We start from the raw sequence: 57671 nt of genomic DNA on the forward strand, positions 1-57671 counted from the left end.
CAGCCCGGCATCGCGCGCGGGCCGGGCCTGCTCCTCTTCCAGCTCCTCCAGCAGCTCGGTGCTCACCTCCGAGAAGTTGTTGACGAAGTTGAGCGGGTTCTGAATCTCGTGGGCGATGCCCGCCGTCAGCTCGCCCAGGCTGGCCATCTTCTCCCGCTGAATGAGCTGCGCCTGCGTGGCGCGCAAGTCGGTGAGGGAGCGTTGCAGCGCGTCGGTGCGCTGAGCCACCTGCTGCTCCAGCGTCTCGTTTTGGGCGGCCAGCAGGGCTTGCTTCTCCTGCTCCTGGGCGATGGTTTGGGCCGAGAGGCGCTCCACTTCGCCCAGCTTCACTTGCAGCAGCTGGCTGTCGAGGGCGAACTCGCGGGCCAGATACAGCGAGATGCCCAGCGCCGGGGAAAGGAACACCAGCAGGCTCACGAACGTCTCAAATCCGCCCTGTAGCACCTGTTGTAGTGGATTCGAAACCTTCAGCAGCGTACTCACCACAGCAAAACCGAGCTGTACCACCAGGAACAGGAGGATGAGTGCAAACCCAGCTCCGACCATCCAGGCCCCGCGCTGGCGCTGGCGCAGGGCGCGCCCAGTCAGGCGCAGCAGCTCGATAAAGGTTAAGAAGATTAGGGCCAAGCCTACGTAGCCAGCGTATGCTTTAGCGAATAGGGTAAGAGCTACAAACACCCAAAACCCTACCCATAACGACTTGTATAGCCAGCCGAGCCGGAAGCCGAACAAGGCATAGAGCGCCCGCACGGCCCACAGATAAACGGAAAGGCCCAGGAAAGACCGGACAAACCAAAGGGGCAGCATCGCCTCTAGGGTTGGTTGGTCTGCCGCCCATTGACTAAACGTGGCCAGACCGCTTAACGCCATCGCCAAAGCGGAGAAGGCGAAATAGAGGTTGGCCCGCTGGACCGGATAGTAGCGAAAAAAAGCCAGGTGCAACAGGGCAAGCAACCCGAATATGCCGGCTAGCACGCAGCTCCCGAGCACACCTTCCATATCCTTAGCTGCCTGCTGCTGCACTTGAGCCTCGCTGCGCAGGAATACGTCCAGCAAGTGCTTTTCCGTGGCCAGCCGCAGCAGCGGCGACTGCCAGGGGGCGAAGCGGACGGCCAGTACCTGCTCGGCGGGGCCGTCACTGGGCACGCCAATCGCCGGGAGGTGTTCAGGGTCAGGCACCTGGGTGGGGTTGGCCCGCACGGTGCCCGAGCGCTGCACCAGCCGCCCGTTGAGGTAGATTTCCCAGGCCCCGTACCCAAACGCCTGGAGCCGCAGCGCCCGCTGGCGCAGGCTGTCGGCGGGCCGGAAGCGCAGGCGCAGCCAGCTGATACCGGTGCGCAGGCGCGGGGGTAGCTCCTGCCGGAGCCGGGCGGGGTTAATTGTGTCCCAGCGGCTGTCGTCGAAGTCGGGCCGGGCCCACTGTGGGTTGTCGCCCACCTCATAGCGCCAGCCCCGCTCCAGGAGCAGGCCGTTTCGGGCGCTGTTCGGAGCCAGGCTATCCACGCGCAGCACGGTGGGGCTGGGGGTTTGGGCCACGGCCGGGGCCAGCAGCCACAGGCTCATCAGCAGTAGAAAGTAGCGCATGGGGGGTAGCGGGCGGCTTTGTGGCTGAAATTAATTCGAGTGCAAACTAAACTTACCCCAGCAAGCTACTACCGCGAGACTTGCGCACCTACAGGCTGGCGCGCCTCTCCAACGCGCGCCAGCCCTTTTCCCGACGGAACGTCCGGCCTACATAGCGGTGTTTAGATTCAGTATCTTTGCACCCTACTGACTAATTCCCGAATACCCGATGCTTGATAAACTAGAAGCCATCAGCCAGCGCTACAACAACGTGAACGAGGAGCTGATGCAGCCCGACGTGATGTCGGACTTGAAACGCTACAAGGCACTTAACAAGGAATACAAGGAGCTAGGCAAGATTGTGGCCGAGTACCGCAACTACCAGGGCGTGCTCAGCAACATCGAAAACGCCCGCTCGGTGATTTCGACTGAGAAAGACGAGGACTTCCGCCAGATGGCCAAGGACGAGCTCGACGAGCTGCAGCCCGAGCAGGAGCGCCTCGAAACCCTCATCAAAGACCTGCTGCTGCCCAAGGACCCGAACGACTCCAAAGACGTGATTATGGAAATCCGGGCCGGCGCGGGCGGCGACGAGGCGGCCCTGTTTGCCGGCGACCTGCAGCGCATGTACATGCGCTTCGCCGAAAAGCAGAACTGGAAAATGGAGCTGATTGACGCCATGGAAGGCACCGCCGGCGGCTACAAGGAAATCATCGTGGCCGTGCGTGGCGAGGACGTGTACGGCAAGCTCAAGTTTGAAAGCGGCGTGCACCGCGTGCAGCGCGTGCCGGCCACCGAAACCCAGGGCCGCATTCACACCAGCGTAGCCTCCATTGTGGTGATTCCCGAAGTGGAGGAGTTCGACATCGAACTGAATATGGGCGATATCCGCAAGGACTACTTCTGCTCCAGCGGCCCCGGTGGCCAGTCCGTAAACACCACCTACTCGGCCGTGCGCCTCACCCACCTGCCCTCCGGCCTTGTGGCCCAGTGCCAGGACCAGAAATCACAGCTCAAGAACTTCGACAAGGCCCTGGCCGTGCTGCGCTCCCGCGTGTACGACATGGAGCTGGCCAAAAAGAACGAAGCCGACGGCCTGGTGCGCAAAAGCATGATTGGCGGCGGCGACCGCAGCGACAAAATCCGCACCTACAACTACCCCCAGGGCCGGGTGACGGACCACCGCATCGGCTACACGGTGTATAACCTGGCCAGCGTGATGGAAGGTAACGTGGACGACTTCGTGGAGCAGCTCCGCCTCGCCGAAAGCGCTGAGCGCCTGCAGGAAGGCGTAACCAAGTAAGCGGCAACGTTGAACGGCCTACTCCCCTCCTTACCAAGGAGGGGATGTTTCAGCCTTTGGCTGAAACGGGGGTGGTTGCCGGCGTCCGGGCCGTCTGCATTTACCTCCGGGCTGTTCTGGCAATTTCTCCTCAGCCCGCACGTTCAACGCCCACAACCACCCCGGTTTCAGCTGCGCTGAAACGTCCCCTCCTTGGTAAGGAGGGGAGTTGACGTTCTATATATGCGCTACCTATTCCCGTTATTCCTCGTTTTCAGCTGCTTGCTCACACTCCTGCCCGGCTGTGAGCCCAAGGAAAACCTGGTGCAAACCTCGGGCAGCCTGGAATTCTCGGCCGACACAGTGCTGTTTGACACGGTTTTTACCACCGTCCGAACCGTTACCAAGCGGCTGTGGGTGTACAACCGCAACCGCGGGGCGGTGAAAACCGACGTGAGTCTGGCCGGGGCGGCGGGCAGCACGTTTTCCGTGCTCATCAATGGCGATGCCGGGCCGGCCGTTTCGGGCGTCACCATTCGGGGCAACGACAGCTTGCTGGTCCTGGTGCGGGCCGTAATTGGCGATAATGGCCAGGCCACTGCAGCCAAGCAGTTTCTGGTATCGGAAGACCTGCGCTTCCGCACCAACGGCAACGAGCAGGTGGTAAAGCTGGTAGCCTACGGCCAAAACGCCTACTTCCACCGCGCCGATTTTATCACCACCAACACCACATGGGCTACCGACAAGCCGCATGTCATCATCAACGACAACGTGGTGTTTGGCGGCGAAACCTACGCCGTGGGTGTCCTCGTGCTGCCAGGCGTCACGCTGCGCATCCCTCGGGGCGCCCGTATCTATTCCCACGCCGGCGCTTTTTTGCAGGTCGATGGCACCTTGCTGGTGAATGACCTGAGCGAGCCCAACCCCTTCGAGCCCACTGACACAGTGAAGGCCGGCAATGCCAACATCGTGCGCTTTCAGGGCGACCGGCTGGAGCCGTACTACGACGATATTCCGGGCCAGTGGGGCGGCATCGTATTTTCGGAAAACAGCCGTAACAACCGCATTCGCTACGCCGAAATCAAGAATTCGACCTTTGGCGGCCTGCTGAATGTGGGCGAGACCCCGGGCCCGGACCGGCCCTCCCTGACGCTCGACAACACGGTAATTCGCAATATTTCGGGGGCCACCGTGTCGTTTGCCAATGCCAGGGCGTCGTCGGGCGGCGGCATCATCAGCCTGGCCGGCAACCTGACGGCCACGAATTGCCTGTTCACCAACTGCGGCGAGTATGCCGTGCTCGGCATCGGCGGCGGCAGCTACGATTTCAACTTCTGCACCTTCGCCAACTACACGCCTTCCTTCCGCCGCGAAACCTCCTCGCTCACCTTCACCAACGAAGACGCTACCAATCCGCTCATCAAGCGCCCCCTGTCGCTCAGCCTACGCAATTCCATTCTGTGGGGCTCCTTCGAGGACGAGCTGTTCGTGAAAAACTATCCCGAATACGCCGAGCTCATCATTCAGAAATCGCTGCTGCGCACCAAGGAATACGCCACCACGCCGGCTGTTATCGGCGCCGCTGGGCTCAACCTCATCAACGTGGACCCGCTGTTCAAGCGGGTTTTCTTCGACACCCCGGACTACACCTTGCAGGACGCTTCGCCCGCCACCACGCCCCGCCGCCCCGCCGCCGGCCCCGTGCCGCCCGCCGATTTGCGCAACCTGCCGCGCAACCCCAACCCCAGCCTGGGAGCTTACGAGCACAAGCGTTGAGCGGCAAGCTTGCCGGGGCGCTGGCGTAACAGCAGATAAGCTTATTCTACCCGCCCCGCGGCGGTGTAATGCAGCGTGTCAAACAGCACCAGCTTTTGGGTTCCCGTTACTTCGTAGGTGCGCAGCTGGCCGTTTTGCAGCCGGAAGCGCAGCTCTTTTTGGGCCGAAAAAAGCGGGTTGCTCTGCACGATGGTGGCCGCGATTTCCTGGGCCTGCGGGCCTTGCTGCACCACTGTAAGACGCGAAACAGGCGCGTTGGGCTGGCCGGCCAAGCGGGTGTAGGTGCGCCGCAGCTGCCCGCCAGGCAGCAACACCGAATCCACGGCATAGGCACCACGCAGGGCAGCTTTGTTGATGTCGGCCTGCAAAAAAATCTGCAGCTCGTCGGCCCATTTCACGGTGGGCACGCGCACGGTTTCGACTGGGTTGCCGCGCAGGCTCACCCGTTTGGTAACGGCCGCCTGGCGTTGGGCCAGCGCCTCAATCTGCTCGTTCACCAACCCTTTCACGTCAAAATAAAGCGGGGCGCGCGCGGCCGGGGCCGCCGGCGCGGCGTCGCCGCAACCCGCCAGCACCACGCTGCCGGCCAGCCAACATAGCGCCTTTACCATCGGGATGGCCTTACGCATTCAGTGTCGGGCTCGGGGCCATTACCGGGCGCAGCAGGCTCTGCCCGGTCATTTCCAGCGGCTGGGGCAGGCCCATCAGCTCGAGGATAGTGGGAGCCAGGTCGCCCAGCTTGCCATCGGCCAGCGAACCCACATAGTTGTTATCAACCAGAATGCAGGGCACCAAATTGGTGGTGTGCGCCGTGTTGGGCGAGCCGTTGGCGTTGCGCATGAACTCCGCGTTGCCGTGGTCGGCGATGATGATGCTGGCGTAGCCGGCGGCCAGGGCGGTTTCTACCACCGCGCGGGCGCAGGAATCGGTCGTTTCCACGGCCTTCACCACGGCTTCAAACACGCCGGTGTGGCCCACCATGTCGGGGTTGGCGAAATTGAGGACTACGAAATCGGCGGCGCGGGCCTGTAGCTCCGGTACCAGCGCCTCCACCAGCTCGGCGGCGCTCATTTCGGGTTGCAGGTCGTAGGTGGCCACTTTGGGCGAGGCCCGCATGATGCGCGTTTCGCCCTCAAAAGCCACTTCGCGGCCGCCCGAGAAAAAGAACGTGACGTGCGGATACTTCTCGGTTTCGGCAATGCGAATCTGGGTTTTGCCGTGCGCGGCCAGCACCTCACCCAGAGTATTGTTGAGATTGTCCGTTTCGAAAACGGGCGTGACGCCCGTGAACGTGTCGTCGTAGTTGGTCAGGGTGAGGTAGTGCAGGTTCAGGCGCTTCATCTGGAAGGCGTGAAAATCCTGCTGGGTAAGTACCTCGGTGATTTCGCGGCCCCGGTCGGTACGGAAGTTGAAGCATAGCACCACATCGTCGGCCTGAATGGTGGCCAGCGGCTGGCCGTCGGCCCCGGTCTTCACGATGGGCTTCAGAAACTCATCCGTAATGCCTTCCTTGTACTGCTCCTGAATGGTTTGAATCAGGTTTTGCGAAGGCGTACCGATGCCGTTTACCAACAAGTCATAGGCCACCTTCACCCGCTCCCAGCGGCGGTCGCGGTCCATGGCATAGTAGCGGCCCACTACGGAGGCGATTTTGGCCCCGCTGCGTTCCAGCGACGCTTCCAGCTCGTTCACGTAGCGCACGCCGCTCTTGGGGTCGGTGTCGCGGCCGTCGGTGAAAGCGTGCACGAACACGCGCCGCACCCCGGCTTCGTGGGCAATGGTGCACAGCGCCTTCACGTGGTCGATGTGCGAATGCACGCCGCCATCCGAAAGCAAGCCAATGAGGTGCAAGGGTTTGTCGTTGGCAATGGCGTAATCGAACGCTTTCACCAGCGCGGGCATCTGGCCCAGCTTGCGCTCCCGGATGGATTTGCCGATGCGCACCAGCTCCTGGTTTACCACGCGGCCGGCCCCAATGTTCATGTGCCCCACTTCGGAGTTGCCCATCTGGCCTTCGGGCAGACCCACGGCCTCGCCCGAAGCCTGCAGCCGGCTGTGCGGAAAATGCTGCAACAACTCCTCATAGAACGGGGTTTTAGCCGCGTCTACTGCCGAAACCGTTGCGTTCTGGGGAATTCCCCACCCATCCAGAATCACCAATAACACCTGTTTGCTCATGCCGCAAAGATACGGCAGCCCCGCCCAGTAGGCGGGATTTATCTACCTTCGCAACTCCTTACCTGGCCCTGTCGCTGACCGGATATTTTTTCTCCGAAGAGCACAGAGGCCTTACTTCCTGGCACCATTTTAGCTTTATTCCTGACGCGGATGACGCATCTACTACCCTATTCGATGAAACGTTATTTCTTTAAGACACTATTTCTAAGCTGGCTATTCCTGTTCGGTTTTGTTGCGGCTCACGCACAGTCCGAAAACCTTGGGGCTATCCGCTCGGCAATGCGCAACGGTTCTTCCCGGGAATTGTCGCAATACCTTGCTCCCACCGTCGAAGTTGGTTTTGATGGTGACAAGAAAGGCTACAACGCCACCCAGGCCGAGTTGGTCATCAAAGACTTCTTTGCCAAAAACGCCCCCAGCGCGTTTGAATTCATTCACCAAGGCGAGAGCAAGGAGGGCATTCAATACGGCATTGGCCGCTACACGGGCCGCAACGGCGTGTACCGTGTGTATGTGAAGCTCAAGCCCTCCAAGGGCGCCCCGCAGATTGACACGCTGGATTTCACGAAGGAATAACTTCTGAATCAGCTTTTTTGAGAAACCTGGCCGGCACCGGCCAGGTTTTTTTATGCGCTATCGGCACGGCCCAAAGCGTCGCCGCGCCGGGAAGGCCCGGCCACCACTGTTTTCACGAAGGTGGGGCCTCCGGTTTTATTCGCAAAGACAGGGGCCGTACCTTTGTCCCGTGCAAACTCCTACCCCATCCTATCTGACGCCCGAAGCGCTAACCGCCTTCATCCGCACGGCCCTGGCCGAGGACGTGGGCGACGGCGACCATTCGGCCCTCTCCTCCATTCCGGCCGATGCCCGCAACCGTGCCCACTTGCTGGTGAAGGGCGAAGGGCTGCTTGCCGGCGTGGCGCTGGCCCCGCTGATTTTCAGCGCAGTTGACCCTTCCCTGACCCTAAACGTGCTGCTCACCGACGGCACACCGGTGAAGTACGGCGACATTGCCTTCACGGTGGAGGGCCCGGCACGCAGCATTCTCACGGCCGAACGCCTGGTGCTCAACTGCATGCAGCGCATGAGCGGCATTGCCACCTACACGGCGCATCTCAACACGCTGCTGGCCGGCACTAAGGCCAAGCTGCTCGACACCCGCAAAACCACTCCCAATTTCCGCATCTGCGAGAAGTGGGCGGTGCTCATTGGTGGCGGCGTAAACCACCGCTACGGGCTGTTTGACATGATTATTCTGAAGGACAACCATGTGGACTATGCCGGGGGCGTGGCCCAGGCCATTGCGGCCAGCCGGGCCTACCTGGCCGGCACCGGCCGGCAACTACCCATCGAAATCGAAACCCGCTCCCTGGGGGAAGTGCAGCAGGTACTGGACGCTGGTGGCGTCGACCGCATCATGCTCGACAACATGGATGTTGAGCTACTGCGCGAAGCCGTGGCACTGATTGATGGCCGGTTTCCGACCGAAGCCAGCGGCGGCATCACCGAGCAAACCATTGCCAGAGTAGCCAGCACCGGCGTCGACTACATCTCCGTAGGAGCCCTCACGCACTCGGTCAAAAGCCTGGACTTGAGCTTAAAAGCATATTAAGATGCTGTGGGAAATGTGATAAAGATGAGGAATGTGAAGATGTGATAAAGATGCCAATGAGTAGGCGTAGCACATTCCCCACATTCTTCAATATTCCCCACATCTTCACATTTGCCACATTTGCCACATTTATCACATTAAAAAATCAACGTGAACCAACCCAACCAACGCGGCGGTGGCGGCGGCTTCCGCCAGGCCCAGCAGGCTTCGCCGCTGGCTATTCGCACCAAGAAAACGCAGTTTGATACCAATACCTACACCCGCCTGGCCATGGCTGAGGTATGGAAAAAGGACTGGGTATACGCCCTGATTCCGTTTGCGCTGGGGTTGCTGCCCGCCATTTTCGTGCATTCGTGGTGGTGGCTGGTGCTGGCGGTGGTGCTCACGGTGCTGTTTGTGCTGTTTCGGTCGGCCCAGGTAACCGGCGTGACGCAGATGGAACAAAGCAAGCCGCTGTTTGAGCGCATGAGCTTTGAGATGGACCAGAAACAGCTGCTGCTGCGCGTGGGCCCCGAGAAAGAAGGCAAAGCCATGCAGCTGACCTGGGACATGATTGGCCGCGTTCGCCGCGATGCCGATGCCTACCTGCTGTACCTCAAGCCCGGCACGCCCCCCGAGGGCATCGCGTCGTGGCGCAAGTGGCTGGCGAAGGCGTTCGATGTGCCCGTGTTTCTACATTTGCCCCTGCGCATCTTCAATTCGCCCAACGACGTGAAGCTATTTGAATCGCTGCTGCGCCGCAAAAACCTTTTGCCAGCTGCCCCCGCCGCCGCCGCAACCGTATAGGGGCGCGGGCGGTTGGATAGCACGCCGGAAGACGGCCTGCCCTATTACCGGTTGCTCCTTTTCTTCGAAATCTATACCTGCTAATTTTTTCCTGATGAAACTGACCCACACTTTGTTGCTGGCCCTGGCCACTGCTTCCCTGGCCCTGTCTTCGTGCAGCAGCGAGCCCTCCGACTGGCGCCCCGACGACAAAGTATCCCTCGACATGGTGGAACCCGGCACACGGGCTTCGGAAAGCTATGCGCCTACAACCCCCAATCCTTCGATTGATAACAAGGGCAGCCAGACCGAACAGGCCGAAGAAGCCCCTTCTGCCAAGTCAGCGATGTCGGCCAATGCCGAAGAAGGCATGCGCAAGCGGGGCACGCTGAACGACGCCGGCAAGTCGGGCCAGCAGGCCGACGAGGTCCACAAAGCCGAATAGCGGCGACGCTTAACGGCCAGAATTTCTAAAACTCTCGATTGGGTGGCAGCTTTGCCCGCCAGCTGGCGGTTGCGAAGCTGCCGCTGTTTTTGCGTGAGCCAGCACGCCAGGCGCAGGTATAGAATCGACTGTTACGGTCGGTTCTCGCGTGCGCCTGCCTTCCCGGCCTACTCCTCATTCCTTCTTGCATGGGCTTTGCTATTTTTCTGCTGCTGCTAACGGTGCTGGGCGCGGGCGCGGCGGCTGCCTGGGTACCCGTGGCCCGCGGCAGCCAGTGGCTGAAGCCGTTGCTGGCTTTCAGTGGCGCTTATTTGTTCACGCTCACGGTTACCCACATTCTGCCCGAGGCATTGCAAATGCTGCCCGCGCAGCCCCATCAGGTGGGTTATTGGGTGCTGGCTGGTTTTTTTGGGCAGCTGCTGCTCGAAGTGCTTTCGCAGGGCGTGGAGCACGGACACGTACACCACGAAGCCGCGCACGGCCCGCACGATGCTGCGGGACGGGTACCGTTTTTGCTGCTGGCCGCGCTGGTTGTGCACTCCTTTCTGGAGGGCAGCATTTTGGTGCACACCCCGAAAGTGGGCCACATGAGCCAGAATTTTTACGCCATTGTGGTGGGCGTAGCGCTGCACCACATGCCGGCCGCGTTTGCGCTGGCCACGCTGCTGCGGCTGCGGCTGGGCAATTTCCGGCGGGTGTGGCCCTGGCTGCTGGTGTTCGCGCTGGCATCGCCGGTGGGCATTCTGTTCAGCAACTACGTGGTGCTGGCCGAGCTGCTGAGCGGGGGGCTGTACGCGGCCCTGCTGGGCCTGGTGGCCGGCAATTTCCTGCACGTTTCCACCACCATTCTCTTCGAAACCAGTCCGGAGCACCGCCTCAACTGGCCCAAGCTGGGCGCCACATTGGCCGGGCTGCTGCTGGCGCTGGCCGTAGCGTAAGTGGGGCCGGCCTGGGTTTAAATGGTCGCGCAAAAGTAACGGTATTGCGTTTAGTCATGCCGAGCGCAGCTGAGGCATGACGGCTTGAAAACTACGCTCACTTAATTGAAATCCAGAACCGGCCCGCTACCCCGCACAAAATCTTCCAGCTGGCGCACTCTGGCCCTTTCGTAATCCAACGTAGCCTGGAGCCGCACCAGCCGCCGGCGCATGGCCATGATAACATCCAGGGCTTCCGGCGCCAGGCCCAGCTCGTGGTGCAGCCGCGCGAGGCGGGGCAAGTCGTCGGGCTCGTCCACGATGACGGTTTCGGGAGCGGCGGCCGGACGTAGCAAGCCGGCCTGTAGCAACTCGTGCACAACACTAGTTTCCAGGCCGTAACGCACTGAGCATTCCTGAAAAGTGAGGATAAGGATGTGTGTTTCCATAGCTATAATAGAACAGGTTATGCTTCGGGCCGAAGCGCGGCCAACTGCTGAATCAGCTCTTTTTCCTGGTCACTCAAGTGTTGGGGCAGCGCAAGGGTGAGGCGCAGGTAGAGGTCGCCAAACTCCCCGGTCTTGTTGTAGACCGGCAGGCCCTTGCCGCGCAGGCGCAGGCGGGTGCCGTTCTGGGTTTCGGGCTTGAGCTTGATTTTCACGGAGCCGCTGAGGGTTTCCACGGTGTGCTCGCCGCCCAGTAGCGCTTTGTAGACGCTCACGGGCACGTCCTGGGTCAGGTCGTTGCCGGTGCGGGCGTAGCGGGCATCGGGCTGCAGGCGGAAGGTGATGAGCAGTGAGCCATTGGGGCCACCATTGCGACCGGGCCCGCCCTGGTCGCGCAGCCGGATGGTTTGCCCGTCGGCCACACCGGGCTGAATGGTGAGGCGTAAGTTTTTGCCGTTCACCGTGAGCGTGCGGGGGCCGCCGTGATAGGCTTCGGCCAGCGTCAGCTCCAACTCGGCCTGGTAATCGGGGCCGGCACCGGGACGACGGCTGCCCGCCCGGCTGCCGCCCGCGCTACCGAAAAGCGAGCCGAAAAAGTCCGAGAAATCATCGCCTTCGCCAAACGGATTACCGCCGCCGCCACCTTGCGCGTACTGGCTCCAGTCGAAGCCCGCGCCGGATTGGCCGCCAGGGCCAGCGCCGCCGGGCTGCTGCTGGTAGCGCTGCCAGTCGGCCCCAAACTGGTCGTATTTTTTGCGTTTTTCGGGGTCACTGAGCACTTCGTTGGCCTCGTTCAGGTCTTTGAACTTCCGCTCGGCCTCTTGGTCGTCCGGGTTCACGTCGGGATGGTGCTGACGGGCCAGCTTGCGGTAGGCCTTTTTGATTTGCTCGGGCGTCGCGCTCTTCTCCACGCCCAGCACCTTGTAGTAATCTTTGTAATCCACGGCTTGCTTTTTTTGAGTGCTTCTGGCCGTTGAGCAGCTTGTCCGATTCTTCGCGCCAGCTAATTTTTCACCTACGTCCTGCCCTTTTACGAGAAGTCTGCATTTGCTACCGAATTCCAACCTGCTTTTACGACTAAACGCGACGGCGCGCGGGCAAGCGGCCACGCGCAATGAGGCGGCCGCCATCTTACAGCCAGCTTATTTGAAGCCCTATTTTATTGCTTACCATTTATTTGACACACCAAAAGCAATAATATCACGCTACTTACTTCCTGATGCCCCGGCCGGTATTTATTTCAAAAATCAGCCTTGTGAAGTCCCACCGAATTTCGGTTTAACCGAGTAAATTTGTTCCCCCGATGAAAAACTGGCCCTGGTTTTGCAATTGATGAATTAATCACTGCTGGCGCTTATCGCACAAAAAGTCGCGCTTCTTTCATTACTCTTTTTACTTGTATAAATTTTTCTTTTCACGCGCTCTATCCCCAAATTCCCATGAATTTTCGTTTTCTCTTTAGCTGCATTATGTCGGTAACGCTCCTGGGCGCTACCGTCGCCCAGGCCCAAACTCCTCTCCCCGCGCGCCGGCCCGGTGGGGTAGCCCCCAAAGCCCGGATGGTGTCCAAAGGCGCGGGCCTGAAAGACGGCCTTGCCATGAAAGACGGGCGGGTTGTACTAACGGAGCAGGGCATCACCAATCCCATCACGGCCGACCGCAAGCTGCTGAACGGCACCATGGTTTCGACCACCGGCCTCGTGACGGCCACCGACGGCACCACCACGCAAATGGTTGAGGGTGACTTGTCTTCGCTCACGGGCCGCATAACTACCCGCAAATCGGTGGTGGAGGCCGACAGCCTGCTCAAAATCAAAACCTTCGACCTGAAGTACCCCGGCAAGCGCAAGCAAATGATGGAAGATGCCGAGCGCAAAGCCAAAGCCAAAACCAAACTTGCCGAAGAAAAGGCCAAAGCCGCCGAGAAGCGCGCCAAAGCCAAAGCCCGCCGGTAACGCCTTCTGCACCGGTCCCCGCGCAGCCTACGCCGCCATGCCTTTGGGTATGGCGGCTTTTTTTTGGGGGCGACGGTGGTGGCCGTGCACCGGCGAGCCGCCTACCTTAGCGGGCGTAATCTTTCCGGCCCATGCTTTTTTACACCCTTATCAAACCCGTTTTGCAGGTGGCACTGCGGGTATTTTTTCGCAAAATCGAGGTGCGGCACCGCGAGCGGCTGGCGCTGCCGGGCCCGCTGCTGTTTGCCGGCAACCACCCCAACACCCTGATGGACCCCTTGCTGGTAGGCATCAACAGCCGCCAGCCGGTGGCTTTTCTGGCCAAAAGCACTTTTTTCCAGAATCCCGTTAGCCGAACTGTTCTGGCCTCAGGCAACTCCATTCCCATCTACCGACGGCAGGACACGGGCACCGGACCCGCTACGCCCGAAGAATTTGCAATCCAGAACGAGGCCACCTTCGGCCGCTGCTACGACTACCTGGGCGAAGGCGGCACTATCATGATTTTCCCGGAAGGCACCAGCGTGAGCGAGCGCCGGCTGCGGCCGCTGAAAACCGGCGCCGCCCGCATTGCCCTGGGCGCCGAGGCCCGGCACCAGTTTCGGCTGGGGCTAAAGGTGGTGCCCATTGCCATCAATTACTTCGACCCCTCGCGCTTTCGCTCCGATGTGCTGCTGAATGTGGCGGCGCCCATTGTGGTGGCCGATTATGCTGCGCAGTACGCCGCCGACCCCGAAGCGGCAGCCATGCAGCTCACCGATGCCATTCGCGAAGCCCTGGAGCGCCACTTGGTTATTACCCGCGACGCGGCCGACGACGTTTTTGTGCAGCAGATTGAGCAAACGTTTGGCGACCATCTCAATCCCGACGACGACCCGAACACGCTCTACGACAACTTCCAGTTCAGCCAGACGCTGTTGCAGGCCCTGGCCTGGTTCGAGCAAAATGCGCCCTCGCGCCTGGTAGCCTTGCGGCAACAGCTCCAAACCTACCTGCGGGACCTGCGCACGCACCGCCTGACCGACGAAGCGCTGGAAGGACAACGCCGCGGCACCATCGCCGGCCTGCTCAACCTCGCATTGGGCCTGCCCGTGTGGCTCTACGGCTTGCTCAACAACTATTTGCCCTATATTTTGCCTTCGGCAGTGGCCCGGCGCGCTACCAAGGAAGTGGAGTTTGTAGCGCCCATTATGCTCACGGTGGGGATGTTTACGTTTCCGCTGGCGTATGCTTTGCAGGCGGCGGCCGTGCACCATTGGCTCACCCACGACTGGCGCCTGACGGCGCTTTACGTGCTTAGCCTGCCGCTCACCGGTTTTTATGCCTTGAGCTACTGGCAAACCCTGACCGCCCGCCTGGCCCGGCTGCGCGCCCTGCGCCTGTTTCAGCGCACGCCGGCCGTGGGCGCGGCCCTGCTGCAACAGCGCGCCACCCTGGCCGCCCAGCTGGAGGAAGCCCGCGACGCCTACCTGGCCCGGCCGGAACAGGATTAGGAAACCGGACTGGGCTACCGGGCGGCGGCGGGTGCGGGCACCGCGTTTGTTAGCGCCCGGCCCTGCTCGAAGTCGGAGATATTTTGCAGGGTAATCTGGGCGATGTTGTGCAGCGCATCCGACGTAAAGAAGGCCTGATGGCCGGTGATGAGGACGTTGTTGAAAGACAGCAGGCGCATGAATACGTCGTCCTGAATAACTTTATCGGAGCAGTCTTCAAAGAATAAGTCGCCTTCTTCCTCGTACACGTCGAGCCCCAGGTACTTGATTCTCTCGTTTTTCAGTCCCTCGATTACGGCTTTGGTATCGATGATGGCGCCCCGGCTGGTATTGATGAGCATCATGCCGGGCTTCATTTTGGCGATGGCGGCCTCGTTGATTAGGTGGTGGGTTTGGGGCGTGAGCGGGCAATGCAGCGAAATAATGTCGGCCTGCGCATACAGGGTGTCGAGGTCCACGAATTCCACGCCTATTTCCCCGGCTTCCGCATTGTTTTTGACGTCGTAGCCCAGCACCCGGCAGCCAAATCCTTTCAGAATGCGGGCCGCGACCAGCCCAATGGTGCCCAGCCCGATGAGGCCCACCGTGCGGCCGTGCAGGTCGAAGCCCATCAGGCCGGTGAGGGCGAAATTGCCTTCCCGCACGCGGTTGTAGGCCCGGTGCGTTTTGCGGTTCAGCGTCAGGATGAGGGCCAGGGCGTGTTCGGCCACGGCATAGGGCGAATAGGCGGGCACCCGCACCACGGGCATACTCAGGGAGGCCGCAGCCCCGAGGTCAACGTTGTTGAAGCCGGCGCACCGCAGGGCCAGCAGCCGTACCCCCGCGTGAGCAAGGTGCTGCAAAACCTCGGCATCGACCCGGTCATTTACGAACACGCAGACGGCATCGGCGCCCTTGGCCAGCACGGCGGTGTGGGCATTCAGCGGCACATCCAGGAACCGGAGCGCGTGCCCGTGCGCGTCGTCGGCGTTCACCTGCTCGAAGAATTGCTGGTCGTACTGCTTGGTATTGAAAAAGGTGACGTTCATGGGGCGAAGGCTGAGTGGCTGCGGACCAATACCGGCGCGGGCAGCACGTTCGCAAAGGTCGGCCCCGGCCGTTTCAAAACCCCTATGATTTTTATCGGGGCAAACCCGGATTCATTCCCCAGCCCAAAACGCTCAAATAGCGTCGTTGCGGGTTACTTTCCCCTATCAGATAAACATACCGGCCAGCAGGGCGACCCCCACGATGAATACTGACGGCACTTTTTCCGATAAGAGCAGCAGGAAAGTGGTGCCTACCAGCAGGGGGTTCAGGGGCAGGCTATCGATGGGGCCCAGGTGAAAGGGCAGGGCCAGGGTTCTGTCGGGCAGCGGGTGGTAGAGCAGGAAGGTAGCCGCGCACACCAGCCCGGCACTCACGGCATTCACGCCTTCGAGCGAGGCCTGCACCACGCGGTACTGCCGCAGCCGGTCCCAGAAGCGTATCACGAAGAAAATAAGAAACGTGCCCGGCAAAAAAATACCCGCCGTGCCCACCAGCGCGCCCAGCACCTGCGCGGCCGGGCCGCCGGCCGGCCGCATGGCCAGTGCCCCGATGTAGGCGGCTATTGAAAAATTGGGCCCCGGCATGGCCTGCACCAACCCCAGCCCCGACAGAAATTCCGGCCCCGTGAGGTAGCCCTTAAACTCCACGAACTCGGCGTACAGCAGTGGCGCCAGCACTTGCCCCCCGCCAAACACGAGCGAGCCGTTCCGGTAAAAGTTCTCGAACAGCCGCACCGGCAGCCAGCGGGTATAGTGTCCCAATACGGCCGCCCCCACCAGAAAGCCCAGCCACAGCACAAAATTCGCCCATTCGATACGCAAGGGCTTTTTCTCCTGAATGATGGTGTGCTTGCGGTAGCGCAGCGTGGTGACGGCCCCGCCGGCCACCAGCAGCAGCGGCAGCATCCAGGGCAGCTGGAAAAAATAGGCCAGCATGGCGGAAGCCACCATCAGGCCCACGGCCGTTTTGGTATGAATTACCTTTTCGGCGATGCGGTAGGCCGAAAAAGCCACGAAACCCACCGCCACGGGCTGCACAAATTGCACCAGAGCCGTCACCCGCACCGGGTCGAGGTGGCTTAGGGTGAGGGCGGCCAGCGTCATCAGCGTCACGGCCGGTAGCATCCACACCAGCAGGGTGAGGTAGGCCAGGTTGGGCCCGCCGAGTCGGAAACCAATCACGGTGATGGTTTGGGTGGACGTGGGGCCGGGCAGCAGCGCGCACAGGGCCTGCAGCTCCAGCAGCTCGGCCATGCTGATGTAGCGGCGCTTTTCAACCAGCAGCCGGAACATCATGGCCAGGTGTGCCTGCGGACCGCCAAAGGCCGTGAGGCCCAGCCCGGCCACATCCTTCAAAAAAATAATGCCCCGCACCCGGCGCGTCCGCTTGCCCGAGCGGCGCGGTGGTGGCGCCAGGGAGACGGAAGCGGCGGGGTGCGGGGCAGGTTGCAACGTGCGGTAAGCTTTAGCTTGCCGTCTGGCGTAGACAGCAGGCTTTTGTTCAAGACCACGGCAAGCTAGAGCTTACCGCACAAACCCTACTTCTTTTTCAGCCCCAGCTCAATCAGCCGCTCATTCAGGAATTCGCCGGCCGTGATGTCGGCTTCCTTCTTGGGGTTGTCGGGCGTTACGCAATGCTCCAGGGCCGCCAGGCTCATTTCGGAGCGCGGGTGCATGAAGAAGGGAATGCTGAAGCGCGAGGTATTCATTTTTTCGCGGGCCGGGTTCACCACGCGGTGAATGGTGGACCGGAGCACGCCGTTGGTGAGACGCTGGAGCATGTCGCCCACGTTCACCACAATCTGGTCGGGCAGGGCCGTAATGGCAATCCACTGGCCGTCGCGGCGCTTCACCTGCAGGCCGTCGGCGCTGGCGCCCATGAGCAGGGTAATCAGGTTGATGTCGCCGTGCTCGGCGGCGCGCACGGCATCGGCCGGTACCGCGTCGGGGTCTTCGATGGGGAAGTAGTGAATGGGACGCAGAATGCTGTTGCCGTGCTTCACCTTGTCATCGAAATAGTTTTCGGGCAGCTCCAGGAAAATGGCAATGGCGCGCAGCACGTCCTGGCCGGCGCTTTCCAGCGTCCGGTAAGCCAGGAAGGTGCTTTTCTGGAAGCCGGGCACTTCTTCGGGCCAGATGTTGTCCGGGTACTCGTTTTTGATGGGGTCTTCCTCCTCCACTTCCTGGCCCACGTGGTAGAACTCCTTCAGGTCGCCGGTATTGCGGCCCTTAGCGTGCTCCTTGCCCTTGCTGATGTAGCCGCGCTGGCCAGCCAGCTCGGGCTTTTCGTAGCGCTGCTTGTCCTCGTCGGGCAGCTGAAAAAACGCTTGCACGTCGGCGTAGAGCTGCTTGGTCTGCTCGTCGTTCAGGCCGTGGTTTTTGAGGGCTACGAACCCAATGTTTTGGTAGGCCTCCCCGAGCTGCTGCACGAAGCGGGCCTTTCGCGTGGAGTCGCCGGAACGAAAGTCGGCGAGGTCGAGCGAAGGGATTTGGTCAAGAAGTTGGTTTTGCATGGAAAAATTAGGTTTACTTTGAGGCCGAGTGGGCCCTGCGGTTGGCAACGACGCAAGTTAAGCAAAACCTTGTACCGGGTGCGGCCCGTAAGTAGCTCAGCTTATCTCTATTTTTGAATAAACAGCCGACAACCATTTTTTGATTCTAACCCCTATGAAACGTTCTCTCTTGATGCTTTGCAGCACTACCCTGACCTTAGCCCTGCTGGCCAGCTGCGAAACGAGCAAACCTGCCACCGATGTAAGCGCTACGGCCAACAATGGCACCACGGCCCCTAGTGGCGTTGCCAGAGCCGAAAGCATGGAGTCGAACGGTATTCGCCTGACCCCTTTCAGCGATTCGCCCCGCTACCCCGAGGCCCAGATGAAGCTGCGCTCGCCCATTGGCAATTCCACAATTCCCAGCGGCGAGGTGCCTTTCTCTTATCTGGTATCCAATTTTCAGCTCACCAAAATGAGCAGCGGCCCGCAAACGGGCCGCATGGCCAACTCCATGAAAGGCCAGCACATCCACAACATCGTGGATAACGAGCCCTACACGGCCCATTACGAAACAAGCTTCAAGAAGGCCCTTCCCGATGGTCAGCACGCCGTGCTTTCTTTCCTGTCGCGCTCCTACCACGAAAGCCTCAAGCACCGCGGTGCCTACGACCTGCGCATCATCAATGTGGGCGATGTCACCCCAACCGGCGCGCCCATCATCGACGTGAATGCACCCAACCTGTTCTACAGCCGTCCCAAAGACACGTATTCCGGCGCCGATGCCCGTCGTATCATGCTGGACTTCTACCTGGTAAATACCAACTTGGAGCCCGGCGGCAACCGCGTGCGCGCCACCATCAACGGCACCGAGTTCATGATTGAAAACTGGCTGCCCTACCAGATGGAAGGCCTGCCAGCCGGCGAAAACACGGTGAAGCTGGAGCTGATTGACTCTAGTGGCAACTTGCTGCCCGGCGCCTTCAACTCGGTCACCCGCACGTTCACAGTTGCCCCCTAATCCGTTTTGGCGGCTCGCCATCAGCACGTTCTGCTGAATTTCTGAAGGCATCTTCACCACAGAGTAACGAGCTTACTTGGGCGGTGGGGATGCTTTTTGGCGTTCAGCAGAACGTGTTTTTAGCTTCATTTGCATTCGGTCCCGATTCAGTATTGTTTATCATGCCTTCCGCTCCTGCTGCTTCGCCGCCTCCGCTGCTCACCCGCGAGCAAGTGCTCCGGGCTTTGCGCCAGCTAGCACGCGAGGGACCGCCGCACCTGCCCGCCGGCACCGTTTACGAGCTGGTGTACCGGGGGCGCCGCTATCCGCCCCGCGCCGTGGCCGAGCGCGCCTATCGCCTGGCTACCAGCGACCCGGCCGCTCGCTGGCCCCGGCCGGCCGGGGCCCCCACCAACGCCTTGCTGGAAGGGCTCGACTTTACCATCAGCACCAAACGCCCCGTCCTCACCTCGGGCTCGGCCCACGATGGCGAGGAAACCGCCCGCCAGCAGGCCGAAGACCTCTACACGGGTCCGGTAGATGAGGCCCGGCAAGCGGCAACTGCCCTGCCCACAGCCGCCGAGCCCAACGCCTCTTACGAGGCGCCGGCTTACTCCCGCGCCGATGCCCTGGCCGAGTTGTTTATCAGCGAAAGCGAGCTGGAAGCGACGCTGGCGGGGCTGGCCCGGCGCCGGAACCTGCTGCTGCAGGGCCCGCCCGGCACGGGCAAAACCTTCCTGGCCCGCCGCCTGGCGTGGCTGCTGCTGGGCGCCAGAGACGAGCGCCGCATTGAGGTCGTGCAGTTTCATCCCAGCTACGGCTACGAGGATTTCATCTTGGGCTTTCGGCCCGGTGCCGATGGCCGTTTTCAGCTCGTGCCCGGCGTGCTGCCGCTGCTGTGCCAGCGGGCAATGGCCGACCCTGACCGGCCTTATTTCTTACTCATCGATGAGGTGAACCGGGGTAACGTGCCGCGCATTTTCGGCGAGCTGCTGCTGCTGCTCGAAGCCGACAAGCGCGGCCCTGCCCACGCCCTGCGCCTGCCCTACGCGCCCCCGGAGGCGCCCCGCTTCTTCGTGCCCGAAAACCTGTTCGTCATTGGCACGCTCAACCTGGCCGACCGTTCGCTGAGTCCGCTGGACTATGCGCTGCGCCGCCGCTTCGCGTTTGTGGAGTTGAAGCCCCGGTTTGGAACGGCGCTGCGGCAGTTTCTTAAAGGGCGGCAAGTGCCCGAAGAAATCATCGAGCAGCTGTGCTCCCGCATGGCCGCTCTCAACCAAACCATTGCCGACGACCCGGAATTGGGGCCCGACTTTGTGGTTGGCCACAGCTACTTCTGCCAGCCGCCTGCCGAGCCTGAGCAGGCCACCGGTTGGCTGCGCCTGATTCTGGAGCAGGAAATCGGCCCGCTCCTCGCCGATTACTGGCGCGAGCAACCCGCCACGGCGGCAGCCCAACTGCGCAAGCTGCTAGCGTAACCAGCGGCGTGTTTTCAGCTTTTTTCTACTGAGATTAATTCGCGAAATTCCCAAAATCCGACCAAAGCTGTGATACCGCTTCCCACGCTCTACTACTTCCTGTGCTATGCCTGGAACCGGCTGCCCGAGCCGGCGGTGCTGCAAGCGAGCGAGGCCACGCCGTTTCACCGGCCGCTGGCCATGCTGGCCCAGGTGCTGCTGCACGGCACGCGGCGCCTGCTCAAAACCGGCCTGCCGCGCACGTTTCAGCCCCAGGAGGCCGAGCTCACCACCCTGCGCGGCCGCGTTGAGCTGACGCCCAGCCTGCACCGGGGGTTGCTGGAGCGGGGCCGCGCCAGCTGCACCTTCGATGAGCTGACCACCGACACGCCGCTACACCGCCTGCTGGCCCAGACGCTGGCCAGCCTGACTACCGCCGCCGACGTGCCCCCAGCCTTGCGCCGGGAGTTGAGCCAGTTACGGCGGCGTTTGCCCGGTGCCGCTGCCGAGACGACGGCGGCCAGACCTACGCCAGCTACTTTCCGGGAGTTGCGGCGGCAGCGGCCGGGCAATGCGGACGCTTTTCTGCTGCACGTGTGCGAGCTGGTGTGGCAAACGGCCCTGCCCAATCCCACTGCCCAGGGCCGCGGCCGCTTCGTTGATTTCCACCGCGATGAAGTGTTTATGGCGCGGCTGTTTGAGCAGTTTACCCGCAATTTTTTCCGGCGCGAGCAACGCCGCTACCGCGTTTACGCCGAAACCATTGCCTGGCAGGCCGAGGGCCAGACCGACGACCTCGCCCTGCTCCCCACCATGCTCACGGACACGACCCTCGAAGCGCCAGACCAGAAAATTATCCTCGATACCAAATATTACGCGGCCGCTCTGCGCACCCGCTACGACCGGCAGCGGCTCATTGCCCCGCACCTCTACCAGCTCTACGCCTACCTCCAGAACCAGCGGCCAGCCCCGGAACAAGCCCTGGAAGGCATTCTCCTCTACCCTACTGCCACCCAAGACGTGCACCTTAGCTACACGTTGGGCGGCCATCCGGTGCGCGTGGTCACCCTCAACCTGCACCAGCCCTGGCCCGGCATCGCGGCCGACTTGTTGGGTTTGGTTGCCGAAAAGCCAGCGTAGTTGCCTGCACCTTGCAAATAAAAAAGCAGCCCATGCTTCCCTGGCGGGAAACATGGGCTGCTTCAAATTAATTGGCGTTGAGCTTATTAAAGGCTCAGCATGCCACTATTGAACTACCTCGGTGGTCGTGGTAGTGCTCGAAGCCTCGGTGGTAGCAGGGGCCATCGCGTCGGTGGCAGGAGCCATCATCGTGGTGTCGGTGGTCGTGGTCGTGGTGGTTTCCGTAGTGGCAGGAGCCTCAACGGTGGTGGTTTCGGTCGTCTTCGACTCGCACGAGGTCAGACCAGCAGTCAGGGCGAGGCCCAGGGCAGCAACTTTAATCAGGTTCTTCATTTTGGGGGTAATTTTGAAAGTGGGTTAGCTCAAAAACTGCCCTTTATGCTGGCTTCGTGAAAAAGTAACCCGGCCGATAAAAAAATTATTTTAGTGGGTTACTTGTAGCCTTAACGCGTATTAACCCCCGAAAGCGAATGAGCAGGGGCAATCCAACTTCTTCTCCTTTGACTCCTACTGACGACGCACTGATTGTTGCCATTCGCGGCGGCGACGAGCGGGCCCTGGCCCATCTCTACCGGTTGCATTGGCCCATGGTATCCCACTTCGTGCTGCAGAACAGCGGCACGGACGACGATGCCCAGGACGTGTATCAGGAAGGGGTGATGGTGTTTTATGAAAAAGTTCGCGACGGCTCTCTAGAGCTTAGCTGCCAGATTAAAACCTACCTCTACGCCGTGTGCCGTCGCCTGTGGCTCAAGCGGCTGACCAGCAAAAGCCGCTTCGGCGTGCGCTTGCTCGACGACGAGGAGCACGGCCCCTACCTTAACACCGGGGCCGAGGAAGACCTGCTTGCCGCCGAGGAACAGGACCGCCGCTTCGATACCATGAGCGAGGCCCTCAACCACCTTGGCGAGCCCTGCCGCTCGCTTTTAGAAGGTTTTTACCTTCATGATAAATCGATGCAGGACTTAACTGCAGCGTTTGGCTACACAAATGCCGACAACGCTAAGAATCAGAAATATAAGTGCCTGGTGCGCTTGAAAAAGCTATTTTTTACCCATTACAAAGAAGAGTCTACCTGATGGTTTTTGGGTCCGGGCCCATTGCCCGGCACACACGCCGTTTGCTTACCGCCACCGGCTCCGGGCCGGTAGCTCTTACCCATGATGACCGAAGCAGACTACTACGCCTTATTTGAAGCCTACGCCCTGGGCGAGCTGGCCGGGCCTGCCCGCGCCAACCTCGAAGCGCGCCTGGCCGCCGACCCGGCACTGGCCCTGCGTTACGCTGACTTTACGGAGCTGACCGATACCCTGCGCGCTTATGGACAGCGGCAACAGGTGCGCCAGCAATTAAAAAGCATGCACGCCACCATGCTGGCCGCTGACGCGCCCGAAGCATTCATCCCTGCTGGAACCCTTCCTGAGACCGGTCAGCTTACCTCCTCGGTGAACCCCATATTGCGGATTTCGCGCACCGAGCGCCGGCTGCGCGACTTCTGGAACGGCCACCGGGCCACGATGGGCGTAGCTGCTTCGGTGGCGGTGCTGGCGGTGTTCAGCACCTTGCTGGGCCTGGAATGGTGGCGCGCTGCCAAAACCCAGCCTTCGATGTATGGCTACACCGTGCTTCGGCGCGAAGTAGAACGCATCAAGAAGAGCCAGAAGGATTTGAGCATTACGCTAAACCAGTTTGGCCGCTCCGCCGCAACCCCGCCGGTGGCTCGGGAAAGCAGCGGCACCGGCTTCGCCCTGACTTCAGAAGGCTATCTGGTAACGAGTTACCACGTCATCCAGGGAGCTGATTCGGTGCTGGTGGAGGGCCACGACCGCAAGCGCTACCACGCCGAACCGGTGTATTCCGACCGCAAGCACGATTTGGCCATTCTGCGCATCACCGACAAGAAATTCACCGGTTTTGGCCGGCTGCCCTACGCCATCAAAGAAGGCGAGGCAGATTTGGGCGAACGGGTTTATACCCTGGGCTTCCCCCGCGAAGACGTGGTGTACGGCGAAGGCGCTCTGAGTGCCCGCTCGGGCTTCAAGGGCGATACCGCGTTCTACCAGGTTAGCATTCCGGTGAATCCGGGCAACTCCGGCGGCCCGCTGCTCGATGAGCGCGGCAACCTGATTGGCGTGGTAAGCGGCCGGCAGAATGATGCGCAGAGCGCTGCTTTCGCCACCAAATCGTCGTATCTGGTGCGGCTCGTCGATTCTCTGGCTGCCGCCAAACCGGCCGTGCCCTACCTCCTGCCCCGCTACGGGCAGCTGGCGGGTAACAGCCGCCCGCAGCAGCTCAAAAAGCTGCAGGATTATGTATTCGTCGTGAAGGTGTTTGAATAAGCATTGATTTTGTTGGTGATGGCTGCGCTACGCCGCTATTCGCATCAGAAAGGCCTGTTTCTTCATTGAGACAGGCCTTTTTGCTGTTCGTTTTTACCAGTTTTACCTGGCGTTGGGTTTTGCCCCTTTTTCGCTGTTGGAGACACAAATAGCCCCTTTGCCAACAACCTTAACACCCTTATTTCAGTATTCAGACTCAGGCCAAGCGTGCCTGAATCCTACCATTCCATATTACTTAACTCCGCTTCCCGTGGCTCAAAATCAACAAACTCCCCCTAGCAGCAACGACGTTGCTGGCTCGGCTCTTTTCAAGAAGTTCCTGGGCACTGCCGAAGGCTACATCCGCCAGCCCACCCGCATGAAAACGCTGCTGACGGATGCCTACAAAAAGGCCAGCGACAAAAACGACGTGGGCACGCTGGCTCACGAAGCCTGGGAAACCCTCCAGACGATGTTCCGGCTCATCAAGGCCTCGATGTCGGGTGAATACACGGGCGTACCCGGTACGACCATTGCGGCGGCCGTAGCCGTGCTCATCTATTTTCTGAGCCCTATTGACCTGATTCCGGATTTCATTCCGGTGATTGGTTTGCTCGATGACGTGGCACTGGTAGCATGGTTCTCAACTACACTCAAGGGCGAGATGGATAAATTTCAGGAATGGGAAACCAGCAGTGCCCGCGTGGTAGCCGTCACGGGCAGCCCAGCTCAGGCGTATGCCGCCACGGATAAGGAAACGCCGGCTTCGGCGGCAGACGTAGCTGCTTCGGCTACTGCCACGGCCAGCAACGAGGTGAAGCACGATGCCGACGCGCTCGACGAGCAAGCCGAAGCATCAGCAGCCCGTCGTAGCAGCAGCACCGGTACTACCGCACTTTCAGAAGGTGCGGTGCTCTCCAAGGAATCGGCCAAGTCTCACGGCACGACCGACCTGCCCGGCGCTCCTGCGGTGGGTGGCCCTTCGGCTACCGATTCTACCTCCGGTTCCGAGCCCACTACTCCTACCAATGGCCCTACTGTTCGGGCTTGGGAAGGTAGCCGCAACCCTGCGGATGCCGGCAACCTCGATACCGGCGGCAACGTCCGGTAAGTTTCCTCCCGCATCCAACGCAAAAAATCCCGGTAACTCACGTTACCGGGATTTTTTGCGTTGGTGAGAAAACGAATTATTGCTTACGCAGCGGCAGCATGGTCGCGCACGTAGCGCACAAAGTCGCCCACCGTGTACAAAGGCACTTCGTCGGGAATGACGATGCTGAAGTTGCGCTCCAACTCCAGAATGATATCCACTACGTCGAGCGTTTCGAAGCGCAGGTCGCGGGCGAGGCTGGCAGTTTTGCGCACCCGGCTGGCCCGAATGGCTTTGCGCTTGCTGATGATTCGAAAGACCTGCTGTTCAATAGTAGGGCTAAGGGTGGGCCTTGTAGCGGATACGTACATAATAATAAGCAAAAAGGAGGGAGTAGAATTGATGAGAACAGGTTTGTTTAAGGTGCTCGCCGGTCGTTTTTGCTGCAACAAAAACGTACCAGCGAGCTCCCACAACGCCTAAATAGTTAGGCTAGTATTGGCGGCGTAGCCGCCTGTATTTCTTCAGAGTCCACCTCTTCCGAATTGGTTGCAAGGTGGTCTGGGTTTTTTCCGGTTATTTTTCCCTTGAGGGTTTCGCTCAGCAAGTACATCACCGGCACTACCACCAGCGTGACGAGCGTGGCGAACACCAGACCGAAGATGATGGTCCAGGCCAGCGGGCCCCAGAAGGTAACCGACTCGCCCCCGATGAAGAAGTGCGCGTTGCCGGAGGCGAACAGCTCGTAAAAATCGATGTTCAGGCCAATAGCCAGGGGGATGAGGCCCAGCGTGGCGGCCGTGGCCGTGAGCACCACGGGGTTGAGGCGGGTGCGGCCGGCCAGCACAATGGCTTCGCGCAGCGGCATGCCCTGCGCCCGCAGCATATCGGTGAATTCAACCAGGAGAATACCGTTTTTCACCACGATGCCGGCCAGGGCAATGATGCCCACGCCCGTCATCACGATGCTGATGTTCTGACCTGTGATGGCCAGGCCCCAGAACACGCCGGCGATGGAAAACAGAACCTCGGAGAGAATGATGAGCGGCTTGCTGAACGAGTTGAACTGCGTCACCAGAATCAGGAAGATGAGGCCCAGGGCACCGATGCCAGCCATGGGCAGGAAGTCGCTGGTTTCCTTCTGGTTTTCCTGGGCGCCGCCCATGTTGATGGTGTAGCCGGGCGGCAGCGGATAGGATTTGAGCGCCGTTTCGATGTTGGCTACCACGTCGGGGCCGGTGAAGCCGCCCAGCACGTTGGAGCTGATGGTGATAACGCGCTTGGTGTCTTTGCGCTTGATGCCGCCGTAGGTGCTGCCATAAGTAACGTCGGCCACCGAGGAAATGGGCACCTGGCGCACGGCGCCGGTGGCATCGCGGAAGGTGAGCGGCGCGTTCACGATGGCGTCCACGTCGGAGCGGTAGGGCTCGGCGTAGCGCACCTGAATGGGATATTCGTCGTCGGCGGTTTTGAATTTACTGGCCTCGGTGCCGTAGATGGCCGTGCGCACTTCCAGGCCAATCTGGCCGGTGCTGATGCCCTCGCGGTTGGCGCGGGTGCGGTTGATGTTCACGGCAATTTCGGGGTTGCGGTCTTCCAGGTTCGAGCGCAGCTGCTCCACGCCGCCAATGTTGAGCGAGTCGAGGTAGCGGGTCACTTTCTTGGACAGGGCGGCCAGCTTGGGGTAGTCGTCGCCGGCTACTTCAATGGCAATTTCCTTACCCGTGGGCGGGCCGCTGGCTTCCTGGTCCACCGATATTTCGGCGCCCGGAATGCCCTTCACCACCTCCCGGATTTTGTCCATGTAGGTGCTGGTGGCAGGACCGGTGCGGTCGCTCATCTCCTTGAAGGCCACGCCAATTTTGCCCAGGTGCGACTGCGACACGCCCGAAGCTGTGGCTTCGCCGGGGTCGCCGGCGCCGATGGCCACGTTGGTAATCACCGATTCCACGTCGGCGTTTTTCTTACCGATGACACCGTAGATGCGGTTTTCCAGCACGCGCGTTACCGAGTCGGTGACCGATACGCGGGTACCCACGGGCATTTTCAGGTAGGTGTAGATGAACTTGGGGTCGCCTTTGGGGAAGAACTGCACGGCGGGGCTGCGGATGCCCACGGCCACGAAGGAGCCGATGAAGAGGATAATCACGCCCACCATCACAATGGCCGGGTGGCCGATGGACCAGCCCACCAGCTTGGCGTAGCCGTTCTGGAATTTGGGCAGGGCGCGGGTCTGGAACCAGGCAATCATCTTCACCAGCACGTAGCGGTCGAGGGCGATGAAGGCGGCCAGGGCCAGGCAGAGGTTGCCGAGGAAGTGGCCCAGCAGGCCGCTAGTCTTGCCGTCGACGCCTATTTCGGGCGTTTTGCCCAGGGCCAGCACGTTGAACAGAATGCCCAGCGCCACGAGTACGCCCATGGTAATGAGGAAGCCTTTGGTGGCCTTGGGCCGGCGGTGCAGGTCCTCCTCAAAATGCTCCTCGCGCTGCATGAAACTTACGGCAAACACGGGGTTCATCACGAAAGCTACCAACAGCGACGCCATGAGCGTGATGATGAGCGTGACGGGCAGGTAGTACATGAACGAGCCCACAATGCCCGGCCAGAACAGCAGCGGAATAAATGGTGCAATGGTGGTGAGCGTGCCGGCCAGCACGGGCACAAATACTTCGCCCGATGCAAATTTGGCGGCTTTTTCGGTGCTCAGCTCGGGATGCTCGTGCAACAGGCGGTGAGTGTTTTCAATCACCACAATGGCGTCGTCCACCACAATGCCCAGTACGAGCAGGAAGGCGAAAAGCACAATCATGTTCAGCGAGAAGTCGAAGGCCGGCAGGATGAGGAAGGCCAGAAACATCGATAGCGGCACCGACAGGCCCACAAACATGGCGTTGGTGGTGCCCATGAAGAACATGAGAATGAACGTCACCAGCAAAAAGCCGATGATGATGGTGTTGATGAGGTCGTGCAGCGTCACGCGGGTGTCGTTGCTGGTGTCACCGGTCACGGTGATGGTCAACTCCTTGGGCAAGCTGGCCTCCGACTCAGCAATTAGCGCCTTGATTTTATCGCTGGCGTCAATCAGGTTTTCGCCCTGGCGCTTCACCACGTTGAGGGTAATGGCGGGCTTGCCATCGAGGCGGGCGTAGCTTTCGCGGTCCTTGAAGCCGTCGGTAACGGTGGCAATGTCGCCGAGGCGCACAGGCGCGCCGTTGAGGTTCTTGATTTGAATGTTGGCCAGGTTTTCGGCCCGCACGTACTGGCCGGCCACGCGCACGGCGCGCTTCTGCCCGCCCACGTCGATGGTACCGCCCGAAATAGTCACGTTTTCGGCCCCGATGGCGCGCGCAATGTCATTGAAACCCAGGCGCGAGGCCCGCAGCTTGTTCAGGTCCACGTCCACGTTCACCTGCTGGTCGAGGGCGCCGATGATGTCCACGCGGGTGATTTCGGACAGCGCCTCAATCTTATCCTGGAAGTCGTCGGCGTACTTTTTGAGCTGGGCGGCGGGGAGGTTGCCGGCCAGGTTGACGTACATAATCGGCTGCTCGGAAATGTTAACTTCCTTCACCAGCGGGGCGCTGGGCAGGTCGTTGGGCAGCTCCGTGCTGGCCTTGTCCACGGCGTCCTTCACCAGCTGCTTGGCCACCTGCACGTCGATGCCGGAGGTGAACTCGATGTCCACGATGCAGTAATCCTGGTTCGAGGTCGAGTTGATGTGCTTCACCCCGTTGATGCTCTTCATCTCCTTTTCGAGCTGCCGGGTCACCAGGTTTTCAATGTCGGCCGGCGAGGTGCCGGGGTACACCGTGGCCACGATAATGCGCGGAATCACGATGTCGGGAAACTTCTCCTTGCCCAGCTTGAGGTAGGCGAAGATGCCCGCGATGCACAAAATCACCGTGATGATGTAAATGCTCGTCTTGTTATTAATGGACCAACTGGTGGGCCCAAATTCCTTCTCTATATCCTGCATGTTGATTTAGCTGTTAGCTATTAGCTGGTAGCTGATAGCTCTTGGGTTTAAGACAGGTTTCCTTTAGCTATTTGCTTTTAAACGGGCGATGAATCCGTGCAGCATTTTGATTTCTTCTTCCAGCATCTCGGGTAGTGAGCAATCTGCGGGCAGTGTTAACAGGCCAGACTGCACTGCGATAATTAACTGCGTATCCAATTCAAAACAGGAGCCCAAAGCAATTTCCAGAAAGTGCCGGTATTCCTTTTCGCTGCTCCGGCTGCTGCCTTCGGCGATGTTAGAAGGAATTGAAACCGCAGCCCGCGTCATCTGGCTGCGAAGGCTGTATGTCTCCTCGCGGGGCAACTGACGCACCAACTCATAGGTGGATTTTGCAAGTTCAATACCCCGCTGCCATACCTTCAATTCCTTGTAATTTTTCATATTACGCCATCTACTGTTATCCGAGAAAAAGCTAACAGCTAATAGCTAGCCGCTAATAGCTATTAGTTGGCCGTCGTTCAGATTCTGGTAACCGGCCGAGATAATCTGGTCGGCGGCGGTGAGGCCGCTGGTGACTTCCACCTTGCCGTTGTAGGTGTTGCCGGTTTTGATGATGCGCTTTTCGGCGGTCATTTTGCCCTCGGCTTTGCCCACCACATACACGTAGCTGTTCTGCTCGTCGCGCTGCACCAGGTCCACCGGAATAACGGTGGCGGCGGCGGCGGCGTAGTTCTGGATGCGCACCGTGGCCACCATATTGGGGCGCAGGTCGGCGGCTTTGGCGTTTTTCAGGCGCAGCTCCACCGTGAAGGTGCGGCTGGTGGCATTGATGCTGCGGCTCACCACGCGCACGGTGGCGGGCAGCTCCTCGCCGCCCAGGTCCGGAATGGTCACCACGGCATTATCGCCGGCCTTGATGCTGTTGCCGTAAGCCTCCGACACGTCGGCCAGAATCTTGCCGCCCGTGCCGCCGTTCAGGCGCACTACCGGCGCACCGGGCGCGGTAATTTCGCCCAGCTTGGGCAGCACCTCATCCACAGTACCCGAGAACGGGGCAATTACGTTGTAAAGGGCCTTTTGCTGGTTGAGGGTATTGAGGCCGTTTTGCAGGGCGCGGTAGTTGTTGCGGGCCGTCAAGAACTGCACTTCGGTGCCAATCTGCTGGTCCCAGAGGCTTTTTTGCTTCTCGTAAATCACGCGGGCCAGGTCCATGCGGGTTTTCAATTCGGCGACGTTGGCATCGAGGATGCTGGCATCCACGGTGGCGAGCACCTGGCCCTTGCGCACCCGGTCGCCGCGCTGCACGCGGATGCTGGTGAGGGTACCGGCGGCCCGGCTGCCCACAGTGGCATTCTGGTCGAAATCGACGCGGCCCTGCACTTCCAGGTAGCTTTTGAAGCTCTCGGGCTTGGCGTTCATCACGCTCACGGGCGTGGCCGGAGCGGTTTCGCCGGGGCCGGTTTTGGCTTCGAGGGTGGCTATTTTAGCCTGCGTGTCGGCCTGCTCTTTCTTGAGTTTGGCCAGCTCGGCTTTGGGGTCTTCGGCGCCGCCGCAGGAAACGGTGATTAAGCTGATAGCTATTAACTGGTAGCTAATAGCCTTTTTGAGGAAGCTGTTTTTAGGGGAGCTGTTAGCTAATAGCGGCTGGCTGTTAGCTTTTTTGAAAGACAAGTTCATTGTAGGACATTCTAAGGTTTGACAAGGAGAAAAGCTACTGGCTAACAGCTACTAGCTAACGGCTATTTTTATACAGCTCGCCGGTCGCTTTGTCGCGGTCCACTTTGGCTACCAGCACGTCGTAAATCGCGCCGTAGTAGTTGGTCTGGGCCGAGCGCAGGTCGGTTTCGGCCGTAATCACCTCCAGGTTGGAGCCCACACCGGCATTGAACTTGATGCGCGTGACGCGGGCCACGTCGGTGGCCAGGGTCAGGTTGGCCTGCTGGTTGTCCAGCACGTCGAGGGCGTTGATGAGCGTAGTGCGGCTCTGGGCATCCTGCAAGTCAATGCTTTGCTTCAGCGTCTCGAAGCCGCGCTCAATCGTCTGCTGCTGCAGGCGGCTCTGCTGCACCAGGTACTTGCGGCGGAAGCCATCGAACACCGGCACCTGCAGGCTCAGGCCCACGTTGCCAAAGCCGAACCAGTTCTGGTTGACAAAGCCGGCCGAGTTGCGCGAATCCGGACCGCGAAAGGCAAACAGCTCGCTGGCCTTGTTCGCCGAGCCCGTGAAGCCGTAGGCGCCCGAGAGCACGAGACGCGGGTAAGCGCCAGCCTGACGGTTGCGCAGGTCGAGGCCGGCCAGGGCCTGCTGGGTTTCCAGGGTCGAGAATTCGATGCGGTTGTTGTAGTTGAGCGCGCCGCGAGCCGCTACCGGCTGGCCGCCCGACAGCGCGTTCTGCTGGTCGAGGCGGTTTTGGGCGGCGGGGTCGCTGCTAGTCTGGGCCGGGGCCGTGGGCAGGTCGCCCAGGCCGTTCACGCCGCCGCCGGTGCTCATATCGGCCACGCCGAGGCGCTGGCGCAGGGCGCCGGCATCCACCACGGCTGCGCCGAGCGAGTCGGTGAGCTGAATGCGCTGCTGCTGCGGCAGGCCCATCTGAAACTTGAGCAAGCCCACGCTCAGCTCGGTGAGGCGCTGGGCTTTCTGCTGCTCCACCACCAGGTTGTTGCGCTGCACGCGCAGGCGGTCCACGTCGAGCTTCTCCACAAAACCAGCTTTGTAGGTTTCATTGGTCTGATACAGCACGGTATCGAGGCGCTGCACGTTGCGGGCCAGCAGCGCCAGGCGCGAGCGGGCCACCAGCGTGCTGTAATACGCCTTACTCACCTGCTCCACCACGTCGATTTCGGCCTGCTGGGTTTGCTTCTTGGCCAGCTCGGTGTACACCTTAGCCGCCTTCAAACCAATCAGATACGCGCCATCGAAGAGCAGCTGCGATACCGAAGCGCTGGTGTTGCCGGCGAATTGCAGGCCAAAGGCGAACGGCTGCGGCGGCACGGCCAGGCTGCGCTGTTCCAGCACTACTTCCTGACCGCTGCTGGCATCGGCCACTTTGCCGGGCGTGAGCACGGTTTGCTGCACCGGGAAGTTCACCAGGCTCTTTTGCAGCTTGAAGTTGTCGGAAATGGTGGCGCCTACGTTCACCTGGGGCAGGCCAGCACTCTTGATTTCGCCCACTTTGGCGGCGGCGGCAGCCTCGCCCAAGCGGGTGGCCAGCAGGCTCGATTTGTTCTGAACGGCGTAGCTCACCGCCTGTTGCAGGCTCAGGGGCATGGTGCCCGTGGTGGGCGGGGCGACCGGCAGCGCGGCCGGAGCCGACTGGGCAAGCAGTGCCTGTGGCACGGCGGCACTCAGGGCCACCAGCAGCAGTGTTTTTGGTCGAAACAGCATCATTATTAACAGCAAAAAGGGAACGGGGAAGCGGGGAAAAGCGGGTTATTCTTGCTCCGTGACGTGGCGGAGGTCGTTGATGAGCTTGTGCCCCTTGAGCGAAGCAATGCCCAGCATGTAGTGTTCGATGATGACCTGCTGCAGGCGCTGCACGTCGAATTGCCGGGGCGGAAACACGTCGGGGTTGAAGGCCAGCTCAATCTGGGCCAGGCGCAGGCGGGCCAGCACGGGCACGTCGAGGTCGGCGCGGAATAGCTCCTCGCTCATGCCCCGGCGCAGGTTATCGGTTATTTGTTCCAGAATGTACTCCTGCTTGTGGTCGAGCCAAAGCTGCCACGTGCTGGGGTGAAACTTCTGCATATCGTAGAAGATGCTCGGGTGCACCTCGCTGAACTGCTGGCGCATCCAATTCATCATGCCGAACAGCTCGTCCACCGCCGAGGTGGCCTGCGCCTGCATCCGCTCGCAGTCGTGCTGCGCTTCTAGCAGGTGTCGGGTCATCACGCCTTCCACAATCTGGTCTTTGTTCTCGAACCATTTGTAGAGGGTCTTTTTCGACATGCCCAGGTCGGCGGCAATGTCGTCCATACTCACGCTTTTGATGCCATTGCGCATGAAAAGCTGCTGCGCCTGGCTCAGGATTCGGTCTTTGATTTCCATAATTAACGCCGCAAAGATACAATGGAAACTTTTATTGTGCTCAAAGTTTCCATTTTCTTTTTAGCGCCCCAGTCGGTTCCGGGCACTTTCCGCTTTGATGTGACGCAGAGCGGCTCCGTTTACTTTACAGTATTTGGAAAATAGCTGCGGAATAGCTGCCATCTTTAACTAATTTTGATAGCAATGCAAAGCTAATATTTTTAGCGGATTTTTATTCATTAATCGTGTTATTAAATTATAAATGCCGTCTCCCGGTATTTTGCAGACCATAAACCCTGCGCCGGGTACTTTTGCAGCAGCCGCGTCGGCTCTACCTTATTCCACCTCATGAAAATTCGCACCGGCTTCGGCTACGACGTTCACCAATTGCAGGAAGGCCTGCCGTTCTGGCTCGGCGGCATTCTGGTACCGCACACCCACGGCGCGCTCGGCCACTCCGATGCCGACGTGCTCATCCACGTTATTTGCGACGCGCTGCTGGGCGCGGCCAACCTGCGCGACATCGGCTTCCACTTCCCCGACACCGACCCGCAGTACAAGGGCATCGACTCCAAAAAACTTCTCTCCGGCGTGATGCGCCTGCTGCGGGAGAAGGGCTACGAGGTGGGCAACATTGACTCCACCATCTGCCTGGAGCAGCCCAAGGTGAACCCGCACATCCCGGAAATGCGGCGCGTGCTGGCCGCCGTAATGGGCATTGCCGAAGACGATATTTCCATTAAAGCAACCACCACCGAAAAACTGGGTTTTGTGGGCACGGGCGAAGGCGTGGCGGCCTACGCCAGCGTCCTTATTCACCAGGTGTAAACCACACCCGCGCCCTTTCAAAATGACCTGCCGGCTTTGCTGAAGCAGGGCCACCCCCCACGCCTGTTTCCCACCATTCTTACTTATTCATGAATAAAACCTCCCTCCTGCTGGCGTTCCTGGCCCTGGCCAGCGCAGCCCCGGCCGACGCGCAAACCAAGATAAAAGTCAAAAACAAGAGCAGCAAAACCGGCACCACGAAAGGCAAAATGACGGTTCCGACCGAGCAGGTGCTTTTCCCCACCCCAGCCCCAACTCCCGCCGATTGGAGCGTGCAATACGCTGATATGGTGACGGCCGAGCGCCTGCGCACGCACCTGGCAGTACTAGCTTCGGACGAGTACGAAGGCCGCGAAACCGGCATGAAGGGCCAGCACATGGCGGCCGAATACGTGGCCACGCAGTTCAAAACGGCCGGCCTCACGGGGCCCGTGGCCACCGGTACCGACCCGTACCAACAGCGCTTCAACCTGGAGCAGGTGACCTGGGCCGACGGTGCCAGCCTGAAAGTGGGCAAGAACAGCTACCAGTGGCTGGTTGATTTCTATGGCATGGGCGACTCGCCCTTTGCCGAGGTTACAGCCGTGACGCCAGTGTTTGTGGGCTACGGCATCGAGCAGGACGGCTACTCCGATTACAAGGGCGTGGACGTGAAGGGCAAAGACATTCTGGTGGCGCTGGGCGAGCCCACCGGCCCCGACGGCAAAGCGCTGCTGAGCGCCGACGGCTCGCCCACCAAATGGGGCACCGACTACCGCGCCAAAGCCCAGATGGCCTCGCAGAAAGGCGCCCGCTCGGTATTTTTCGTGAGCTTCAACCCCACCAGCAACTTTGCCAAGCAGGCCGCTCGCCTGGCCCCCAACATCAGCCGCGCGGCTACGGTAATGGCCAACTCGGACCGGCCCACCCGCACGCCGGCCTTCTTCATTTCGCCGGCCGTGGCCCTGCAGGTGCTGGGCACTTCGGATGCCAACGTGCAGAAGCACCTGGCCAAAATCAACACGGCCAAGCAGCCGGTGGCTTCCCCTTTCAAGGTGAAGCCCATGCAGCTGAAAGCCGCTCGCAAGCGCGTGCCGCTGGGAACGGAAAACGCGCTGGGCTTCATTGAAGGCAGCGATTTGAAGCAGGACATCATCGTGATTTCGGCCCACCACGACCACCTCGGCATTCAGGACGGCGTGGTGTTCAACGGCGCCGACGACGACGGCTCGGGCACCTCGGCCATCATTACCCTGGCCGAAGCGTTTGCCAAAGCCAAGGCCGAAGGCCACGGGCCGCGCCGCAGCCTGCTGTTTCTGAGCGTGACGGGCGAGGAGAAGGGCCTATTCGGCTCGGAGTACTACGCCAAAAACCCCATTTTCCCGCTGGCCCAAACCATGGTGGACCTGAACGTGGACATGATAGGCCGCACCGACGTGGAGCACGAGGGCAAGCCCGACTACATCTACGTCATCGGTTCCGACAAGCTGGCCTCGCAGCTGAAGGTGGTGCAGGAGGCGCAAAATGCCAAATACACCCAGCTCGACCTGGACTACCGCTTCGACGACCCCGCCGACCCCAACCGCTTTTACTACCGCTCCGACCACTACAACTTCGCAGTAAACAAAGTCCCGGTTTCGTTCTTCTTCAACGGCGTGCACGCCGACTACCATCAGCAGAGCGACGAAATTGAGAAAATCGAGTTTCCGAAAATGGAGAAGCGCGCCAAGCTCGTGTTTCACCTGGCCTGGGAGCTGGCCAACCGCGACGAGCGCATCGTAGTGGACTCGAACAAGCCGTAATTCCAAGGCTGCGGGTTGCGTTGGGCAACCGCAGGGGAACGTCATGTTGCGCACAGGCGCGGCATGACGTTCTTTTTTAGCCTTCTCGCCTTCCTTTTCATCCTTTCTACTTTTTTGTGAAGACTGTTTTATTGTCCGGGCTGCTGGTGCTGGCCCACGGCTTACCCGTGCTGGCCCAGCAGGCGGCCCCCAACGCAAAAACCAAGGCCGCCACCGAGACCCCGGCCACTCCAGACCGGGCCCGGACTTACGCGGCCACCATCCGGCCCGAAGAGCTGCGCAGGCACCTGACCGTGGTGGCGTCGGATGCTTTTTTGGGGCGCGAGGCAGGCCAGCCGGGGCAGAAGCTGGCGGCTGCGTATTTGGTGCAGGAGTTTGCGGCGCTGGGACTGCAAGGCCCCGTGCCCGGCAGCGACAGTCCGTACTTGCAGCACTTCCTGCTCACGCGCGGCACCCACGCGCCAAGCGGCTACGTGCAGGCCGGCGGCCAGCGCTACGAGTGGCTGCGCGACTTTCTGAGCTACGGCGCCATGCTGTCGGCTTTTCCGGCGGAAACGGCATTGCAGCCGGTATTTGTGGGGTTTGGCGTGGAGCAGGGGGCTTATTCAGATTATGCCGGCCTCGATTTGCGGGGCAAGGACGTGGTGGCCCTGATGGGCGAGCCGCAGGACGCGCGCGGCCGCAAGCTGCTCCGGCCCAGCGGCCGCGCGGCCACCTACTGGGATTCCGGACTGCGCAAAGCTGCCCTGGCCAAGGCCAAGGGCGCGCGCAGCATCTTCCTGGTCACGTTTGCGCCCACCAAAGAATTCAGCAAGCAGGATGTGGCGTTTACTGCTTCGCTACGCGAACCGGTTTTTGGGTTGACCACGCCGGGCCCGGCCATTGTTGATACCGTGCGGGAGGATATTCCGGCGGGCATGGGCGTGTACCTGACGTCTCTGGACCTGGGCCTGCAGCTGGCCGGCACCACGCTGCCGGGGCTGCGGGAGTACGTTCGGGAACTGGAGCGCGCGGGCAAGCCGGTGCGGCCGTCCTTTCAGCCGCCGGCTACCACTATTTCCCTGCCGCAGGGGCAGGAGCAGCTCACGACCGAGAATGTGCTGGGCTTCCTGGAAGGGACTGATAAGAAGGACGAGGTGCTGGTCATTTCCGCCCACTACGACCATTTGGGGGTGAAAAACGATACCATTTACAACGGCGCCGACGACGACGGGTCGGGCACGGTGGCGATGCTGGCCCTGGCCAAAGCCTTTGCCCAAGCCAAGGCCGAAGGCCACGGACCCCGCCGCAGCATCCTGTTTGCGGCCATGACGGCGGAGGAAAAGGGGCTTTTCGGGTCGGAATACTACACGGCCAACCCCGTGGTGCCGCTGGCCAATACCATTGCCGACCTCAACATCGACATGGTGGGCCGCACCGACCGCAAGCACAGCCCGAAGCGGCATTTTGTGTGCATCGTGGGCTCCGATAAACTGTCGTCGGAGCTGCACGCCATCAACGAAACGGCTAACCGCACTTACACCAAGCTGGAGCTGGACTACCGCTACAACGTGCCGAACGAGCCCGAACAGATTTACTACCGCTCTGACCACTACAACTTTGCACGACGCAAAATCCCGGTCATTTTTTATACTACCGGCGAGCACGCCGACTACCACAAGGCCACCGACGACGTGGATAAAATCGAATTCGATAAGCTGGCCGAGCGGGCGCAGCTGGTATTCCACACCGCCTGGGAGCTGGTGAACCGGGAGCAGCGGATTGTGGTGGACTCGAACAAGCCGTAAGCAGCACCGGGCTCTATCAATTTAAAGACCAGCTACTTGCAGGGCCTTACCAGACAAAGCAACGCCCTGGGCGCGCAGAAATTGCAACAGCTCTTTTTCGGCTGCGGGTGTGGTCAGCTTGAGGTAAAAGGAAACATTGTGCGTGGGCAGCTCCAGCAGCAGCTGGGAGCTCGCGAAAAACCGCTCGGGCAGGTAGTCGGCCTGGCTGATGGATTTATATTCGTAATAATCCGTCCGCAAAATCTTAACTTCCAGCTTATTGTTATGTAGCACCAGCCGGGGACTCATGGAGTTGTAGGAATGGCCAAAAGGCAGAAAGCCAAACAAGGTGAACCCGGCGCGAATTTCGTTGACTGCTACGGGAAAACCATTGGCAGGCAATGGGTTGGGAATGAATGACGAGGTCATATAATTTAGGTAGACAGCAAAAAAACCGAGGCCCATGCTTACGAAAAAAAGCCAATTTCAGCTCGATAGCGAAGCCAAAGCCTTCGACCGTGAGCACCGCCGCAAAATCCGCTTCAATATCGGCAAGTACGATGCGGCCGTGAGCGTCGGCCTCAAGCTCTACGACCAGCACGAGCTGGCCCGCGACCGCGGCGCCTACCTCAAGGCCACCGTGCTCGAAAAGCTCGATGAGTACCTGCTGCAGTTCGAGGCGGCCTTCACGGCACGCGGCGGCCGCGTAATCTGGGCCCGCGACGCGGCCGAGGCCCTGGCCGAAATCGGCAAGCTGACCACGGCCCACAACGCCAAAACCGTGGTGAAGGCCAAAAGCATGACCACCGAGGAAATTCACCTCAACAAGTACCTCGCCACGCAGGGCATCGAGTCCGTTGAAACCGACCTGGGCGAGTACATCGTGCAGCTGAACGGCGAGCGGCCCTACCACATTGTGACGCCCGCTATGCACCTGAGCAAGGCCGACATCAACAACATTTTCGTGAAGCACCTGGGCACGAAATCCACCGACGACGCCCAGGAGCTGGTGCTCACGGCGCGGCACCTGCTGCGCAACAAGTACACCAGTGCCGAAGTGGGCGTGACCGGCGGCAACTTCCTGGTTGCCAAAGAAGGCGGCGTGGCCGTGACCGAGAACGAGGGCAACGCCCGCCTCTCGGCCACCTTCCCCAAGCTGCACATTGCCATTGTGGGCATCGAGAAAGTGATTCCCGAGCTGACGGATTTAGACCTGTTCTGGCCCCTGCTGAGCACCAGCGGCACCGGCCAGCAGGTGACGGTGTACAACACCGTGTACTTCGGGCCGCGCCAGCCCGGCGAGGTGGACGGGCCCGAGGAAATGGTGGTGATTCTGCTCGACAACGGCCGCACCAACCTGCTGGCCCAGCCCGACAAGCGCGCCGCCCTGCGCTGCATTCGTTGCGGCGCCTGCCTCAACGTGTGTCCGGTGTACAAAAACATCGGCGGGCACACTTACGAAACCACGTACTCCGGCCCCATCGGCTCCGTCATCAGCCCGCACCTGAGCGGCCTGCCCGAGCACCAGCACCTGAGCTTCGCCAGCAGCCTGTGCGGCGCCTGCACCACTGTGTGCCCGGTACGCATTCCGCTACACAACCTGCTACTGCTCAACCGTAAGCAAAGCGTGCAGGAAGGCCATGCGCCCACCGAAGAGCGGCTGGCCATCGGCCTGTGGAAGTGGAGCATGCAGCACCGCTGGGCCCTGGATGTGCTGCCTGCCAAAGTGAAGGACTGGAGCCTGGGCCGCCTGCTGGGCCAGGTGGGCTGGAGCAAGCGCCGCGCCGCGCTGGCGGTGGCGCCGGCCTCATTCCGGGAGCTGTGGAAGCAGCGGGCAGCAACGCTTTAGCTGGCTCAGGGCTTTGGATAGCCGGCTATTTGGTGGCGTTGTGCGTAACAGGCATTTCCGCCTTTTATGCACCCTTACCTCCTACTTGTTTTGCGCGTTTTTACCGGACTGGGGGGCGTCATTCTGATTATCACCACGGTATCGGCGGCCATCCGCTCGTTTGTGCTGCCCCGCAACGAGGTAGTGTCCATGAACGTGAAGGTATTCGTCTGGATACGGGGGCTGTTTGAGGCCACGGCCAAGCTGGCCAACTCCTACGAGCGGCGCGACCGCATTATGGCCCACTACGCGCCGGTGGCCCTGGTGGCGCTGCCGTTGGTGTGGGAGGCACTGGTGGGGCTGGGCTACACCAGCCTCTACTGGGCACTGGGCGAGGGCAGCTGGAAACGCTGCTATGAGCTAAGCAACAGCTCCCTGATGACCCTGGGCACTACCAGCACACGGCACATCGGCATCGCCGTGCTCTCCTACTCCGAAGCGGCCCTGGGCCTGTTGCTACTCACGCTGCTGCTCTCCTACCTACCTACCATCTACCAGGCGTTTTCGCGGCGTGAGGTGACGGTGGGACTGCTGGAGCTGCGGGCCGGCACCCCACCCACGGCTTCGTGTCTGCTGGGCTGGCTCAACCACGACGGCTCGGTACAGAACGACGACCAGCAATGGGCCGACTGGGAGCGGTGGTTCGTGGAGATTGAAGAAAGCCACACGTCGCTGCCCATCCTCGCCTTCTTTCGCTCGCCCCAGCCCGGCCGTTCCTGGGTGGTCAGCAGCGGGCTGATTCTGGACACGGCGGCCCTGCTCTTTGCCGTGGTAGACGGCCCCCGGCCCCGGCAGGTGGAAATCACTTTTAAGGCCGGCTGCCTCGCCCTGAACCGGGTGTATCGCTTTTTCGACGATAAAGCCAATACCGAGCCCGACTACCTCGGGCCGGGCGACGGCCTGAAAGCCCCCAGCCGCGCCGACTTTGACCTGGCCTGCCACGAGATGGCGGAAAAAGGCCTGACGCTGCTCGAAGACCGCGAAGCCGCCTGGACGCACTTCCACGACCTGCGGAATCGCTACGTAACGGCCCTGCGCTTTCTGGCCCGCCTGACCATGGCCCCGGGCCTGGCCAACGTGAGCGGTACCCGCTAGCCTCGTGGGCCGCAAGCGCGGCTACTCCCCGTCGTCGGGCAGAATGTTGATGTCCTGCACCAGCACGCGCTGCTCGATTTCCTTGCCGCGCTTGGTGGCGGCCAACCCGCCCAGGGCGGTTTCCTTGTAGCGCGTTTCCATGGCCTGGCCCACTTCGCCGAGGGCCGCCACGCACTGGTCCACGGGAATAACCGGGTCGATACCGGCAATGGCAATCTGGGCCGAGCTGAAGGCAATGGCCGCCGCCGAAGCATTGCGCACCACGCAGGGCACTTCCACCAGCCCGGCCACCGGGTCGCAGACTAGGCCCAGCATGCACTGAATGGTGACGGCCACGGCGGCAAACACCTGCTCGACCGGCCCACCCAGGCAATACACAATGGCGCCACTGCCCATGGCCGCCGCCGAGCCGGTTTCGGCCTGGCAGCCCCCCACGGCCCCGGCCAGCGAGGCATTTTGCTCGATGATGAGGGCGATGCCGGCCGCCACGAGCAGTCCTTCCAGAATCTGGCGGTCAGAGAGCTTATGCAAATCCTGAATGGTGACGAGCACGCCGGGCAGGATGCCGGAGGCGCCGGCCGTGGGCGCGGCCACCACGCGGCCCATGCAGGAGTTCACCTCCTTGGCACCCAAGGCGCGGGTTATAAGCTGCTTGAATTCGGGCGAAAGCACGGTGACGGGCGAGGCGGCAATTTTCTTGGCCCCGTTGTTTATCATGCCCGAGCGCGAGGTCATGTCGCCGGTCAGGCCCTCGTGCACGGCGTCGCGCATCACGTCGTAGGCGCGCTGCAGGCCGGTCCATATTTCGTCTTCGGTGCGGCCTTTTTGCTCAATTTCATAATCGAGCACGGGCTGGTGCAGGGGCTCGCCGGTAGCGGCGCAGTGCGCGCCCCAGGAGGCAAAATCGTTGAAGAGAAGCGACATGACGGGTGGGATTGAGACAGGGAAGTGAGGGCTAAACGCAAAGCTGCGGCCGAAGGTGCTGCGGCTGGGGCGCAAAGCTACGCGGGCGCGGCAAGCGGCAGCCGGCCACTAGCCCGCCACCGAGGCATAGAGTAGGGTTTCGGGATGGCGGCGCACGGGGGCGTCGAGCCAGTCGGTGGCTTTGGTGAGGGGCACGATGAAGCCCTGACCGGGCAGCTTCACCGCTTCCACCACGCTGTTTATCAATAATGTACTGGTTTTTTCGGCCACGCTGCGACCTGATTTGTGCTCTACCACCAACACGTAGAGCGGGTGCTCGACAAAGTGTGTGAGCTCCTTGCGCAGGAGCCAGGCCCGCTTGATTTGGTCGCCAAAAGCGGCCAGGCTCGTGCGCAAGCCGGCCAGCTCCTCCTCGCCCAGGCCGTGGGGCAGGAAATTATCGGTCCGGCTGATGGTGTTGCGCTCGGCCTCGGCGGCGTCGTTGCGGTCGGCATGGCGCAGGGTTTCGGTGTGCAGCCGGCGGGCGGCGTCCTTGTCGCCGCGCCGCTGGTGGTAGGCCTGCTGCAGGGCCAGGCCCCCGGTGCGGGCGGCGGGCAGCTGCGCCATCACCTCTTCCAGCAGGGGCAGTCCGGCGGGGTCGTCTTGCATGATGAGGATGCGGCCGACGGCAAATTTCGCCGCGAGCCCATGCTCCGCGTTGTCGAACAGGCCCTGGAACAGCGCAAGGGCTTTGGCCGAGCTGACGTGGTCTTCGGTGAGGTCGGCCAGCTCCCAGGCTTCATCCGCTGACAGCGTTTCCTGCGCTTCGTGGCGCGCCGCCAGCTCGCCCAGGCGCTTTTTCTGGGTGCTCAGGAACTGATGCCGCTCCTTCCAAAATTCTTCTACGCCAAAGGCCCAGGTCTTATCCAGCTCGGCGGCGAGAGTGGGCAGATTGGTTCCAAACCACGCTTCGGCGGCGGTGGTGGTGGGCAATGCGGGCACGGCCGGTTGCTCGCCCAGCGCCGCGAGCCGTTCCAGCAGCACGGGGTGCGTGTCGAACACGTCGGGGTCGGCGGCCAGCGCGGTTTTCAGCAAATCTCCTTCCGTGGCATCGTCGAGGCGGGCGCTTTTGGCCAGGGGCAGCAAGCGGCTGATGGCATCGGCGGGCGGGTAGGGCTGCGCGGATATGCCGGCCGTTACCACATCCCAGTGCAGCTTGTCGATGGCCGAATCGCGCACCACCAGCGCGCACAGGGCCTGCGCCAGGGCCCGCGGGCTGGTTACGCGCCCGGCCGCCGCATCGGCTTCAAACTCATCGGCCCGCCGCATGGGGTGCGACCAGGCGTTGAAGCGCGGCACGTACCAGTTGGCAAACTTGCTGAGCCAGGTTCCGGCTCCGTGGCTTTCCAGCTGGCCCAGCAGCTGCTCCCACGACTGGCTGACGCGGTACACCCAGGCGCTGAACCTGCCGTGCCCGCCGCGCAGGTGGCCCAGCTCGTGCGCCACCACAGCGGCGGCCTGCTCCGGGCTCAGGGCCTGGAGCAGCGGCAAACCCACCATGAGGTAATTGCGGGGCCAGCCCAGCACGCCCAGACGCGGCAGCTGCACAATGGAAGCGTTGAAATCGGTGGTGAGCAGCACGCGGTGCACCGGCGGCGCGGCTAGGGCCCGGGACTGCTCGTGCAGCGCGGCAAATAGCGGCGCGGCCTCGGCGGGGGTGAGGGCACGGCCCTGCGGCAAGTCAAACTTCACCCACAGCGAGCGGATGATTTTCCAGGCAAAAAAGCCCACCAGCAGGCCCACTTTCAGCAACACCACGATGGCCTTGCCGAAAACCAGCAGCGCCAACAAGCCCAGCATGATGCCCACCGTGCCCAATAGCAGCAGCAGAATAAACCCGTAGCCCAGCAAGGCCCAGCCCCGCACCCGCCAACGGTAGGCCTGCGGATTGGCCTGAGCCAGTGGATGAAGGTGTTCGAGGCGGGCAACGAAGGCTTCGCGGGTCATGGGGGCAGCAACAAAAAGGGCCTGACCGGCGACATGCCAATCAGGCCCCAAGCTACGGCGGGCGCAGCATTTACCCTATCGGGTTAGGCGGACTGCTTTTCGGCTTCCGTCACCAGTTTCACGCTGGCCGAGTTGATGCACAGGCGCAGGCCGGTGGGAGCCGGGCCGTCGGGGAAGGCGTGGCCCTGGTGGGCATCGCACACGTTGCAGAGCACTTCGATGCGGGTCATGCCGTAGCTGGTGTCCTTCTTGTAGCGAATGGCATCGTCCTCCACGGGCTGGGTGAACGAGGGCCAGCCGGTGCCGCTTTCAAATTTGGTGCGCGAGTCGTAGAGCGGGGTGCCGCAGCACACGCAGGCGTAGAGGCCGGCCTCGTGGGCCTCGCAGTACTCGCCGGAGCCGGCGCGCTCGGTGCCGTGCTCGCGGGTGACGTGGAACTGCATGTCGGTGAGCTGGGCGCGCCACTCGGCGGGTGTTTTCTCCACGCGGCGCGGGGCGGGCAGGGGGTGGTTGGCGAGGCGGATAACGTCGTTCCAGGTTTGCATATCGGGGGTTGGGTTAATGGAGAAACTAAGTGTTCTGATAAACGCAACGAAGGCCGGCAGGTTTGTCACGCCCACCGCAATAGACGCCGGGCATGGAGAGGCCTTGCATAATTGGGTAGCTGAATCATCGGCGACCAGCGCTGCTACAGCCGGCCACCTGCTTGGGAATTGATGATGCGCAACCCTTGTGAGTCGCTCGTTATTTGTTGCGCGGGTCCCGCATGAGCCAGACGATAAGTAGAAGGTCAACTTGGGGCTACTTGCTTCACTGACCTGAAAAACCATACGTTAACATTGGTATAACCTTGGATTAGAATGAAGGTAAGCGGCCCAGGCCGTACCTTGGCCGCGTGAAAATCTGGCGTCGGATACTTCTACTCCTGGCTGCGCTGCTGCCACTGCTCGGCGGCGCCGAGCCGCCGCGCGCCGCCGGCTGGCTCCCCGACGAAGCCCTCAGCGGCCTGATGCTGCGCACGCTGGTGCAGGCCCCCGGCGGCCTGCTCTGGGCCGGCACCGACGACGGCGTATACCGTTACGACGGCAATACCCTCGTCTCCATCAACGACTTGCGACGCACCGGGCCGGCCCTGCCGACCGTGCCCTGTAACCTGTTGCTGGCCCTGCCCGATGGGCAGCTTTGGCTGGGCACCGACGCGGGCTTGTTCCGGTTTTTGCCCAATGGTCGGCTGGAGGCCTTGCCGCTGCCGCGCCTGCGGAGCGCCACCCGCGACGTGAAAGGGCTGGCCCTGGCCCCGGATAACCAGCATGTGTGGGTGACGCAAGGCCGCGTGGGCGTGCAGGCCTACACGCTGAACGGCCGCCCCACCGGACCCTTGCTGCCCCAGTTGGAGGAAGTGTACGAAACCTGGCCGGCTCCCGACGGCAGCCTCTGGGTAGTTGGCCTGAAAGGGAACATCCGGCACTTGGCCCCCAATGGCCGCCTGCTCGGCACCTGGCGTCATCCCCAAAGCCGGCTTTGCCCCGTGGCCGACCCGAAGGGCCGCATCTGGCTGTTGAGCGACTGCGCCGCCTACCGCCCCGGGCCGGCAGGGCAGCTGGTGGCCGTGGTGCGCTGGGCCGACCCCCGTCACGAAAACTGGCTGGATATAAACCGCCGGCCCACGGGCCCAACCCTGCTCTGCCGCGAGCTGGTGCGTCAATTGGAATGGACGGCCGGGCCTGACCCGCACCCGCAAATGCAATTTGAGCTGCCGCTGCCGCCCTGGCCCACCGCCGGCTGGAGTGGCCGCCTGCACACCGACCGCAGCGGAAACTGGTGGGTATTCGACAGCAACACCAGGGGCTGCTGGCAGCGCACGGCCAGCCCGGTCTTCATCCGGGGGCTGGCCGGGCCAGGCGGCACCCCCTACAGTGTGCGAACCAGTGTGCGCTTGCCCGATGGCCGCCTGCTGGTGAGCACCTACGAAGCCGGGCTGCTAACCCAGGCCCGCGACTCGCCGCTGGCCCCGCTACGGCCTTGGGCGGTGGGCATGCTGCCCACCGGCAACGTGCCCATCATCATGGGCATGGTGCCGGCCCCGCTGGGACCAGACCGCGACTGGCTGATGGGGGGGGCCACCCCGTTTCTGCGCTTCAACCCCCAAACCGGCAGGCTGCGGGAGGTGCCCGTGCAGGGCCTGCCCCAGAACAATGCCGGGGTGCTGAGCCTCTGCCGCGACGCTGCTACGGGGCGGGTGTGGGGCGGTACCCGCACGGGCCTCTATTGGTACGACCCCGCCCGGGAAACTTTTCGGCCGTATCAGGCGCCAGGAGCTACGCAGCCGGTGCTGGCCGGGCGCATCATCGAAGACATTGCCCCCGACGGACGCGGGCACTTGTGGCTGGCGACGCCCGAAGGCGTGGAGCGGCTCAACCTGGCCAGCGGAGCGCGGCAAGTAATCCGGAGCGCGGCCTTCACCGGGGCGCGCTGCCTGTACCTGGCTCCCGAAGGCCGGCTCTGGGTGGGCACCCGCGCCCACGGCCTGGCCGTGGTGGAGCCCGACGGCCGGGCCCACGCCGCACTTTCCCGGGGCCAGGGTTTGCCCAATGCCTCGGTGGCTACCATCACGCCCAGCCCCGGCGGTTATCTGTGGCTGGGCACTTACCAAGGCTTGGTACGCTACCGGCCCGCTACCAGCCAACTGGCGGTTTTCACCACGGCCCAGGGCCTACTCTCGGACGAATGCAACGCCCGCGCTGCCTACATCGACCCCCTGGATGGCTCCCTGCTCATTGGGGGCGTGGCCGGCCTGCACCGGGTATGGCCGGCCCAGGTGCCCGGCCCGCGCCCGGTGCGGCCCCGGCTGCTGCTCACTGGCCTCACGGCCCTCAGCGCCTCGGCGGAGGCCAGCCGCACCCGCCACCTGTTGGCTGCTGAAGCTTTGCCCGCCCTACGTCTGGCCCCGGACGTCCCCCTGGTAGACCTGCACCTGGCCCTGACCGACGACTTTGACGCCCGCCGTGCGCGCTACTTCTACCGGGTGCGTGGCTGGCTGGCCGACCGCTGGCTGGGCTTGGGCAATGAGTCGCGCCTGCGCCTGCAGGGCCTGCCGCCCGGCCAGTACACGGTGGAGGTGCGGGCCGAGACCAGCCAGGGCGTGCCCGCCGCCAACACGCTGCGCCTGCCCCTGACCGTGACCGCCACCTGGTGGAACCGGCCCCTCACTTGGCTGCTGGCCGGCCTGGTGGTGGTGGCCTTCGTTTACTTCTGGCAACGCACCCGCCTGCAACGCATGCGCCAGGAAACAACTCTCCGCGCCCGCCTTGCCGCCGACCTGCACGACGAAGTAGGGGCGCTGCTGACCCGCGTTACCATGCAGGCCGAAATGCTGCATGAGCTGGCACCCGGCCCCGCCCCCCGCCTGGCCCTGCTGGTGGAAGACTCCCGCGCCGCCGCCAGCACCGTGCGCGACATCATCTGGAGCGTAGACACCGCCGCCGATACCCTGGGCGCCCTCACCGACCGCATCCGCGACTACCTCGACGCTACGGCCCGCGCCACCGGCCGCACCCTACTGTTTGACGATGCTGACCTGCCGACCTCGCCGGACCGGTCGCTGGCTCCCGCCGTGCGCCAGCACGTCTACCTTATTTTTAAGGAAGCGGTGAACAATGCCCTCAAATACTCCCAGCCTAACAGCCCCATCAACATCATGCTTTGCTGCTACCCGCTGCTGGAGCTGCGGGTGAGCAGCCAGGGCGAGGCCCCGGCCACCTCGCGGGCGGGCCAGGGCCTGCGCAACATCCGCCACCGCGCCAAGCTGCTCAACGCCGAGCTGGGGCTGGGACCGGTGCCCGGCGGCTGGCAGGTGCGGCTGCGCCTGCTGGCGTAAGGGGGCGGGTACAAGACACTGCGACGCGGGGCTTTGGCCCGTGCCAACCGCCCCGCGCCCTCACAAATCTCCTTTGGCCGCCCGGCTCAGCAGCTCGCCGCGCGAGCGCACTTTCAGCTTGTCGTAAAGGCGTTTCACGTAGGTGTGCACCGTATCGGGCGAGAGGTTGAGGCGGGCGGCCACCTGCTTTTCGCTCAGGCCTTCGGTAAGGGCCTGGAGGACTTCGGTTTCGCGGGGCGAAAGCAGCTCGGGCTGCTGGCTGGGGGCCGGCTGGAAGTGGCGCAGCGCCTTGCGCGCCACCGAGGGCGAGAGGGCCGCCCCGCCGGCCAGCACGTCGAAAATGGCTTGCTTGTACTGGGACAGGCTGGTGGCGTTTTTGATGACGTAGCCCGTGGCCCCGGCCCGCAGCGCCTGAAAAATGCGCTCGGGGTCGTCGTGCATGGTTTGCAGGATGATGTCGGTACCGGGCAGGGCTTTCCGGAGCTCGGGCAGGGCCTCGATGCCGGTCTGGCCGGGCAGGCTCACGTCGAGCAGCAGCACGCGCGGGGGCAGGCTCAGGTCGAGCTCGGCCCAGAGTGCCTCCACCGAATCGACCACGATGGTGCAATTGAATTCGGGCTGGTGGCCCAGATACTCCTGGAGCAGGCTGCGCACACGGGCATCGTCTTCCACAATGGCCAGCTGGATGGGGTAGGATGGGGGGCTCATGCTACAAAGGTGCGACAGCCGGCCGCGCCTGTCGGCCGGCCGGCTGTACCCTGTTTAGGGTACAAGCCGGGTTGTAGTAAGCCCCGCGCCCCCCACCAGCTTTGTGGCAGCCGGGGCGCAAGGTGGAGCGCGCCCACCCAGCCCCCGGCCAGGACCACACCGACGACCTTCCGTACGCAGGTGGCGAACGCCGAAAAGCCCATAGAGTAGGCATTACCATGAGTAATACTGACCCACTAGATGAAACTAAGCTTCAATTTGGGAACCTTCACCCAGTCGTTCCCAAACGCCTCTGTCAGCAGCAAGGCGGTCGAATACACCATCATGGATTCCGAGTATCGGGTAAAATCCCCCACGTTCTCGGGCAATGACCTGGTGGTGGTGCTCGACCACATTCGTGGGGGTGCCACCGACGACCACGTGACGCTGGTGCTCACCTTCGACCCGGCCACCGCCCGCCTGCAGGCCGTGCAAGCCAATTGGGAGGCCGGCGGCACGGGCGTCCAGATTCCGGCCATTGTGGTCACGGCCGTCGATGCCGCCGCCGTCATTGCCGGGGCCCTCGGTGCCCCCGAAACCCTGGGCATCTCGGAGGTGGCGATGGGGCTGGCGGTGGCCGCGTTCGACGTGTCCTGCGAGCTGTTCAATGCGCTGTCGCCCGCCCTGCTCAAGCTCAGCGACGACGGCGGCCGGCTCTACACGCTGGCCGTGGCGTGCCACACGCTCAACCGGGCGTGCAGCAGCATGTCGGTGAAGTAGTTTTTTTCATTGTAAGCGCATCGTAATCCCTAAAATCATGAGTCAGAACAGCATCTTTTTCGACTACAATACTTATCCGCTGCAGCTCGAAAAAATCGGCAAAATAAACATCCCCGACTTCCAGGCCGACGACAAGGGCAAGGATGCCTGGCAGTACCACGGCAACAAGGACAGCAAGTACAACCAGGTGGTCGAGTTCGAGCTGCAGGACCAGGTCGATGATTCCGACAACCCCCTCAACTACCGCGCCTGGTACATGGAAACATCGGTAGCGGGCGCGAATGCCGGCCTGCTGGTGTCGGCCAAGCTCGACTACATCCGGGGGGGCGAACAGGATTTCCACCTCACCCTGCTGTGCGGCTTCGACGGGGCCGGCAAGCTGCTGATGGCGCAGGCCTCGGCGCAGTTTGAGGGGGGCGGCGCATCCAACTTTCACATCCCGCCCATTACGCTGGCCCAAACCCCCGACGGCGACATCGGCGGGGCCCTGCGCACGGCCATCGAAACGACCGTGAAAGGCCACGACTACGGCGACAAGCGCGACAATGCCGGGGCCAAAGGATTTGGCTACGTGGCGCAGGCCAACGTGCTCAGCTTCGTAACGTCGGTGCAGACCAACGGCTAACAACCTGTCCGAACCGGGCGTCAGGGGTTATCTGACGTCTGCTTGGCGGAGCAGCTCTACCACGCAATAGAGCTGCCTGGACTGCGCGAACGCCAGATGAGCACAACGCCCGGTTCGGATAGGCTCCAGGTAATGAGCCAACAGGAAACGCGCCTTAACGGCACTGCCGCCAATTGTTAAACAAAACAAATATCCTACAGCTAAAAACTGCTTTCTCAACCCTTAACCTCCTTTCTTTATGTATGATGCCATCATGGGTACCGTCATCCTGTTTGCCGGTAAATTCGCGCCGAAGGGCTGGGCCTTCTGCAACGGACAATTACTGTCGGTGCAGCAGAACTCGGCCCTTTTTAGCCTGTTGGGGGCCATTTACGGCGGCGATGGGGTAAACACCTTTGCCCTACCCGACCTGCGCGGGCGCACGCCCATCAGCGCCGGCCAGGGCGCCGGCCTCGATAATTATGAGCTGGGCGAGGCCGGCGGCCAGGAGCAGGTTACGCTGACCGCCGCCACGCTGCCGGCCCACAGCCACTCGGCCCGCACAACCATGGCGGTGGAGCCCAACCCCGGCAACAACTCCTCGCCGGCCGGCAATTACCTGGCCATCTCCTCGGCCGGAAACCCCTACGCCGACGAGCTGACGGTAGAAGCCGAGCTGGCCCCCGGGGCCCTGACCACCACCGTGGCCCCAACCGGCGGCAACCAACCCCACAACAACCGCTCGCCCTACCTGGCCCTGAACTACATCATTGCCCTGGTGGGCATTTATCCGTCGCAGGATGACTAGCGCAGTTTTCAGGACGGTATCCGCGTAGCGCGAACGGCAACGTTCGGGCGAGAGCCGGCCAGCGCTTGTACCCTGTTTAGGGTACAAGCCGGGTTAGAAAGTCCGGAGGGATGCCGCCTAGTTTTGCGGCATCCCTTCGGACTTTTTCGCTGTTTATTATGGTTTTTTCTCTACTGAATGGCCTACGGGGCCTGGTTTGCGCGGGGTTGCTCCTCGCTACGTCGGCTGCCTCGGCTCAAACGCTGCTCCGGCAGGAAAGCTTCGAGACGCCCGATGCCACCGGGGCCCGCTACACGTCCAATACCTACGACGAGCGCACGGCCTCCATCAGCACGCGCTATTTTTTGCGGGCGCAGAACGTGGTCACCAACCCCTTCACCGGTAATCCCTCGTTCGGCACCGTTGCCAACCCCGTCACCATCGGCAACCTGCAAGGCAGCTGGTTCTGGGCTGGCGAAGACGTGCGGCGCAGCTTCGCGCCTTTCCTCAACCCGGGCTTTGTCCAACTCGCCCCCCTCAACGTGACCGGCTACACGAACCTGCAGGTGCGCCTGCGCCTGGCCGACGCCAGGGGCCCCGGCTCGCCGGTGGCGTCGCGGCAATGGTCTCCCGACGACTTCGTCCGCATTCAGTACCAGCTCGACGGCGGGCCCCTGACGACCATCGGGCAGTTTGTGGGGGGCGACGTGGCGTTTCAGGGAAACCTGCGCCAGGACCTGGACCTGGACGGGCTGTCGTCGGACGACCTGAGCGCGCCCATTCTGGGCGTGAACATGACCGATTTTACCTTCACCCTGCCGGCCGGGGCCACCGGCAGCTCGTTGGTCGTGCGCGTGGAAGTGGACCAGAAGTCCGGCACTAAGGAATCGGCTTTCGACGACCTGCGGGTGTTTGGCACCGCCGTACCCAGCCCTACCATCACCAGCTTCAACCCCAGCAGCGGGCCGGCCGGTACGGTGGTCACCATCACGGGCAGCAACCTGAACGGCCTCACCTCGGTGGTGCTGCGCGGTATTCCGTGCAACATCACGCCGATTTCGGCCAGTAGCGCCTCGTTTGTGGTGCCGGCCCAGGCCAGCACCGGCAAAGTGCGCCTGACGACCACGGGCGGCACGGTACTGAGTGGCAGCGACTTTACGGTGACGAGGTCCAGCAGCTCGCTGACCTACGTGCTGCGCAGCAGCAGCTTCAACAGCATCAACGTGAGCAGCTTCTCGGCCCCGGCCTTCACCGACCTCGACCACGACGGGCTGATTGATATGCTGGTGGGGCGCGAAACCGGCGAAGTGAGCCATTATGAACAGAGTGCGGCCAATAGCACTGCCTTCACGCTGCGGAGCACCAACCTGAACGGGCTGGCGGGGCACTACAACGCGCTGGTGTCGGTGGCGGATACCGACGGCGACGGCCTGCTGGAGCTGGTGGTGGGCACCGGGGGCGGCAACTTCAAACGCTACGAGCAGACGACCGCCAACAGCACCAGCTTCACGCAGCTCGACAACGACTTCAACAACGTCTTCAGCGCCGGGGGCATCACGTTCCAGGTTCCGCACTTCACCGACATCGACGGCGACGGCCTGCTGGACCTCTTGGTGGGCGACGAGTTTCTGAGCCGCTACGAGCAGACGGCCGCCAACGGGGCCACCTTCACGCGGTCGAACAACCAGAATTTCGGCCCGACCACCGATGCGGGCAACGGCGGCGCGGCGGCCTGCGTGACGGACCTCGACGGCAACGGCCGGCTGGATATGCTGGTGGGCGGGTCCAACGGACGGCTAGCGCATTACCAGCAAAACAGCGCCAACGGCACCGCCTTCACCGCCGTGACGGCCACCTTCAACGGCCTGGGCCTGGCGGGCTACACCACCCCGGCCATCACCGACCTCGACGGCGACGGGCTGCTCGACCTGATAATAGGCGGCAGCGATGGCCTGCTGCGTCACTACGAGCAGGCGGGGATGCCCACCATTGCGTCCTTTATGCCCGGCAGCGGGCCGGTGGGCACGAGTGTCACCATCACGGGCACCAACCTGAACGACGTGACCAGCGCGGCGGTGAACGGCACGGCCGGCACCATCACGGGTACGCCCACGGCTACCAGCCTCACCTTCACGGTGGCGGCGGGCAGCACTACGGGCGCGGTGAGCGTGGTATCGCCGGGCGGCACGGCTACCAGCAGCGGCAGCTTCACAGTGACGGCTTCGGTGCCGACCATCGGCGGCTTTACGCCACTCAGCGGGCCGGTGGGCACCTCGGTGAACATTACGGGCAGCAACTTCACGGGGGCCACGGCCGTGGCCTTCAATGGCACGGCCGCGGCTAGCTTCACCGTGAATACGCCCACCAGTATTACGGCCACCGTGGCGGCGGGCACCACCACCGGCACGGTGAGCGTGACCACGCCCGGCGGCACAGCCACCAGCAGCGGTAGCTTCACGGTGACGGTACCGCTGGCTATTACGGCCCTCAGCCCGACGCGCAACCGGCGCAACGCGGCGACTGACAGCGACGTGGCCGTCACCTTCAACCAGGCCCTGACCAACAACGCGGCCACGCAAGGGGCGCTCAAGGTGTTCAGCCAGCAGCGCGGCGGGCGGATGCAGAACGGGGCGCGGGGCGTGACGACGGTGAGCGGCAGCACCCTCACCTTCAACCCGACGAATAACTTCCGGCCCGGCGAAACGGTGTTTACGACCGTGACTACGACGGCCAGCAGCGGCGGCGGCAGCCTGGCGCGGGGGCAGGTGGCGCAGTTCACGGCGGCCACGGGCGGCACGGGCGTAGGCAACTTCGTGGCCCCGGCCACCAACCCTAACCCTGCCGTGGGCAGCAAGCCCAGTGGCGTGGCCTTGGGCGACGTGGACGGTGACGGCGACCTCGACCTGCTCACGGCCAATAGCAACGCCAGTGGCACGGTGAGTGTGCGCCTCAACAACGGCACGGGCAGCTTTTCGGCCCCGGCCACCAACCCGGAAGTGGGCGTGGGGGCCAACCCCAGCAGCGTGGCCCTGGGCGACGTGGACGGCGACGGCGACCTCGACCTGCTCGCGGCCAACTTCAACAGCAACACGGTGAGCGTGCGCCTCAACGACGGCACGGGCAACTTCACGCCCCCGGCCACCAACGCCAACCCGGCCGTGGGTGCCAGCCCCGCCAACGTGGCGCTGGGCGACGTGGATGGCGACGGCGACCTCGATTTCGTGGTGGCCAACTTATTTGGTGGTACGGTGAGTGTGCGCCTCAACGACGGCACGGGCAACTTCACGCCCCCGGCCACCAACGCCAACCCCGCCGTGGGCACCGGCCCCGTCAGCGTGGCCCTGGGTGACGTGGACGGCGATGGCGACTTGGATATGCTGGTGGTCAACAACAACAGCAACACGGTGAGTGTGCGCCTCAACAACGGCACGGGCAACTTCGCAGCCCCGGCCACCAACCCCGAAGTCGGCGTGGGCAGCGACCCCCTGAGTGTGGCCCTGGGCGACGTGGACGGCGACGGCGACCTGGATTTGGTGACCGCCAGCAACGCCAACGGCAGCACGGTGAGCGTGCGCCTCAACGACGGCACGGGCAACTTCACGCCCCCGGCCACCAACCCCGAACCCCTCTTCGACTTCCGGCTCAGCAGCGTGGCGCTGGGCGACGTGGACGGCGACGGCGACCTCGACCTACTGGCGACTACCCTGACTTCGTTCAACGGTGCCAACGGCAGTGTGGCCATCAGCCTCAACAACGGCACGGGTAACTTCACGGCCCCGGCCACCAACCCCAACCCCGCCGTGGGCACCCAGCCCAGCAGCGTGGCCCTGGGCGACGTGGACGGCGACGGCGACCTCGACTTCGTGGCCGCCAACAGCAACGGCAACACGGTGAGCGTGCGCCTCAACGCCGGGTCGGCCCCGGCCATCACCAGCTTGATGCCCAGCAGCGGGCCGGTGGGCACGAGCGTGACCGTGAGCGGCACAGGCTTTACCGGGGCCACGGCGGTGGCGTTCAACGGCACGGCGGCGGCCAGCTTCGTGGTGAATTCAGCCACCAGCATCACGGCCACCGTGCCAGCGGGCGCGACTACCGGCAACGTGACCATCACCACGCCCAACGGCACCAGCAACGGGGTGAGCTTCACGGTGACCGTGCCGCCCATCACCATCACGGCCCTCAGCCCGACGCGCAACCGGCGCAACGCGGCGGCTTCGGCCGATGTGGCCGTGACGTTCTCGGCCCCGATGCAGAACACGGCGGCCACCCAGCAGGCGGTGCGCGTGTTCAGCCACCAGCGCGGCGGGCAGATGTTCGGCAGCACGCGCGGCGTGGCCAGCGTGAGCGGCAACACCGTCACCTTCAACCCCACCAACAACTTCAAGCCCGGCGAAACCATTTCTACTACCGTCACCACGGCGGCTACCAGCACCGGCGGCGGCACGCTGACAGCCGGGCAGGTGCACCAGTTTATCACGGCGGTGAGCGGCACGGGCCGGGGGAATTTTGTGGCCCCGGCCACCAATGCCAATGTGGCGACCGGCGCCACCCCCTATGCCTTGGCAATGGGTGATGTGAATGGCGACGGCCACCTGGATATGCTCACGGCCAACGGCAGTGCCAGCACGGTGAGCCTGCGTCTCAATAATGGCAGCGGCGTATTCAGCGGCACCACGGAAATCCCCGTGGCCGCCCCCTCGCGCGACCTGTTGTTGGCCGATGTGGATGGCGACGGCGACCTCGACCTGGTGGCGGCGGCCTTCGGGGCATCGTTTTCGGTGAATAACAGCACAGTGAGCATCCGCCTCAACGACGGCAGCGGCACCTTTTCGGCCCCGGCCCTCAACGCCGAAGTAAGCGCCGAGCCTCGGCCCAACGTGGTGAAGATGGGCGATATCGACGGCGACGGCGACCTCGACCTAGTAGTAGCGATGGACAACAACAGCACGCAGGGCGTGGCGCTGGTGCGCTTCAACGATGGCACCGGCGGTTTTACGGGCACGCAGCGCCTGACAATGACCAACGACATTAAGACGCTGGAATTCGGCGATGTGGATGGCGACGGCGACCTCGACCTGCTGATGGCGCAGAGTGCGTACTTCAGCGGGCTGGCCGATGTAGGCGTGTTTCTGAATAACGGGGCGGGCATATTCGGGGCTACGGCCAGCTTTACTACCGCCGTCGGCTCCGTCCCTTCCCACATCCGCGTGGGCGACGTAGATGGCGACGGCGACCTGGATTTCGTGGCTGCCAGCGTAAATGACGGGGAGCTGAACCTGCGCCTCAACGATGGCTCCGGCACCTTTACCACGCCCCCCGGCGGCAACTACGACGCCAGCGGGGCCGTGTCCGGGCTGGAGCTGAAGGACATCGATGCCGACGGCGACCTGGATATGGTGTTCACCAAGGTGAATGATGGTCAGGTGTCTGTCCTGCGTAACAACGGCACCGGCACGTTTGCTGCCCCCCCGGCCCCGTACCAGACCTTCAACGTCGATGTCAATAACTTCGGGCTGGCTCTGGCCGATATCGACGGCGACGGCGACCTCGACGTACTCTCAACTGGCACCACCGATAACCGCGTGAACGTGCTGCTCAACCAGCCGCTGGCCCCTACGCTGGCCAGCCTCAACCCCACGAGCGGGCCGGTGGGCACTATTGTTACGCTCACCGGCACGGGCTTCACCGGGGCTACTGGCGTAAGTTTCAACGGTACGGCGGCGGAGACCTTCGATGCCACCAATGCCACCACGGCCACGGCCACCGTGCCCGCCGGCGCCACCACTGGCAACGTGACCATCACCACGCCCAATGGCACGAGCAATGGCGTGACGTTCACCGTGACGCCGTTTGGGCCGGTAGCGCAGAACGTGGCCTTGCCGGCCGACGGCACCTACCGCATCGGCCAGAATCTGGATTTTGCCGTGACGTTCGACCAGGTGGTGAACGTGACGGGTACGCCGCTGCTGAATATGGTGGTGGGCACTACCCCCCGCGCCGTGAGCTACGTGAGCGGCAGCGGCACGGCCACGCTCCTCTTCCGCTACACCGTGGTCAGCCCCGACCTCGATGCCAACGGCGTGCAGGTGTCCAGCACCATCGACCTCAACGGCGGCACCATCCGCAACGCCACTAACACCGATGCCCTGCTGTTTCTGCCCGGCATCACCCCCCCCATGACCGTCGGCATCCTCGTGGACGGCGTGGCCCCCACGGCCAACGTGACGACTACGGCCCCGAACCCCACCAGCAGCAACGTTATTCCAATTACCATCACCTTATCGGAGCCCGTAACGGGCCTAATACTGGCCGACATCGTGGTGACGAATGGCACCAAAGGCACCCTGAGCGGCAGCGGCACCACCTTCACCCTGAACGTGACGGCCACCGCCTCTGGCCTCGTAACGGTCAACATCGCCGCCAACGTGGCGCAGGACGGAGCCGGCAATGGCAACACTGCTGCTTCGCAATTCACCATTACCTACAATCAGCCCAGCACGGCGGCCCCCGTTGTTACTAGTCCGCCCGACGGCAGACTCACCAACGATACTACCCCGACCTACAGCGGCACGGCCCCCAACAGCAGCACCGTGACGGTGTATGTAGACGGCGCGGCCATCGGTACCACCACTGCCACTGCTGGGGGCACCTGGAGCCTGACTCAGCCCAGCGCCCTCGGCCAGGGCAACCACTCCGTGTACGCCACGGCCCAGAGCAGCAACGCCACGGTGAGTGCGAACAGCGGTACCAATTCCTTTACCGTGGACTCGCAGCAGCCCTCGGTGGTTGTTTCGAGCACGGCCAGCCCCAGCACCACCACCTCGCCCATTCCGGTGACGGTGACGTTCTCCAAAGCCGTTACAAGCTTCGTGCTGGGTGATGTAGACGTGACCAACGGTACGGCCAGCGGCTTCGGCGGCAGCGGCGCTACCTATACCTTCAATGTGACCCCGGCCGGCGACGGCACCGTAACGGTGAACGTGGCCGCCAACGTGGCCCAGGACGCGGCCGGCAATGGCAACACGGCCGCCCCGCAGTTCAGCATTCAGTACGTAGCCCTGGTAGCGCCCACCGTGGCCACGGCGGCTCCTGGCAACGTGACCACCAACAGTGCGACGCTGGGTGGCAACGTGACGGCCGATGGCGGCACGGCCGTAACCGAGCGCGGCATCGTTTACCTCCTGGGCACCGGCACCCCCACCACGGCCGACACCAAGGTCGCGAACGGTTCGGGTACCGGCAGCTTCTCGCAAACGGTATCGGGCCTGACGGCTAATGCCACCTATTCGGTCCGGGCCTACGCCACCAACGCCGTGGGCACCAGCTACGGCGCCACCCAGACCTTTGCCACCACCACGGCCCTGGCCACGTCGGGCTCCCGCACCAACCTGAGCTGCAACGGGGGCAGCAACGGCACGGCCACCGTGAACGTGAGCGGGGGCACGGCGCCCTACACATTCGAGTGGAGCCGCACGGCGCCCACTACGGGTTCGGTGACGCCCAGCAGCGGCACGGCCACCAGCAGCACCCTCACGGGCCTGACGGCCGGCACCTACTCCGTAACCGTGACCGATGCGGTGAATGCCACCACGACCCGCAACTTTGCGCTGACGGAGCCCGCCTTGCTGGTAGCAGCCCCCGCCAGCCAGACCAACGTTGCCTGCAACGGCAGCAGCACCGGAGCGGCCACCGTTACGGTGAGTGGCGGTACCGCTCCGTATGGCTACAA

General features: G+C 62.4%; 44 protein-coding genes and 1 pseudogene (1 of these 45 running past the window's edge). 25 read left to right on the top strand and 20 right to left on the bottom strand.

Features of this window, described 5'->3' with window-relative positions:
- Nucleotides 1–1584 (bottom strand): histidine kinase dimerization/phospho-acceptor domain-containing protein (locus GM79_RS25935; RefSeq protein WP_051718398.1); only part of this gene is annotated, 1584 nt, incomplete at its 3' end.
- A 208-nt stretch (nt 1585–1792) separates the two neighbouring features.
- On the opposite strand from GM79_RS25935, the gene prfA reads away from it, so the two are divergent.
- Both prfA and GM79_RS02425 read left to right on the top strand, forming a co-directional pair.
- Nucleotides 1793–2866, top strand: coding sequence for a peptide chain release factor 1 (gene prfA / locus GM79_RS02420; protein WP_035558688.1), 1074 nt, complete (start codon nt 1793–1795; stop codon nt 2864–2866).
- A 261-nt stretch (nt 2867–3127) separates the two neighbouring features.
- Nucleotides 3128–4621 (top strand): hypothetical protein, encoded by a 1494-nt coding sequence (locus GM79_RS02425; protein ID WP_152559791.1) that lies wholly within the window; start codon nt 3128–3130, stop codon nt 4619–4621.
- A gap of 41 nt (nt 4622–4662) precedes the next feature.
- Here GM79_RS02425 and GM79_RS22660 read toward each other — a convergent pair whose 3' ends face one another.
- Both GM79_RS22660 and gpmI read right to left on the bottom strand, forming a co-directional pair.
- On the bottom strand, nt 4663–5250 hold the full coding sequence (locus GM79_RS22660) for a hypothetical protein (RefSeq protein WP_051718399.1): 588 nt from the start codon (nt 5248–5250) through the stop codon (nt 4663–4665).
- Entirely contained in the window at nt 5243–6799 is a 1557-nt protein-coding gene (gene gpmI, locus GM79_RS02435; protein WP_035558693.1) for a 2,3-bisphosphoglycerate-independent phosphoglycerate mutase, read from the bottom strand. Before gpmI ends, GM79_RS22660 begins: the two co-directional genes overlap by 8 nt.
- Nucleotides 6800–6973: 174 nt before the next feature.
- Between gpmI and GM79_RS02440 the strand changes: the two genes are divergently transcribed.
- The 5 genes from GM79_RS02440 to GM79_RS02460 all read left to right on the top strand — a co-directional run bounded on the left by GM79_RS02440 (nt 6974) and on the right by GM79_RS02460 (nt 10559).
- A complete protein-coding gene (locus GM79_RS02440) occupies nt 6974–7375 on the top strand; it encodes a DUF4783 domain-containing protein (RefSeq protein WP_161787103.1) in 402 nt (133 codons plus the stop codon).
- Between the two features lie 169 nt (nt 7376–7544).
- Nucleotides 7545–8411, top strand: a complete 867-nt coding sequence (gene nadC, locus GM79_RS02445) for a carboxylating nicotinate-nucleotide diphosphorylase (RefSeq protein ID WP_035558700.1) — start codon at nt 7545–7547, stop codon at nt 8409–8411.
- A 150-nt stretch (nt 8412–8561) separates the two neighbouring features.
- Nucleotides 8562–9197, top strand: a complete 636-nt coding sequence (locus GM79_RS02450) for a YcxB family protein (protein ID WP_051718400.1) — start codon at nt 8562–8564, stop codon at nt 9195–9197.
- 94 nt (nt 9198–9291) lie between these two features.
- Complete coding sequence (locus tag GM79_RS02455; protein WP_035558703.1) at nt 9292–9621, top strand: hypothetical protein; 330 nt, start codon at nt 9292–9294, stop codon at nt 9619–9621.
- A gap of 188 nt (nt 9622–9809) precedes the next feature.
- The gene (locus GM79_RS02460; protein WP_035558707.1) at nt 9810–10559 is read left to right on the top strand and encodes a ZIP family metal transporter; all 750 of its coding nucleotides are present in this window, start codon (nt 9810–9812) and stop codon (nt 10557–10559) included.
- 101 nt (nt 10560–10660) lie between these two features.
- Here GM79_RS02460 and GM79_RS02465 read toward each other — a convergent pair whose 3' ends face one another.
- A complete protein-coding gene (locus GM79_RS02465; protein ID WP_081867512.1) occupies nt 10661–10987 on the bottom strand; it encodes a chaperone modulator CbpM in 327 nt (108 codons plus the stop codon).
- 17 nt (nt 10988–11004) lie between these two features.
- Complete coding sequence (locus tag GM79_RS02470) at nt 11005–11928, bottom strand: DnaJ C-terminal domain-containing protein (RefSeq protein ID WP_035558713.1); 924 nt, start codon at nt 11926–11928, stop codon at nt 11005–11007.
- Nucleotides 11929–12423: 495 nt separating this feature from the next.
- Here GM79_RS02470 and GM79_RS25315 point away from each other — a divergent pair, with 495 nt between their 5' ends.
- Together GM79_RS25315 and GM79_RS02480 are read left to right on the top strand one after the other, a co-directional pair.
- Complete coding sequence (locus GM79_RS25315) at nt 12424–12939, top strand: DUF6799 domain-containing protein (protein WP_035558716.1); 516 nt, start codon at nt 12424–12426, stop codon at nt 12937–12939.
- 131 nt (nt 12940–13070) lie between these two features.
- Nucleotides 13071–14432: a lysophospholipid acyltransferase family protein gene (locus GM79_RS02480; RefSeq protein WP_035558719.1), complete on the top strand. Its 1362-nt coding sequence runs from the start codon at nt 13071–13073 to the stop codon at nt 14430–14432.
- Between the two features lie 14 nt (nt 14433–14446).
- On the opposite strand, the gene GM79_RS02485 is transcribed toward GM79_RS02480, so the two are convergent.
- The 3 genes from GM79_RS02485 to GM79_RS02495 all read right to left on the bottom strand — a co-directional run bounded on the left by GM79_RS02485 (nt 14447) and on the right by GM79_RS02495 (nt 17973).
- A complete protein-coding gene (locus GM79_RS02485) occupies nt 14447–15460 on the bottom strand; it encodes a 2-hydroxyacid dehydrogenase (RefSeq protein ID WP_035558721.1) in 1014 nt (337 codons plus the stop codon).
- 165 nt (nt 15461–15625) lie between these two features.
- Nucleotides 15626–16912, bottom strand: a complete 1287-nt coding sequence (chrA, locus tag GM79_RS02490) for a chromate efflux transporter (protein WP_081867513.1) — start codon at nt 16910–16912, stop codon at nt 15626–15628.
- An 86-nt stretch (nt 16913–16998) separates the two neighbouring features.
- Entirely contained in the window at nt 16999–17973 is a 975-nt protein-coding gene (locus GM79_RS02495; RefSeq protein ID WP_035558723.1) for an isopenicillin N synthase family dioxygenase, read from the bottom strand.
- 154 nt (nt 17974–18127) lie between these two features.
- Between GM79_RS02495 and GM79_RS02500 the strand changes: the two genes are divergently transcribed.
- From GM79_RS02500 to GM79_RS02510, 3 genes are all read left to right on the top strand, one after another.
- On the top strand, nt 18128–18973 hold the full coding sequence (locus GM79_RS02500; RefSeq protein ID WP_035558726.1) for a hypothetical protein: 846 nt from the start codon (nt 18128–18130) through the stop codon (nt 18971–18973).
- A gap of 161 nt (nt 18974–19134) precedes the next feature.
- On the top strand, nt 19135–20430 hold the full coding sequence (locus tag GM79_RS24545; protein ID WP_161787104.1) for an AAA family ATPase: 1296 nt from the start codon (nt 19135–19137) through the stop codon (nt 20428–20430).
- Between the two features lie 69 nt (nt 20431–20499).
- Nucleotides 20500–21549: a 5-methylcytosine restriction system specificity protein McrC gene (locus tag GM79_RS02510; protein ID WP_035558729.1), complete on the top strand. Its 1050-nt coding sequence runs from the start codon at nt 20500–20502 to the stop codon at nt 21547–21549.
- A gap of 105 nt (nt 21550–21654) precedes the next feature.
- Here the strand turns inward: GM79_RS02510 and GM79_RS02515 are convergent, their stop codons facing one another.
- Nucleotides 21655–21882 carry a hypothetical protein gene (locus GM79_RS02515; RefSeq protein WP_035558732.1) on the bottom strand — a complete coding sequence of 76 codons (228 nt, stop codon included), beginning with the start codon at nt 21880–21882 and terminating at the stop codon, nt 21655–21657.
- A gap of 137 nt (nt 21883–22019) precedes the next feature.
- Here GM79_RS02515 and GM79_RS02520 point away from each other — a divergent pair, with 137 nt between their 5' ends.
- The 3 genes and pseudogenes from GM79_RS02520 to GM79_RS26430 all read left to right on the top strand — a co-directional run.
- The gene (locus GM79_RS02520; RefSeq protein WP_051718402.1) at nt 22020–22628 is read left to right on the top strand and encodes a sigma-70 family RNA polymerase sigma factor; all 609 of its coding nucleotides are present in this window, start codon (nt 22020–22022) and stop codon (nt 22626–22628) included.
- A gap of 81 nt (nt 22629–22709) precedes the next feature.
- Entirely contained in the window at nt 22710–23888 is a 1179-nt protein-coding gene (locus tag GM79_RS02525) for a serine protease (protein WP_051718403.1), read from the top strand.
- 451 nt (nt 23889–24339) lie between these two features.
- A pseudogene (locus tag GM79_RS26430) lies at nt 24340–24501 on the top strand (YkvA family protein); the annotation flags it as partial.
- A 560-nt stretch (nt 24502–25061) separates the two neighbouring features.
- On the opposite strand, the gene GM79_RS02535 reads toward GM79_RS26430, so the two are convergent.
- The 6 genes from GM79_RS02535 to GM79_RS02560 all read right to left on the bottom strand — a co-directional run bounded on the left by GM79_RS02535 (nt 25062) and on the right by GM79_RS02560 (nt 32960).
- Nucleotides 25062–25328: a hypothetical protein gene (locus GM79_RS02535; RefSeq protein ID WP_051718405.1), complete on the bottom strand. Its 267-nt coding sequence runs from the start codon at nt 25326–25328 to the stop codon at nt 25062–25064.
- Between the two features lie 116 nt (nt 25329–25444).
- Complete coding sequence (locus GM79_RS02540) at nt 25445–28933, bottom strand: efflux RND transporter permease subunit (protein ID WP_035558738.1); 3489 nt, start codon at nt 28931–28933, stop codon at nt 25445–25447.
- 63 nt (nt 28934–28996) lie between these two features.
- The gene (locus tag GM79_RS02545; protein ID WP_035558741.1) at nt 28997–29356 is read right to left on the bottom strand and encodes a four helix bundle protein; all 360 of its coding nucleotides are present in this window, start codon (nt 29354–29356) and stop codon (nt 28997–28999) included.
- A 45-nt stretch (nt 29357–29401) separates the two neighbouring features.
- Nucleotides 29402–30592, bottom strand: coding sequence for an efflux RND transporter periplasmic adaptor subunit (locus GM79_RS02550; protein WP_081867514.1), 1191 nt, complete (start codon nt 30590–30592; stop codon nt 29402–29404).
- 55 nt (nt 30593–30647) lie between these two features.
- Nucleotides 30648–32303: a TolC family protein gene (locus GM79_RS02555; protein WP_051718406.1), complete on the bottom strand. Its 1656-nt coding sequence runs from the start codon at nt 32301–32303 to the stop codon at nt 30648–30650.
- Nucleotides 32304–32345: 42 nt separating this feature from the next.
- The gene (locus tag GM79_RS02560; protein WP_035558743.1) at nt 32346–32960 is read right to left on the bottom strand and encodes a TetR/AcrR family transcriptional regulator; all 615 of its coding nucleotides are present in this window, start codon (nt 32958–32960) and stop codon (nt 32346–32348) included.
- Between the two features lie 327 nt (nt 32961–33287).
- Between GM79_RS02560 and ispF the strand changes: the two genes are divergently transcribed.
- The 3 genes from ispF to GM79_RS02575 all read left to right on the top strand — a co-directional run bounded on the left by ispF (nt 33288) and on the right by GM79_RS02575 (nt 37335).
- The gene (ispF, locus tag GM79_RS02565) at nt 33288–33767 is read left to right on the top strand and encodes a 2-C-methyl-D-erythritol 2,4-cyclodiphosphate synthase (protein ID WP_035558746.1); all 480 of its coding nucleotides are present in this window, start codon (nt 33288–33290) and stop codon (nt 33765–33767) included.
- Between the two features lie 89 nt (nt 33768–33856).
- Nucleotides 33857–35548 carry a M28 family peptidase gene (locus GM79_RS02570; protein WP_051718407.1) on the top strand — a complete coding sequence of 564 codons (1692 nt, stop codon included), beginning with the start codon at nt 33857–33859 and terminating at the stop codon, nt 35546–35548.
- A 116-nt stretch (nt 35549–35664) separates the two neighbouring features.
- Nucleotides 35665–37335: a M28 family peptidase gene (locus tag GM79_RS02575; protein ID WP_081867515.1), complete on the top strand. Its 1671-nt coding sequence runs from the start codon at nt 35665–35667 to the stop codon at nt 37333–37335.
- Between the two features lie 21 nt (nt 37336–37356).
- On the opposite strand, the gene GM79_RS02580 is transcribed toward GM79_RS02575, so the two are convergent.
- On the bottom strand, nt 37357–37743 hold the full coding sequence (locus GM79_RS02580) for a hypothetical protein (RefSeq protein WP_152559793.1): 387 nt from the start codon (nt 37741–37743) through the stop codon (nt 37357–37359).
- Nucleotides 37744–37777: 34 nt separating this feature from the next.
- On the opposite strand from GM79_RS02580, the gene GM79_RS02585 reads away from it, so the two are divergent.
- Nucleotides 37778–39163, top strand: coding sequence for a LutB/LldF family L-lactate oxidation iron-sulfur protein (locus GM79_RS02585; RefSeq protein WP_035558756.1), 1386 nt, complete (start codon nt 37778–37780; stop codon nt 39161–39163).
- A 90-nt stretch (nt 39164–39253) separates the two neighbouring features.
- Nucleotides 39254–40297: a hypothetical protein gene (locus GM79_RS02590; RefSeq protein ID WP_051718408.1), complete on the top strand. Its 1044-nt coding sequence runs from the start codon at nt 39254–39256 to the stop codon at nt 40295–40297.
- Between the two features lie 21 nt (nt 40298–40318).
- Here the strand turns inward: GM79_RS02590 and sdaAA are convergent, their stop codons facing one another.
- The 3 genes from sdaAA to msrB form a co-directional block, all read right to left on the bottom strand.
- Nucleotides 40319–41221: an L-serine ammonia-lyase, iron-sulfur-dependent, subunit alpha gene (sdaAA, locus tag GM79_RS02595; protein WP_035558761.1), complete on the bottom strand. Its 903-nt coding sequence runs from the start codon at nt 41219–41221 to the stop codon at nt 40319–40321.
- Between the two features lie 108 nt (nt 41222–41329).
- Nucleotides 41330–43207 carry a M48 family metallopeptidase gene (locus tag GM79_RS02600; RefSeq protein WP_035558764.1) on the bottom strand — a complete coding sequence of 626 codons (1878 nt, stop codon included), beginning with the start codon at nt 43205–43207 and terminating at the stop codon, nt 41330–41332.
- Between the two features lie 83 nt (nt 43208–43290).
- The gene (gene msrB, locus GM79_RS02605; protein WP_035558767.1) at nt 43291–43752 is read right to left on the bottom strand and encodes a peptide-methionine (R)-S-oxide reductase MsrB; all 462 of its coding nucleotides are present in this window, start codon (nt 43750–43752) and stop codon (nt 43291–43293) included.
- Between the two features lie 350 nt (nt 43753–44102).
- Here msrB and GM79_RS02610 point away from each other — a divergent pair, with 350 nt between their 5' ends.
- Nucleotides 44103–47084: a histidine kinase gene (locus tag GM79_RS02610; RefSeq protein WP_035558770.1), complete on the top strand. Its 2982-nt coding sequence runs from the start codon at nt 44103–44105 to the stop codon at nt 47082–47084.
- 60 nt (nt 47085–47144) lie between these two features.
- Here the strand turns inward: GM79_RS02610 and GM79_RS02615 are convergent, their stop codons facing one another.
- Nucleotides 47145–47792, bottom strand: coding sequence for a response regulator transcription factor (locus GM79_RS02615; protein ID WP_051718409.1), 648 nt, complete (start codon nt 47790–47792; stop codon nt 47145–47147).
- A gap of 240 nt (nt 47793–48032) precedes the next feature.
- Between GM79_RS02615 and GM79_RS02620 the strand changes: the two genes are divergently transcribed.
- The 4 genes from GM79_RS02620 to GM79_RS24555 all read left to right on the top strand — a co-directional run.
- Nucleotides 48033–48551: a hypothetical protein gene (locus tag GM79_RS02620; RefSeq protein ID WP_035558772.1), complete on the top strand. Its 519-nt coding sequence runs from the start codon at nt 48033–48035 to the stop codon at nt 48549–48551.
- A 37-nt stretch (nt 48552–48588) separates the two neighbouring features.
- Nucleotides 48589–49176 carry a hypothetical protein gene (locus GM79_RS02625; RefSeq protein WP_035558775.1) on the top strand — a complete coding sequence of 196 codons (588 nt, stop codon included), beginning with the start codon at nt 48589–48591 and terminating at the stop codon, nt 49174–49176.
- A gap of 238 nt (nt 49177–49414) precedes the next feature.
- The gene (locus tag GM79_RS02630) at nt 49415–49963 is read left to right on the top strand and encodes a phage tail protein (RefSeq protein WP_035558778.1); all 549 of its coding nucleotides are present in this window, start codon (nt 49415–49417) and stop codon (nt 49961–49963) included.
- 158 nt (nt 49964–50121) lie between these two features.
- Nucleotides 50122–57671: the 5' portion of an FG-GAP-like repeat-containing protein gene (locus tag GM79_RS24555; protein WP_152559794.1), read on the top strand. The gene runs 2800 nt beyond the window's last position; 7550 of the gene's 10350 nt are visible here — the first part of the coding sequence; the start codon lies at nt 50122–50124; its stop codon lies off the right edge, out of view.

Origin of the sequence: Hymenobacter sp. IS2118 (assembly GCF_000715495.1) — a bacterium.
GTDB lineage: Bacteria > Bacteroidota > Bacteroidia > Cytophagales > Hymenobacteraceae > Hymenobacter.

What these genes read in the sequence shown, in the direction of transcription:
- prfA (WP_035558688.1), top strand. Translation starts at nt 1,793, where the DNA reads ATGCTTGATAAACTAGAAGCCATCAGCCAGCGCTACAACAACGTGAAC.
- GM79_RS22660 (WP_051718399.1), bottom strand. Translation starts at nt 5,250, where the DNA reads ATGCGTAAGGCCATCCCGATGGTAAAGGCGCTATGTTGGCTGGCCGGC.
- gpmI (WP_035558693.1), bottom strand. Translation starts at nt 6,799, where the DNA reads ATGAGCAAACAGGTGTTATTGGTGATTCTGGATGGGTGGGGAATTCCC.
- GM79_RS02440 (WP_161787103.1), top strand. Translation starts at nt 6,974, where the DNA reads ATGAAACGTTATTTCTTTAAGACACTATTTCTAAGCTGGCTATTCCTG.
- GM79_RS02455 (WP_035558703.1), top strand. Translation starts at nt 9,292, where the DNA reads ATGAAACTGACCCACACTTTGTTGCTGGCCCTGGCCACTGCTTCCCTG.
- GM79_RS02460 (WP_035558707.1), top strand. Translation starts at nt 9,810, where the DNA reads ATGGGCTTTGCTATTTTTCTGCTGCTGCTAACGGTGCTGGGCGCGGGC.
- GM79_RS02465 (WP_081867512.1), bottom strand. Translation starts at nt 10,987, where the DNA reads ATGGAAACACACATCCTTATCCTCACTTTTCAGGAATGCTCAGTGCGT.
- GM79_RS25315 (WP_035558716.1), top strand. Translation starts at nt 12,424, where the DNA reads ATGAATTTTCGTTTTCTCTTTAGCTGCATTATGTCGGTAACGCTCCTG.
- GM79_RS02480 (WP_035558719.1), top strand. Translation starts at nt 13,071, where the DNA reads ATGCTTTTTTACACCCTTATCAAACCCGTTTTGCAGGTGGCACTGCGG.
- GM79_RS02485 (WP_035558721.1), bottom strand. Translation starts at nt 15,460, where the DNA reads ATGAACGTCACCTTTTTCAATACCAAGCAGTACGACCAGCAATTCTTC.
- GM79_RS02495 (WP_035558723.1), bottom strand. Translation starts at nt 17,973, where the DNA reads ATGCAAAACCAACTTCTTGACCAAATCCCTTCGCTCGACCTCGCCGAC.
- GM79_RS02500 (WP_035558726.1), top strand. Translation starts at nt 18,128, where the DNA reads ATGAAACGTTCTCTCTTGATGCTTTGCAGCACTACCCTGACCTTAGCC.
- GM79_RS24545 (WP_161787104.1), top strand. Translation starts at nt 19,135, where the DNA reads ATGCCTTCCGCTCCTGCTGCTTCGCCGCCTCCGCTGCTCACCCGCGAG.
- GM79_RS02515 (WP_035558732.1), bottom strand. Translation starts at nt 21,882, where the DNA reads ATGAAGAACCTGATTAAAGTTGCTGCCCTGGGCCTCGCCCTGACTGCT.
- GM79_RS02520 (WP_051718402.1), top strand. Translation starts at nt 22,020, where the DNA reads ATGAGCAGGGGCAATCCAACTTCTTCTCCTTTGACTCCTACTGACGAC.
- GM79_RS02525 (WP_051718403.1), top strand. Translation starts at nt 22,710, where the DNA reads ATGATGACCGAAGCAGACTACTACGCCTTATTTGAAGCCTACGCCCTG.
- GM79_RS02535 (WP_051718405.1), bottom strand. Translation starts at nt 25,328, where the DNA reads ATGTACGTATCCGCTACAAGGCCCACCCTTAGCCCTACTATTGAACAG.
- GM79_RS02540 (WP_035558738.1), bottom strand. Translation starts at nt 28,933, where the DNA reads ATGCAGGATATAGAGAAGGAATTTGGGCCCACCAGTTGGTCCATTAAT.
- GM79_RS02545 (WP_035558741.1), bottom strand. Translation starts at nt 29,356, where the DNA reads ATGAAAAATTACAAGGAATTGAAGGTATGGCAGCGGGGTATTGAACTT.
- GM79_RS02550 (WP_081867514.1), bottom strand. Translation starts at nt 30,592, where the DNA reads ATGAACTTGTCTTTCAAAAAAGCTAACAGCCAGCCGCTATTAGCTAAC.
- GM79_RS02555 (WP_051718406.1), bottom strand. Translation starts at nt 32,303, where the DNA reads ATGATGCTGTTTCGACCAAAAACACTGCTGCTGGTGGCCCTGAGTGCC.
- GM79_RS02560 (WP_035558743.1), bottom strand. Translation starts at nt 32,960, where the DNA reads ATGGAAATCAAAGACCGAATCCTGAGCCAGGCGCAGCAGCTTTTCATG.
- ispF (WP_035558746.1), top strand. Translation starts at nt 33,288, where the DNA reads ATGAAAATTCGCACCGGCTTCGGCTACGACGTTCACCAATTGCAGGAA.
- GM79_RS02570 (WP_051718407.1), top strand. Translation starts at nt 33,857, where the DNA reads ATGAATAAAACCTCCCTCCTGCTGGCGTTCCTGGCCCTGGCCAGCGCA.
- GM79_RS02580 (WP_152559793.1), bottom strand. Translation starts at nt 37,743, where the DNA reads ATGACCTCGTCATTCATTCCCAACCCATTGCCTGCCAATGGTTTTCCC.
- GM79_RS02585 (WP_035558756.1), top strand. Translation starts at nt 37,778, where the DNA reads ATGCTTACGAAAAAAAGCCAATTTCAGCTCGATAGCGAAGCCAAAGCC.
- sdaAA (WP_035558761.1), bottom strand. Translation starts at nt 41,221, where the DNA reads ATGTCGCTTCTCTTCAACGATTTTGCCTCCTGGGGCGCGCACTGCGCC.
- GM79_RS02600 (WP_035558764.1), bottom strand. Translation starts at nt 43,207, where the DNA reads ATGACCCGCGAAGCCTTCGTTGCCCGCCTCGAACACCTTCATCCACTG.
- msrB (WP_035558767.1), bottom strand. Translation starts at nt 43,752, where the DNA reads ATGCAAACCTGGAACGACGTTATCCGCCTCGCCAACCACCCCCTGCCC.
- GM79_RS02615 (WP_051718409.1), bottom strand. Translation starts at nt 47,792, where the DNA reads ATGAGCCCCCCATCCTACCCCATCCAGCTGGCCATTGTGGAAGACGAT.
- GM79_RS02620 (WP_035558772.1), top strand. Translation starts at nt 48,033, where the DNA reads ATGAAACTAAGCTTCAATTTGGGAACCTTCACCCAGTCGTTCCCAAAC.
- GM79_RS02625 (WP_035558775.1), top strand. Translation starts at nt 48,589, where the DNA reads ATGAGTCAGAACAGCATCTTTTTCGACTACAATACTTATCCGCTGCAG.
- GM79_RS02630 (WP_035558778.1), top strand. Translation starts at nt 49,415, where the DNA reads ATGTATGATGCCATCATGGGTACCGTCATCCTGTTTGCCGGTAAATTC.